58 protein-coding genes and 2 pseudogenes (1 of these 60 running past the window's edge) are annotated in these 54,851 nt (G+C 63.0%); 27 read left to right on the forward strand and 33 right to left on the reverse strand.

Translation table 11 applies throughout. The features are described 5' to 3' along the window. From ftsY to AC0L26_RS28910, 3 genes are all read left to right on the forward strand, one after another. On the forward strand, nt 1-1,152 hold a 1,152-nt coding region (gene ftsY / locus AC0L26_RS28900), incomplete at its 5' end, for a signal recognition particle-docking protein FtsY (protein ID WP_473635635.1). A 61-nt stretch (nt 1,153-1,213) separates the two neighbouring features. Then, a complete protein-coding gene (locus AC0L26_RS28905) occupies nt 1,214-1,888 on the forward strand; it encodes a septation protein A (protein WP_473635636.1) in 675 nt (224 codons plus the stop codon). 16 nt (nt 1,889-1,904) lie between these two features. Further along, the gene (locus AC0L26_RS28910) at nt 1,905-2,525 is read left to right on the forward strand and encodes a pyridoxamine 5'-phosphate oxidase family protein (RefSeq protein WP_473635637.1); all 621 of its coding nucleotides are present in this window, start codon (nt 1,905-1,907) and stop codon (nt 2,523-2,525) included. 91 nt (nt 2,526-2,616) lie between these two features. On the opposite strand, the gene AC0L26_RS28915 is transcribed toward AC0L26_RS28910, so the two are convergent. Both AC0L26_RS28915 and AC0L26_RS28920 read right to left on the reverse strand, forming a co-directional pair. Beyond that, on the reverse strand, nt 2,617-2,826 hold the full coding sequence (locus tag AC0L26_RS28915) for a tautomerase family protein (RefSeq protein ID WP_473635638.1): 210 nt from the start codon (nt 2,824-2,826) through the stop codon (nt 2,617-2,619). Nucleotides 2,827-2,858: 32 nt separating this feature from the next. After that, nucleotides 2,859-3,776, reverse strand: coding sequence for an SMP-30/gluconolactonase/LRE family protein (locus AC0L26_RS28920; RefSeq protein ID WP_473635639.1), 918 nt, complete (start codon nt 3,774-3,776; stop codon nt 2,859-2,861). A gap of 264 nt (nt 3,777-4,040) precedes the next feature. Here AC0L26_RS28920 and AC0L26_RS28925 point away from each other — a divergent pair, with 264 nt between their 5' ends. Next, on the forward strand, nt 4,041-4,208 hold the full coding sequence (locus AC0L26_RS28925) for a hypothetical protein (protein WP_352936720.1): 168 nt from the start codon (nt 4,041-4,043) through the stop codon (nt 4,206-4,208). Nucleotides 4,209-4,262: 54 nt separating this feature from the next. On the opposite strand, the gene AC0L26_RS28930 is transcribed toward AC0L26_RS28925, so the two are convergent. The 5 genes from AC0L26_RS28930 to ccmA form a co-directional block, all read right to left on the reverse strand. Then, nucleotides 4,263-5,303 carry a DUF2332 domain-containing protein gene (locus AC0L26_RS28930; RefSeq protein ID WP_473635640.1) on the reverse strand — a complete coding sequence of 347 codons (1,041 nt, stop codon included), beginning with the start codon at nt 5,301-5,303 and terminating at the stop codon, nt 4,263-4,265. Between the two features lie 15 nt (nt 5,304-5,318). Continuing rightward, nucleotides 5,319-5,897 (reverse strand): DsbE family thiol:disulfide interchange protein, encoded by a 579-nt coding sequence (locus AC0L26_RS28935; protein ID WP_473635641.1) that lies wholly within the window; start codon nt 5,895-5,897, stop codon nt 5,319-5,321. After that, complete coding sequence (ccmD, locus tag AC0L26_RS28940; RefSeq protein ID WP_473635642.1) at nt 5,894-6,061, reverse strand: heme exporter protein CcmD; 168 nt, start codon at nt 6,059-6,061, stop codon at nt 5,894-5,896. The genes AC0L26_RS28935 and ccmD overlap by 4 nt, the downstream gene beginning before the upstream one ends. Nucleotides 6,062-6,198: 137 nt before the next feature. Continuing rightward, nucleotides 6,199-6,864: a heme exporter protein CcmB gene (gene ccmB, locus AC0L26_RS28945; RefSeq protein WP_473635643.1), complete on the reverse strand. Its 666-nt coding sequence runs from the start codon at nt 6,862-6,864 to the stop codon at nt 6,199-6,201. Nucleotides 6,865-6,907: 43 nt separating this feature from the next. After that, nucleotides 6,908-7,510 carry a heme ABC exporter ATP-binding protein CcmA gene (gene ccmA, locus AC0L26_RS28950; RefSeq protein WP_473635644.1) on the reverse strand — a complete coding sequence of 201 codons (603 nt, stop codon included), beginning with the start codon at nt 7,508-7,510 and terminating at the stop codon, nt 6,908-6,910. A 284-nt stretch (nt 7,511-7,794) separates the two neighbouring features. On the opposite strand from ccmA, the gene acnA reads away from it, so the two are divergent. Then, the gene (gene acnA, locus AC0L26_RS28955) at nt 7,795-10,485 is read left to right on the forward strand and encodes an aconitate hydratase AcnA (protein WP_473635645.1); all 2,691 of its coding nucleotides are present in this window, start codon (nt 7,795-7,797) and stop codon (nt 10,483-10,485) included. A 38-nt stretch (nt 10,486-10,523) separates the two neighbouring features. On the opposite strand, the gene AC0L26_RS28960 is transcribed toward acnA, so the two are convergent. After that, a complete protein-coding gene (locus tag AC0L26_RS28960; RefSeq protein ID WP_473635646.1) occupies nt 10,524-11,198 on the reverse strand; it encodes a ceramidase domain-containing protein in 675 nt (224 codons plus the stop codon). A gap of 178 nt (nt 11,199-11,376) precedes the next feature. Between AC0L26_RS28960 and AC0L26_RS28965 the strand changes: the two genes are divergently transcribed. Beyond that, the gene (locus AC0L26_RS28965; RefSeq protein ID WP_473635647.1) at nt 11,377-12,156 is read left to right on the forward strand and encodes a DUF1223 domain-containing protein; all 780 of its coding nucleotides are present in this window, start codon (nt 11,377-11,379) and stop codon (nt 12,154-12,156) included. Between the two features lie 443 nt (nt 12,157-12,599). After that, complete coding sequence (locus tag AC0L26_RS28970) at nt 12,600-12,986, forward strand: DUF2794 domain-containing protein (RefSeq protein WP_095484870.1); 387 nt, start codon at nt 12,600-12,602, stop codon at nt 12,984-12,986. 9 nt (nt 12,987-12,995) lie between these two features. Here the strand turns inward: AC0L26_RS28970 and AC0L26_RS28975 are convergent, their stop codons facing one another. The 4 genes from AC0L26_RS28975 to AC0L26_RS28990 form a co-directional block, all read right to left on the reverse strand. Then, a complete protein-coding gene (locus AC0L26_RS28975) occupies nt 12,996-13,559 on the reverse strand; it encodes a GNAT family N-acetyltransferase (protein ID WP_473635648.1) in 564 nt (187 codons plus the stop codon). Nucleotides 13,560-13,673: 114 nt separating this feature from the next. Next, nucleotides 13,674-14,453, reverse strand: coding sequence for a Bax inhibitor-1/YccA family protein (locus tag AC0L26_RS28980; RefSeq protein WP_354490365.1), 780 nt, complete (start codon nt 14,451-14,453; stop codon nt 13,674-13,676). A 231-nt stretch (nt 14,454-14,684) separates the two neighbouring features. Further along, nucleotides 14,685-17,234 carry an ABC transporter permease gene (locus tag AC0L26_RS28985; protein ID WP_473635649.1) on the reverse strand — a complete coding sequence of 850 codons (2,550 nt, stop codon included), beginning with the start codon at nt 17,232-17,234 and terminating at the stop codon, nt 14,685-14,687. Further along, nucleotides 17,234-17,944, reverse strand: coding sequence for an ABC transporter ATP-binding protein (locus AC0L26_RS28990; RefSeq protein WP_473635650.1), 711 nt, complete (start codon nt 17,942-17,944; stop codon nt 17,234-17,236). Before AC0L26_RS28990 ends, AC0L26_RS28985 begins: the two co-directional genes overlap by 1 nt. 85 nt (nt 17,945-18,029) lie before the next feature. Between AC0L26_RS28990 and AC0L26_RS28995 the strand changes: the two genes are divergently transcribed. After that, on the forward strand, nt 18,030-18,674 hold the full coding sequence (locus AC0L26_RS28995) for an arylesterase (protein ID WP_473635651.1): 645 nt from the start codon (nt 18,030-18,032) through the stop codon (nt 18,672-18,674). 135 nt (nt 18,675-18,809) lie between these two features. After that, a complete protein-coding gene (thpR, locus tag AC0L26_RS29000; RefSeq protein ID WP_473635652.1) occupies nt 18,810-19,406 on the forward strand; it encodes an RNA 2',3'-cyclic phosphodiesterase in 597 nt (198 codons plus the stop codon). On the opposite strand, the gene AC0L26_RS29005 is transcribed toward thpR, so the two are convergent. Beyond that, nucleotides 19,310-19,828: a low molecular weight protein-tyrosine-phosphatase gene (locus tag AC0L26_RS29005; protein ID WP_473635653.1), complete on the reverse strand. Its 519-nt coding sequence runs from the start codon at nt 19,826-19,828 to the stop codon at nt 19,310-19,312. The two genes, thpR and AC0L26_RS29005, sit on opposite strands and share 97 nt — an antisense overlap. A 53-nt stretch (nt 19,829-19,881) precedes the next feature. Here AC0L26_RS29005 and AC0L26_RS29010 point away from each other — a divergent pair, with 53 nt between their 5' ends. The 5 genes from AC0L26_RS29010 to AC0L26_RS29030 all read left to right on the forward strand — a co-directional run bounded on the left by AC0L26_RS29010 (nt 19,882) and on the right by AC0L26_RS29030 (nt 23,338). Next, entirely contained in the window at nt 19,882-20,175 is a 294-nt protein-coding gene (locus tag AC0L26_RS29010) for a 4a-hydroxytetrahydrobiopterin dehydratase (RefSeq protein ID WP_473635654.1), read from the forward strand. A 183-nt stretch (nt 20,176-20,358) separates the two neighbouring features. Beyond that, nucleotides 20,359-20,715, forward strand: a complete 357-nt coding sequence (locus AC0L26_RS29015; protein ID WP_473635655.1) for a YkvA family protein — start codon at nt 20,359-20,361, stop codon at nt 20,713-20,715. A gap of 241 nt (nt 20,716-20,956) precedes the next feature. Then, nucleotides 20,957-21,460: an invasion associated locus B family protein gene (locus AC0L26_RS29020; RefSeq protein ID WP_473635656.1), complete on the forward strand. Its 504-nt coding sequence runs from the start codon at nt 20,957-20,959 to the stop codon at nt 21,458-21,460. 193 nt (nt 21,461-21,653) lie between these two features. After that, a complete protein-coding gene (rlmN, locus tag AC0L26_RS29025) occupies nt 21,654-22,889 on the forward strand; it encodes a dual-specificity RNA methyltransferase RlmN (RefSeq protein ID WP_473635657.1) in 1,236 nt (411 codons plus the stop codon). Beyond that, entirely contained in the window at nt 22,886-23,338 is a 453-nt protein-coding gene (locus tag AC0L26_RS29030; protein ID WP_473635658.1) for a hypothetical protein, read from the forward strand. Before rlmN ends, AC0L26_RS29030 begins: the two co-directional genes overlap by 4 nt. Nucleotides 23,339-23,394: 56 nt before the next feature. On the opposite strand, the gene AC0L26_RS29035 is transcribed toward AC0L26_RS29030, so the two are convergent. After that, a complete protein-coding gene (locus AC0L26_RS29035; protein WP_473635659.1) occupies nt 23,395-24,036 on the reverse strand; it encodes a LysE family translocator in 642 nt (213 codons plus the stop codon). A 195-nt stretch (nt 24,037-24,231) separates the two neighbouring features. Here AC0L26_RS29035 and AC0L26_RS29040 point away from each other — a divergent pair, with 195 nt between their 5' ends. The 5 genes and pseudogenes from AC0L26_RS29040 to AC0L26_RS29060 all read left to right on the forward strand — a co-directional run bounded on the left by AC0L26_RS29040 (nt 24,232) and on the right by AC0L26_RS29060 (nt 29,042). Next, entirely contained in the window at nt 24,232-25,455 is a 1,224-nt protein-coding gene (locus AC0L26_RS29040) for an argininosuccinate synthase (protein WP_473635660.1), read from the forward strand. A 241-nt stretch (nt 25,456-25,696) separates the two neighbouring features. Next, a pseudogene (locus AC0L26_RS29045) lies at nt 25,697-25,945 on the forward strand (GIY-YIG nuclease family protein); the annotation flags it as partial. 900 nt (nt 25,946-26,845) lie between these two features. After that, nucleotides 26,846-27,229 (forward strand): RidA family protein, encoded by a 384-nt coding sequence (locus tag AC0L26_RS29050; RefSeq protein ID WP_473635661.1) that lies wholly within the window; start codon nt 26,846-26,848, stop codon nt 27,227-27,229. Nucleotides 27,230-27,445: 216 nt separating this feature from the next. Next, nucleotides 27,446-28,549, forward strand: coding sequence for a 3-isopropylmalate dehydrogenase (leuB, locus tag AC0L26_RS29055; RefSeq protein ID WP_473635662.1), 1,104 nt, complete (start codon nt 27,446-27,448; stop codon nt 28,547-28,549). A 4-nt stretch (nt 28,550-28,553) separates the two neighbouring features. Beyond that, nucleotides 28,554-29,042 (forward strand): GNAT family N-acetyltransferase, encoded by a 489-nt coding sequence (locus tag AC0L26_RS29060; protein WP_473635663.1) that lies wholly within the window; start codon nt 28,554-28,556, stop codon nt 29,040-29,042. Here the strand turns inward: AC0L26_RS29060 and AC0L26_RS29065 are convergent. The 3 genes from AC0L26_RS29065 to AC0L26_RS29075 all read right to left on the reverse strand — a co-directional run bounded on the left by AC0L26_RS29065 (nt 29,032) and on the right by AC0L26_RS29075 (nt 32,489). Continuing rightward, on the reverse strand, nt 29,032-29,688 hold the full coding sequence (locus AC0L26_RS29065) for a DUF805 domain-containing protein (RefSeq protein WP_473635664.1): 657 nt from the start codon (nt 29,686-29,688) through the stop codon (nt 29,032-29,034). The genes AC0L26_RS29060 and AC0L26_RS29065 overlap by 11 nt on opposite strands. Nucleotides 29,689-29,752: 64 nt before the next feature. Then, nucleotides 29,753-30,448: a DUF805 domain-containing protein gene (locus AC0L26_RS29070; RefSeq protein ID WP_473635665.1), complete on the reverse strand. Its 696-nt coding sequence runs from the start codon at nt 30,446-30,448 to the stop codon at nt 29,753-29,755. 199 nt (nt 30,449-30,647) lie between these two features. Then, the gene (locus tag AC0L26_RS29075) at nt 30,648-32,489 is read right to left on the reverse strand and encodes a DEAD/DEAH box helicase (RefSeq protein ID WP_473635666.1); all 1,842 of its coding nucleotides are present in this window, start codon (nt 32,487-32,489) and stop codon (nt 30,648-30,650) included. Nucleotides 32,490-32,942: 453 nt separating this feature from the next. Here AC0L26_RS29075 and AC0L26_RS29080 point away from each other — a divergent pair, with 453 nt between their 5' ends. Continuing rightward, nucleotides 32,943-33,977, forward strand: coding sequence for an aspartate-semialdehyde dehydrogenase (locus AC0L26_RS29080; protein WP_473635667.1), 1,035 nt, complete (start codon nt 32,943-32,945; stop codon nt 33,975-33,977). Between the two features lie 187 nt (nt 33,978-34,164). On the opposite strand, the gene AC0L26_RS29085 is transcribed toward AC0L26_RS29080, so the two are convergent. Continuing rightward, entirely contained in the window at nt 34,165-34,572 is a 408-nt protein-coding gene (locus AC0L26_RS29085; RefSeq protein WP_473635668.1) for an ACT domain-containing protein, read from the reverse strand. Nucleotides 34,573-34,774: 202 nt separating this feature from the next. Here AC0L26_RS29085 and AC0L26_RS29090 point away from each other — a divergent pair. The 3 genes and pseudogenes from AC0L26_RS29090 (at nt 34,775) to AC0L26_RS29100 (ending at nt 36,696) form a co-directional block, all read left to right on the forward strand. Further along, nucleotides 34,775-35,634, forward strand: a pseudogene (locus AC0L26_RS29090) (bestrophin family protein). 234 nt (nt 35,635-35,868) lie between these two features. Further along, nucleotides 35,869-36,279: a DoxX family protein gene (locus AC0L26_RS29095; protein ID WP_473635669.1), complete on the forward strand. Its 411-nt coding sequence runs from the start codon at nt 35,869-35,871 to the stop codon at nt 36,277-36,279. Nucleotides 36,280-36,432: 153 nt separating this feature from the next. After that, complete coding sequence (locus tag AC0L26_RS29100) at nt 36,433-36,696, forward strand: YMGG-like glycine zipper-containing protein (RefSeq protein WP_352936663.1); 264 nt, start codon at nt 36,433-36,435, stop codon at nt 36,694-36,696. A gap of 82 nt (nt 36,697-36,778) precedes the next feature. Here AC0L26_RS29100 and rpsP read toward each other — a convergent pair whose 3' ends face one another. From rpsP to AC0L26_RS29145, 9 genes are all read right to left on the reverse strand, one after another. Beyond that, entirely contained in the window at nt 36,779-37,180 is a 402-nt protein-coding gene (gene rpsP, locus AC0L26_RS29105) for a 30S ribosomal protein S16 (protein ID WP_263792100.1), read from the reverse strand. A 49-nt stretch (nt 37,181-37,229) separates the two neighbouring features. Next, nucleotides 37,230-37,556 (reverse strand): chorismate mutase, encoded by a 327-nt coding sequence (locus AC0L26_RS29110; RefSeq protein ID WP_352936661.1) that lies wholly within the window; start codon nt 37,554-37,556, stop codon nt 37,230-37,232. A gap of 7 nt (nt 37,557-37,563) precedes the next feature. Beyond that, complete coding sequence (ffh, locus tag AC0L26_RS29115) at nt 37,564-39,171, reverse strand: signal recognition particle protein (RefSeq protein WP_473635670.1); 1,608 nt, start codon at nt 39,169-39,171, stop codon at nt 37,564-37,566. Nucleotides 39,172-39,597: 426 nt separating this feature from the next. Further along, nucleotides 39,598-40,539 (reverse strand): glycosyltransferase, encoded by a 942-nt coding sequence (locus tag AC0L26_RS29120; RefSeq protein WP_473635671.1) that lies wholly within the window; start codon nt 40,537-40,539, stop codon nt 39,598-39,600. 67 nt (nt 40,540-40,606) lie between these two features. After that, nucleotides 40,607-41,551, reverse strand: a complete 945-nt coding sequence (locus AC0L26_RS29125; protein ID WP_473635672.1) for a lysostaphin resistance A-like protein — start codon at nt 41,549-41,551, stop codon at nt 40,607-40,609. Between the two features lie 201 nt (nt 41,552-41,752). Then, the gene (locus AC0L26_RS29130) at nt 41,753-42,352 is read right to left on the reverse strand and encodes a DUF1236 domain-containing protein (protein ID WP_352936653.1); all 600 of its coding nucleotides are present in this window, start codon (nt 42,350-42,352) and stop codon (nt 41,753-41,755) included. A 62-nt stretch (nt 42,353-42,414) separates the two neighbouring features. Further along, nucleotides 42,415-43,512: a zinc-binding metallopeptidase family protein gene (locus AC0L26_RS29135; protein ID WP_473635673.1), complete on the reverse strand. Its 1,098-nt coding sequence runs from the start codon at nt 43,510-43,512 to the stop codon at nt 42,415-42,417. A 97-nt stretch (nt 43,513-43,609) separates the two neighbouring features. Then, nucleotides 43,610-44,449 carry a flavin monoamine oxidase family protein gene (locus AC0L26_RS29140; RefSeq protein WP_473635674.1) on the reverse strand — a complete coding sequence of 280 codons (840 nt, stop codon included), beginning with the start codon at nt 44,447-44,449 and terminating at the stop codon, nt 43,610-43,612. Then, entirely contained in the window at nt 44,397-44,855 is a 459-nt protein-coding gene (locus tag AC0L26_RS29145) for an FAD-dependent oxidoreductase (RefSeq protein WP_473635675.1), read from the reverse strand. Before AC0L26_RS29145 ends, AC0L26_RS29140 begins: the two co-directional genes overlap by 53 nt. Nucleotides 44,856-45,118: 263 nt before the next feature. Here AC0L26_RS29145 and AC0L26_RS29150 point away from each other — a divergent pair, with 263 nt between their 5' ends. Beyond that, nucleotides 45,119-45,913 (forward strand): lytic murein transglycosylase, encoded by a 795-nt coding sequence (locus AC0L26_RS29150; protein WP_352936647.1) that lies wholly within the window; start codon nt 45,119-45,121, stop codon nt 45,911-45,913. 242 nt (nt 45,914-46,155) lie between these two features. Here the strand turns inward: AC0L26_RS29150 and AC0L26_RS29155 are convergent, their stop codons facing one another. After that, the gene (locus tag AC0L26_RS29155) at nt 46,156-47,076 is read right to left on the reverse strand and encodes a hypothetical protein (protein WP_473635676.1); all 921 of its coding nucleotides are present in this window, start codon (nt 47,074-47,076) and stop codon (nt 46,156-46,158) included. 54 nt (nt 47,077-47,130) lie between these two features. After that, on the reverse strand, nt 47,131-47,736 hold the full coding sequence (gene leuD, locus AC0L26_RS29160; RefSeq protein WP_473635677.1) for a 3-isopropylmalate dehydratase small subunit: 606 nt from the start codon (nt 47,734-47,736) through the stop codon (nt 47,131-47,133). 161 nt (nt 47,737-47,897) lie between these two features. Between leuD and AC0L26_RS29165 the strand changes: the two genes are divergently transcribed. Continuing rightward, nucleotides 47,898-48,323 carry a GNAT family N-acetyltransferase gene (locus AC0L26_RS29165; protein ID WP_473635678.1) on the forward strand — a complete coding sequence of 142 codons (426 nt, stop codon included), beginning with the start codon at nt 47,898-47,900 and terminating at the stop codon, nt 48,321-48,323. Between the two features lie 159 nt (nt 48,324-48,482). Further along, nucleotides 48,483-49,271, forward strand: coding sequence for a DUF72 domain-containing protein (locus tag AC0L26_RS29170; protein WP_473635679.1), 789 nt, complete (start codon nt 48,483-48,485; stop codon nt 49,269-49,271). Here AC0L26_RS29170 and AC0L26_RS29175 read toward each other — a convergent pair. The 4 genes from AC0L26_RS29175 to AC0L26_RS29190 form a co-directional block, all read right to left on the reverse strand. Beyond that, nucleotides 49,190-50,356 (reverse strand): NAD(P)/FAD-dependent oxidoreductase, encoded by a 1,167-nt coding sequence (locus AC0L26_RS29175; RefSeq protein WP_473635696.1) that lies wholly within the window; start codon nt 50,354-50,356, stop codon nt 49,190-49,192. The two genes, AC0L26_RS29170 and AC0L26_RS29175, sit on opposite strands and share 82 nt — an antisense overlap. A 64-nt stretch (nt 50,357-50,420) precedes the next feature. Continuing rightward, nucleotides 50,421-51,998, reverse strand: a complete 1,578-nt coding sequence (locus tag AC0L26_RS29180) for a sensor histidine kinase (RefSeq protein WP_473635680.1) — start codon at nt 51,996-51,998, stop codon at nt 50,421-50,423. Then, nucleotides 51,995-52,690: a response regulator gene (locus AC0L26_RS29185; protein ID WP_473635681.1), complete on the reverse strand. Its 696-nt coding sequence runs from the start codon at nt 52,688-52,690 to the stop codon at nt 51,995-51,997. The genes AC0L26_RS29180 and AC0L26_RS29185 overlap by 4 nt, the downstream gene beginning before the upstream one ends. A gap of 3 nt (nt 52,691-52,693) precedes the next feature. Beyond that, on the reverse strand, nt 52,694-54,247 hold the full coding sequence (locus tag AC0L26_RS29190; RefSeq protein ID WP_473635682.1) for a DUF4153 domain-containing protein: 1,554 nt from the start codon (nt 54,245-54,247) through the stop codon (nt 52,694-52,696). 298 nt (nt 54,248-54,545) lie between these two features. Between AC0L26_RS29190 and AC0L26_RS29195 the strand changes: the two genes are divergently transcribed. After that, nucleotides 54,546-54,851: the start of an HpcH/HpaI aldolase/citrate lyase family protein gene (locus tag AC0L26_RS29195; protein WP_473635683.1), read on the forward strand. It continues 591 nt past the right edge of the window; 306 of the gene's 897 nt are visible here — the first part of the coding sequence; the start codon lies at nt 54,546-54,548; its stop codon lies beyond the right edge, outside the window.

Genomic DNA, 54,851 nt, shown 5'->3' on the forward strand with positions numbered 1-54,851 from the left:
CCCGCCAAAGCCCCCTCAACGGCGCCCGAGCCGGAGGCGCCGCCAGCCGAAATCCCGCCCCCCATTCGCCAGCCGGCGCCGGTCGAGGCGAAGCCAATCCTTGCTGAGATCGCACCGGAACCGGCGGCCGTTCCTCAACCGCCGCCGGAGCCAAGGCCCGCCCCCGGCAAGGTGACCGTAACCAAGAAGGTCGAGCAGAAAGCCGAGCCGCAGAAGGCGCCGGAACCGGCACCGAAGCGCTCGTGGTTCCAGCGCATGAAGGAGGGGCTTGCCCGCTCTTCCCGGGAACTGTCCGGCAACATTGCCGGCGTCTTCACCAAGCGCAAGCTCGACGAGGACACGCTGCAGGATCTGGAGGACGTGCTGATCCGCGCCGACCTCGGCATGGAGACGGCCTTGCGCGTCACCGACACGCTGGCCGCCAGCCGCTACGGCAAGGACGTCTCCGAGACGGAAGTCCGCGCCATCATGGCGGCCGAGGTGGAGAAGGTGCTGACCCACGTCGCCATGCCGCTGGAGCTCGACCTCAGCCACAAGCCGCATGTCATCCTTGTCGTTGGCGTCAACGGCACCGGCAAGACCACGACCATCGGCAAGCTGGCGGCAAAGCTGACCGACGGCGGCCTGTCGGTGATGCTCGCCGCCGGCGACACGTTCCGCGCCGCGGCAATAGAGCAGTTGAAAATCTGGGGCGAGCGCACCAAATCGCCGGTCATCGCCTCCAAACTCGGCGCCGATGCGGCGGGTCTTGCCTACGACGCGTTCGAACAGGCCAAGCAGGCCGGCTCCGACGTGCTGATCATCGACACCGCCGGGCGGCTGCAGAACAAGACCGAGTTGATGGCGGAACTGGAAAAGGTTGTCCGGGTGCTGGGCAAGCTCGATCCGGAGGCGCCACACACCGTGCTGCAGACGGTCGACGCCACCACCGGCCAGAACGCGCTCAACCAGGTCGAGATCTTCCGCAATGTCGCCGGCGTCAACGGCCTGGTGATGACCAAACTGGACGGCACGGCACGCGGCGGTATTCTGGTGGCGATCGCAGCAAAGCACAAATTGCCGGTCTATTTCATCGGCGTCGGCGAACAGGTCGACGACCTCGAACCTTTCTCCGCAAGCGAGTTCGCCAGGGCGATCGCTGGCGTGGCGTAACAGGCATGACCCCAAAAAGTCGCAGACTTTTTGGACAGAATCATGCGCAAGAAGGAAGCCCATGAACCCGCCCATCCTCGAACGCGACCCGTCCGACCCGCAGAAACAGAAGAAGGAAGGCGTCAATCCGCTGCTCAAGCTGGTGCTGGAGCTCGGGCCATTGATGGTGTTCTTCTTCGCCAACGCGCGCAGCGCATGGCTGGTGCAGAAATTTCCGGTCCTGGCCGAACTCGGCGGACCGATCTTCGTCGCCACCGGCCTGTTCATGGCGGCGACCGCGATCGCGCTGATCGCTTCCTGGCTGCTCACCCGCACCTTGCCGATCATGCCGATGGTATCGGGCGTCGTCGTGTTCGTCTTCGGCGCGCTGACGCTCTATCTGCAGGACGACATCTTCATCAAGATGAAACCGACCATCGTCAACATGCTGTTCGGCGGCGTGCTGCTCGGCGGCCTGTTCTTCGGCAAGTCGCTGCTCGGCTACGTCTTCGATTCGGCCTTCAGCCTCGATGCCGAGGGCTGGAAGAAACTCACCTTCCGCTGGGGCCTGTTTTTCCTGTTTCTGGCCCTTGTCAACGAAGTGGTCTGGCGGAATTTTTCCACCGACGCATGGGTTACCTTCAAGGTTTGGGGCATCATGCCGATCACGCTTCTTTTCACCTTCAGCCAGATGCCGCTGATCATGCGCCATTCGCTTGAAGGCAAGACCGGCAAAGAAGAGAAGGCCGGCAAGTAACAGGTAAGGAGAGGGTATGGAATTCGTCACCACGCGCGAAGAGCTGAGAACGATCTACAAGACTCCTCGGCCGACCGACGGCTCTATCCGCAAGGAACTGAACGCGCTGGATGGCCACAGCCGTTCCTTCATCGGCAAAAGCCCCTTCGTGCTGATCGGCTCCTCGGACGGCGCCGGCAATGCCGATGTGACGCCGAAGGGCGACAAACCTGGGTTTGCCGCCGTGCTTGACGAGAGAACCATCGCCATTCCCGATCGGCCGGGCAACAATCGGCTCGACACGCTGGAGAACATTCTTGTTAATCCGTCGGTCGGGCTGCTCTTCCTCATTCCAGGTATGAACGAGACGCTGCGCGTCAACGGCGATGCCCGCATCACCGTCGATGCGGCCTTACGCGAGCGGCTCGCCGTTGACGGCAAGGAACCGCAAAGCATCGTCCTGGTGACGGTCAAGGCCGCCTACATGCATTGCGCCAAGGCTTTCATGCGCTCCGATCTGTGGAAGCCGGAAACCTGGTACGACCGGGCGACGCTGCCGACGCTCGGCCAGATCCTGCGCGACCAGCTGGCGCTCGCCGATTCGGCCGAGGCAACCGACCGCTGGCTGGACGACGAATACAAACACACCATGTGGTAGACTTTCGGACATGATCCGTCCGAAACACCTCTCGGCCTTCGCCGTCTGCTGACCGGCCGCCGCAACCATCAAAGGTCGCGGCGAAATTCCTTCAACGTTTGCCGCGCATCGTCTCGACATCGGTCTCGCCGACGAACCAGTCGCGCGCGGCGACCTCCTCGAAAACCACCCAGACGTCGTTGCTGGTCAGGCCGGTGGCGCCGGTGATGGCGGCCGTCACCTGGGCAGCGATTGCGGCCTTCTTGCCGGCCGGGTCATCGGCGATCACCTCCTTGACCAGGCGGATGTTCACGAATGGCATTGTGCCCTCCCTTGGATATGCTTGGCGGCCGCTCAAAATGTCTTTGCGCCGTTGACCATCAGCCGGACCATGTAGAGCGAGGTCGTGCCGGCGATATAGAGGCAGTTCAGCTTGTTGCCGCCGAATACGCAATTGGCGACGACTTCCGGCACCTTGATCCTCCCGATCAGCGTCCCGTCCGGATCGTAGCAATGGATGCCGTCGGCGGCACTGGTCCAGATGCGCCCTTGGTCGTCGAGCCTGAAACCATCGAACAGGCCGGCCGTGCAGTCGGCGAAGACCTTTCCGCCGGAGATCTTCTTGCCATCATCGTCGACATTGAACACCCGCATATGCGCCGGATTCTGCGCGCCATGTGTGCGGCCGGTATCGACGACATAGAGCTTGCTCTCGTCGAGCGAGAAGGCGAGCCCGTTGGGCCTGACCATGTCGGTGATGACAGCTTCGATCTCGCCGGTACCGGGATCGGCTCGGTAGACATGGCAAGCGCCGATCTCGCTCTCGGCCTTGTCGCCCTCATAATCCGTGTCGATGCCGTAGGTCGGATCGGTGAACCAGATCGACCCGTCTGACTTGACCACCGCATCATTGGGCGAGTTCAGCCGCTTGCCGCGCCATTTGTCGGCGATGGTGGTGATCGAGCCGTCATGCTCGGTGCGGCTGACGCGGCGGCCGGAATGTTCGCAGGTGACCAACCGGCCCTGCCGGTCGACGGTGTTGCCGTTGGAATTGCCCGACGGTTGCCGGAACACGCTGACGCTGCCATCGGTCTCGTCGTAGCGCAGCATGCGGTTGTTGGGGATGTCGGACCAGACCACATAGCGGCCGGCCGCGAACCAGGCCGGCCCCTCCGCCCATCGGCATCCGGTGAACAGCTTGTCGACTTGCGCATTGCCGTTGAACAGCCGCGCAAAACGTGGATCGAGAATCTCGTAGTCTTCGGCGGCCATGGTTTCCTCCAGTCATGCAAATCGGTGCCGGCGCGATCAAGCCAGCCTGCGATGGATATGGCAAGATCGACGACGATCGCTTCACCTGCATCTTGAGGCGACCTGCATGGCCACAGCAGGTCACGCGCCATTAACTGGCTATGCGTCCAGTGCAATGGTGCATTGCAACATCTTCTTTTTGCAACGCACCATAACTATGTCATGTTCCGTATCGCAAGGGAGGAACAACCTGCCGCAACAATGCGGCGCAGAAGGAACCTTGCTATGATCCTCGACAGCCTCGTGAGCCGCGCTCGCACCAGCATCGCCAAGCGCCGGCAATACAACCGCCTCGTCGCCGAAATCGACTCCTTTTCCAGCCGCGATCTCGCCGACATGCGCGCCGACCGCTCGGAAATGCTCTACCAGGTCCACAAGCAGATCTACGGCTGAGTTCGGCGTTCGATCCCGAACCGAAGGTCGGCGCAGCAAAATTGCAGATCGGGCTTAGCCCATCCATTCGATCCAGCGGCCGTGGTAGTCGCAATGGGCTAGACGGCGCGTCTCGCCGTCCGGCCATAGAGTAAGGCTGAGTACGGCCCAACTGTTTGTGGGATCGCGCGGCTCCATCCGCAGCCTTGCGATTGGCGCAGCGGCTGTGGCCTGTCGGCCCGCCTGCTCCAGCGTGGCGATGATGGCATCCTTGGTCGCCCGCGACAGGTATTGCCACATGATCGAATGATAGAGCACGAAGGCGCGGCCCTGCTGCCGCGCGGCCAGTGCCTTCTCGACAAAATCCGCCGCGTCCGCTTTGACAAGCATTGGTGGAAACTTTTCTGCAAGTGACAGCGCGGCGTCGAGCCGGGCCAGCCGCGCTGCCTGATCGGCCCAGACGTAAGACCGAAGCCGTAGCCGAGCCGCTGCGTCGGCTAGATCGACCGGCGCGATGTCGCAGCCGGCGCGATGGCAGACGTCGATCGCGCCACCAAGCGGAACGAGGCCGCGCACCTCCGGCGCCAACCGGACGGGAGAGGTCCGGTCGCCCCACTCGGCATCGCCGTAGCGGTAGTGAAAGCTGTCGAAAAGGAGATTGAGCCCGGCACTGGCGCCAATCTCGCACAGATCCAGCGGCAGGCCGGTTTCCCGCGCGACCGTCAGAAATCCGGGCAACAGCATTGCCGACCGGGCAATTTCATTGGTCTGCGGCGCACCGGAGAGGCCAGCGACGATCCGCTCATCGGATCGGGCAATTGCCTCCGGCAGCACCGCGGCGATCTCTGATTCGTTTGCTTGGTTGGGCGGATAGATCAGTGCCAGTCGCTCATTGGCACCCGTCAAGACCAACGCATGCAGCGTGCCGCAGAGCCGCAATGCGAGGGCGTCGGCGCGCGCGTCCCCCGGCCAGCCGAGCACCGCCTGCCCGGTCCTGGTGTTTGCGTCGAGAACCTTGGCCAATGCACGGCATAATTTCGCGGTGAACGGCGAACCAAGTCCATCGCAGCCCTTCGCCTGGGCCAGAAAATGAACGCGCATGTCTTGTTCGTCCATCGCGTTTCCGGTGCCTCAGCCCGGCGCGGCCAGCGCCTTTTCGATCTCCGGCAAAAGCAGCGTCTGCGCCGAGCCTGGCGTCAGTGGGCCGACATGCTTGTAGGCGATCTTGCCGTTCTTGCCGATGACGAAGGTCTCCGGCACGCCGTAGACGCCCCAGTCGATCGCCGCGCGCCCCGCCGCGTCGACGCCGATCGCCTGGAACGGGTTGCCGAGATCGCCGAGGAACCGGCGGGCGTTTTCCGGCTGGTCCTTGTAGTTGAGCGCGGCGATGACGAAGCGCTTGTCCTGCGACAGCGCCAGCAGCACCGGATGTTCGCCGCGGCATGGCCCGCACCAGGACGCGAAGACGTTGACCAGCGTGACCTTGCCGGCGAACTGCCGGGAATCGAGCCCCGGCAAATTCATGCCCTCCAGCGCCGGCAGATTGGTCTGCGGCGCCGGCAGGCCGATCAGCGCCGATGGCACCTCCGAACTGTCGCGGCCGGACAATAGCTGCGTCAGGAACAATCCCGCCAGCCCGAGGAAAATCAGCAGCGGCAAAAGCACGATCAGGCGTCGTCCGGGCGCCGGCGTTTTGGCCTCCATGCTCATGGCTTGGCTGCCTTGTCGGAGCGACGCCGCACGCCGGACGCTTCCAGCTCGGCGAGGTCTCGTCTGCGTGCCCGCTGGTCGAGAAGAATCCAGCCGATCAGCCCGGCCAGAATCACGGCCGTGATGGCGTAGGCGGCGGTCACATAAAGCGCATGCGCGCTCATATGGATCGCTCCGCCGGCGCAAAACCTTTCAGCCGGACCATTTCGCTTCGCTCGAACATGCCTTTCCTTAACCTCGCGCCATCGGCTTCGCAATCGACAGCAGCGCCGCGGCCTTTGACGCCAGGCGGCCGTCTAATTTAGTCAGCCCCATGACGCAGCGCCAGCGCCGCCGCAACCGGCCCCAGCACGGCAAGAAACAAGGTCAGCGCGGCGAGAATGAGGAAAGGCTGCAGGAACGGATCGGGGTCCGCCACCGCGCCATAGCTTGCCGAGACGCCAAAGATCAGCACGGGAATGGTCAGCGGCAGCACCAGCACCGAGATCAGCAGCCCGCCACGCGGCAGCGCCACCGCCACCGCCGCACCGGCAGCGCCGATGAAGGTGATCGCCGGCGTGCCGACCAAAAGGGTCAGCGCCGTGGCGCCGATGCCGACCGGCTCCATATTCATGAACAGGCCGAGCAAAGGTGCCGCGATGACCAGCGGCAGCACGCTTCCCGCCCAATGCGCCAGGCATTTCATAAGCACGGTCAGCGCCAACATGTGCCTGTTGTCGCCGAGCACCAGCAGATCGAGCGAGCCGTCTTCCCGGTCGGCCTGGAACAATCGGTCGAGGCCGAGCAGGCAAGCGAGCAAAGCGCCGATCCACAGGATTGCCGGGCCGATGCGGGCGAGCAGGTTGAGATCCGGCCCGACGCCGAAGGGGATTGTCGCGATCACCGCGAGAAAGAAGATCACGCCGGTCAGCGCCCCGCCGCCGGCACGGATACTGAGGCGAATATCGCGCAGGAAGAGGGCTAGCATGGGCTGAGATGCCTTTGCCCAGGGGCGCGAAGGAATGCCAACATCAGCCGGTCATCCTCAATTCCCGCGCTCCCTCGATCCCCAATGGCAGATGCGTGGCTGCAATGACGATGCCACCCTCTTCGAGATGCTTCCGCATCAGCACCGCGAATCGCTCTTCCGAAGCTTTGTCCAGCCCGGCTGTCGGCTCGTCGAGCAGCCACAATGGCCGCCGGCTGACCAGCAGTTTTGCGATCGCCGCGCGCCGCCTCTGCCCGGTCGAGAGATAGCCGAACGGCAGATGGCCGATGCCATCAAGCCCGACCGTTTCCAGCGCCTCGTCAGCGCTCAAGAAATCCGCGCCCGAAAAATCGCGCCAGAAGCGAAGATTTTCCGTCACGGTCAACGCCGTCTTCATCGCGTTCTGGTGGCCGAGATAGTGGCAGGCCGAGGCAACCGACGGCAAATCCTCGCCGCCGCCTTCGATGAGCACGCGGCCTGCCGCCACAGGCAGCAGCCCGGCGACGACCCTGAGCAGCGTCGATTTCCCCACGCCGTTTGGCCCGGTGACGATGAGCGCCTGACCTTTCTCGAGGGCAAAGTCGATGCCGGAAAAGACCGTCTCGCCGCCACGTTCGCCGCCCAGTTTTTCGGCGATCAGCCGCATTCGTTCCCCTTCGCCGGAAGTCCTAGCGCGGCTTCGGTGCGCCGCAACAAAAATGGCGATTCCGTGTCTAGAACTATTCCAGGAAATTCTCTATATGCGGGTCATCCGTGCCAGCGGTCGGCGCGGGAACAGAATTAGCGCCGAACCAGCGCACGCGCCGCCTTGAACGGCTCGGGTTGGCTGGGAACGGACAGCGGAAATGGCCGTACCCGCACCTTTGCGCGTGATTGCATGCCATCGGCGTCCGTTCCCTTTCAGGCTGAACAGACAAGGACGGATCGCACGTGTCAAAATCCCTCGATAGTTTCAATTGCCGCCGCACGCTGACCGCAGGCGGCGCCGACTATGTCTATTACGACCTCATCGAGGCCGAGAAGAACGGCCTCACCGGTATCGCACAGTTGCCCTATTCTATGAAGGTGCTGCTGGAGAACCTGCTGCGTAACGAAGACGGCCGTTCCGTCACCAGGGAGAGCGTCCAGGCTGTCGCCGGCTGGCTGACCGACCGGGGCACCGCCGGCGTCGAGATCGCCTATCGTCCGGCCCGCGTGCTGATGCAGGATTTCACCGGCGTTCCGGCCGTGGTCGACTTGGCCGCCATGCGCGACGCCATGGCCTCGCTCGGCGGCGACCCGCAGAAAATCAATCCGCTGGTGCCGGTCGATCTGGTCATCGACCACTCGGTCATCGTCGATGAATTCGGCACACCGCTGGCTTTCGCCAGGAATGTCGAGCTTGAGTACGAGCGCAACGAAGAGCGCTACAAGTTCCTGAAGTGGGGCCAGCAGGCCTTCCGCAATTTCCGCGTCGTGCCGCCCGGCACCGGCATCTGCCACCAGGTCAATCTCGAATATCTCGGCCAGGTCGTGTGGACCAACACTGAAGGCGGCGAAACCACCGCCTATCCCGACACCTGCGTCGGTACCGATTCGCACACCACCATGATCAACGGCCTTGGCGTGCTCGGCTGGGGCGTTGGCGGCATCGAGGCCGAGGCCGCCATGCTCGGCCAGCCCGTCTCCATGCTGTTGCCCGAAGTCATCGGCTTCCGCCTCACCGGTAAGCTGAGGGAAGGCGTCACCGCCACCGACCTGGTGTTGACCGTCACGCAGATGCTGCGCAAGAAGGGCGTCGTCGGCAAGTTCGTCGAATTCTTCGGTCCAGGTCTGTCCAACATGACGCTGGCCGACCGCGCCACCATCGGCAACATGGCACCCGAATATGGCGCCACCTGCGGCTTCTTCCCGGTCGACGGCGAAACCATCCGCTACCTCACCATGTCCGGCCGCGAGGAAAGCCGCATCGCGCTGGTCGAGGCATACGCGAAGGCGCAAGGCATGTGGCGCGATACCGGCTCGGCCGACCCGGTCTTCACCGACCTGCTCGAGCTAGATCTCGGCGACGTCGTGCCGTCGATGGCCGGCCCCAAGCGTCCGGAAGGCCGCGTAGCACTGGAAGGCATTCCGGCCGGCTTCGCCAAGGCGATGGAGACCGAGTACAAGAAGGCTGCCGAAATCGACAAGCGCTACGCCGTCGAAGGCACCAATCATGATCTCGGCCATGGCGATGTCGTCATCGCCGCCATCACCTCCTGCACCAACACCTCGAACCCGAGCGTGCTGATCGGCGCCGGGCTGCTGGCGCGCAACGCCAACCGGCTCGGGCTCAAGCAGAAGCCGTGGGTCAAGACATCGCTGGCGCCGGGCAGCCAGGTCGTCGCCGAATACCTGGAAAAATCCGGCCTGCAGAAGGAGCTCGACCAGATCGGCTTCAATCTGGTCGGCTTCGGCTGCACCACCTGTATCGGCAATTCCGGCCCGCTGCCGACGCCGATCTCCAAGACCATTAACGACAAGGGTCTGATTGCTGCCGCGGTCTTGTCCGGCAACCGCAATTTCGAAGGCCGCGTCTCGCCCGACGTGCAGGCGAACTACCTCGCTTCGCCGCCGCTGGTCGTCGCCCACGCGCTGGCCGGGACCGTGACCAAGGACCTGACGTCAGAGCCGCTCGGCGAGGACCGTAACGGCAACCCGGTCTACCTCAAGGACATCTGGCCGAGCTCGGTCGAGATCCAGGAGTTCATCGAGAAGAACGTGACGCGCGAACTGTTCGCCCGCAAATATGCCGACGTCTTCAAGGGCGACGAGTACTGGCAGAACGTCAAGGCGCCGGAAGGGCAGACCTATGCCTGGGACGACAATTCGACCTATGTGCAGAACCCGCCCTATTTCGCCGGCATGACATCAGGCTTCGGCACAATCGGCGACATCAGGGGCGCCCGTGTGCTTGGACTGTTCGGCGACAAGATCACCACCGACCACATCTCGCCGGCCGGTTCGATCAAGGCGGCCTCGCCTGCCGGCAAATATCTCACCGACCACGGCGTCGGCGTCGCCGATTTCAACCAGTACGGCACGCGGCGCGGCAATCATGAGGTGATGATGCGCGGCACCTTCGCCAACATCCGCATCCGCAACCACATGCTGGGCGAGAACGGCCGCGAGGGCGGCTACACCATCCACTATCCCTCCAAGGAAGAGACATCGATCTACGATGCCGCCATGGAGTACAAGAAGGAAGGCGTGCCGCTGGTCATCTTCGCCGGTGTCGAATACGGCAACGGCTCGTCGCGCGACTGGGCGGCCAAGGGCACCAACCTCTTGGGCGTTCGCGCCGTCATCGCCCAGTCCTTCGAGCGCATCCACCGCTCGAACCTGGTCGGCATGGGTGTCATCCCCTTCGTCTTCGAGGAAGGCACCTCGTGGGCCTCGCTCAACCTCAAGGGCGACGAACTGGTCGAGATCGACGGGCTGAGCGCCATTAAGCCGCGCCAAAAGATGACCGCCAAAATCACTTATGGCGACGGCACGGTGAAGAAAGTTCCGATCATCTGCCGGATCGATACGCTGGACGAACTCGACTACTTCAAGAACGGCGGCATCCTGCAATACGTGCTGCGCGATCTGGCTGCTTAAAGCTGCAAGGGAATAGGGCTTAGGCATTAGGGAATAGGCTACTGCCTACTGCCTACTGCCTTCCCAAACCGCGCCGTCGCCGCCAGCAGCACGCCGAGCATCAGCCCGTTGAGGATGTGCCACAGGAAATGCGTGCCGAGCGGAAAGCTGCCGCAGACCAGCGGATCGATCATCCGGCAGATGACCGACACGACGAAGATCGCCGAGCCCGCCAGATTGTACCAGCCGGCGCGATTGCCGCTCGCCGCCACCCAGGCGCCGAAGAAGGCGAGCGCCAGGAAGGGCGCCAGATAGCCGGTGGTGCCGTTCGACGCTTGGCGCAGCCAGTCCGGCACGGCCCAGGTCAATAACCCGGCAACGGCATAGAAGGCGACGAAGACGGCGATCGCCTTGCCCCATTTCATGCCGAGGAAGCGACGCAGGTTGAACAGCGTGTAGGCCAGCGTGAAGCCGGCGATCGGCAGGATGTCGGCCCAGATCGTGGCGTGGTTGGCGAAGGTGTGGAACAGCGCCGAGCCGATGCCGATCGCCACCACCCACCAGGCCAGCGCTTCGGCAAAGATGCCGGTGCCGCGCCGGCGCACCTCCCGGACACCCCACAGCCCGGCGGCAAGAAAAGCCAGATTTGTCAGTGCGTTGACCGGTTCGGCCCAGAGCTCCGGGCCGACCCGCTCGCAATAGAGGTCGACCGGCGTCAGAAGAGTTTGCCACATGCTGATTGTTGCCCGAATCGCTTTCTACCCTGAAGTGTAGCTTCTGCTGTTGCGCTCTTGCAGTCGATTGCGACGATAAAATTTCACCGCAACGTGACTTCCCGTTGACTGCCGCTTCTGCCACATATTTCGCCAATCAGAACAAAGCCGGCATCACCGGCGGGAGTCGAAACGGGCCATGACATCTCGAAGACCATTGCGGCTTGCGGCATTTGCGCTGGCCCTCTCGGTGTTTGCCGGTAATGCGCTTGCCGGCGAAGCCGACGGCCCCCAGACCGACAAATCCTCGACCGGACAAACGTTGGGCGTGGTCGAGCTCTTCACCAGCCAAGGCTGCAATTCCTGCCTGCCGGCCGATGAATTCTTCGCCGAACTTGCCGCCAGGGAAAGCATCGTCGCGCTCGCCTACCATGTCGACTACTGGGATTATCTCGGTTGGAAGGACACGCTGAGCCGCAAGGAGAACACCGAGCGGCAATACGAATATATGCGCACCTTTGGCAGCCGCTCGGTCTACACGCCGCAGGCCGTCATCAATGGCCGCAGCCATGTCAACGGCGCCAGCCGCAAGGAAGTCGACGGCGCGCTCGCCCGCATGGAGAAATCAGGCGAAGGGATGCGGGTCAGCATCAAGGTCAGCCAGACCAGCGACCGCGTCATCATCGACGCCGGCGAAGCCGGGGCCGGCCCCAGCGATGCTCATGTCGTCATCGTCTATTTCGACCCGCCGCAGACGATCAAGATCGGCAAGGGCGAAAACACCGGCCGCAGCATGACCTATTGGAACGCCGTCTCCGGCATCCAGACCGCCGGCATGTGGCACGGCAAAGCGCAGCGCTACGAATTGCCGATGAGCGTGATTTCCAAGAAAGGCGGCTGCGCCGTGCTGCTGCAATCGGTGGGCAAGGACGGCCTGCCAGGCCCTATTCTGGGCGCCGCCTTAATCCATAAGCCGTAAGCGGAAACCTCTCCTTCTCCCCTTGCGGGGAGAAAGGGAAGCCGCGCGCATCCTACTCCATCCAGCAATAAAAACCGACGTCAGCTTGCTTCTGACGCCGGTCATTTAGGTTTTGGGATCGTCGCACCCGATTTTTCCAAAGAAAAACCGAGGTTGGTTCGATCCGACGCAGACCCGTGGGCGGGGGGCTTGGGGTTTACGAGCCAGTGCCGGACCGAACCGTCTCAGGCAACAGCCGTAAATTCGTCGGACATTGGGGCATGAGCGCGGATAAAAGAAGGCAGAATTGTGGCGAAGCATCACCAATTCCAACGGACGTTTTATAAACGTGACTGGACACTGCGGAAACGGTGCGGGCGCTGCCTTTGCCCGGTTGGGCTTGCAATTCCACGGCGAAAGCGCCAACTTTGGCTGGCATAAGATTCATTCGAAGGGATCGAGGCATGACTGATCACGGCAGTGGGACGGAGGATGGAGACGCATCCGCAATACTGATCCCGCTGCATGAGGCAAGACGCGAACGCCTCGACCAGCCGGTGCGGTTCGACCGGCGCGAACTAGACCAGATCCTGAGGCTGTACGGGCGCATGGTCGCTGCCAATGAATGGCGCGACTACGCCATCGACCATCTCACCGATCGAGCCGTCTTTTCGGTGTTCCGCCGCACCAGCGAGGTGCCGCTGTTCCAGATCGTCAAAGATCCGAAGCTGGCGCGCCGGCAAGGCGCATTCGCCGTTATTGCCGCCGGCGGTCGCATCCTCAAGCGTGGCCAGGAACTTGGCCGCGTGCTCGGCGTCTTCGACCGCACGCTGAAGCTGGTCGAGGCCTAACTCGTTATTTTACTTACGGAACTTCTGTTCGGGCAGCGATTGCGGATCGGGCGCGATAGACGCGCCACCGTTGATCGGCAGCTGCATGAACACCGTGTCCAGCCAGCGTCCGTGCTTATAGCCGGAGCCTTCGAGGCGACCCGAATGGCGAAAGCCTAGCTTTTCATGTAGCCGCACCGAGGCACTGTCCGGCCGGCCGTCACCGATCACTGCGATGATCTGGCGAAAGCCCGCCGCCTCGGCCGCCTCGATCAGCCCTCGCATCAACTTGAGCCCAACGCCCTGGCCCTTGGCCTCGGGCGCGACATAGACGGAATCCTCGACGACAAAGCGGTACGCAGGGCGCGGCCGAAAGGCACCGGCATAGGCATAGCCGAGCACGATGCCGTCTTTGTCCGCGACCAGATACGGAAAGCCGCCAGCTATCAAACTGTCGAATCGCTGCCCCATCTCGGCACGATCAGGCGGCTCCAGTTCGTAGCTCGCCGTGCCATGGATAACCGCATCGGCATAGATGCCGGTGATCCGGTCAAGATCGGCCGAAGTCGCGGCCCGTATCGTGACGCTGCTCATAATTTATGCAAGTTGTTCATCTGCCTTCCATCACAGCAAAGGCCGGCACAAAAGAAAGGGCGGCTGTTGGGCCGCCCTTTCCAAAATCGCTGGTCCACAGAAGCAGGGATCGCCTTAGCGGCGGTCGCCCATGAACTGCAGCAGGAACATGAACAGGTTGATGAAGTCGAGATAGAGCGTCAGCGCGCCCATGATCGCCTTGCGGCCGGCAACGTCGGTGGCGTCGCCCTCGAAATACATCTCCTTGATCTTCTGCGTGTCATAGGCGGTGAGACCCGAAAAAATCAGCACGCCGAGCGCCGAAACGGCGAAAGACAGGGCCGACGATTGCAGGAAGATGTTGATCACCATCGCGATGATCAGCCCGAACACGCCCATCACCAGGAACGAGCCGAACGCGGTCAGATCGCGCTTGGTCGTGTAGCCGTAAAGCGACAACGCACCGAAAGCCGCTGCCGTGGCGAAGAAGGTCTGCGAAATGCTGGCGGTCGTGTAGACCAGGAAGATAGACGACAGCGACAGGCCAACCAGGCCGGCATAGACCCAGAACGTCGTCTGCGCGGCAGAAACGCTCATCGACTGGACGCGGAACGACAGGAACAGCACGGCGGCGAGCGGAGCCAGCATCACCACCCAGCGCAGCGGCGACCCGAAGATCGCGTAGCCGAAGGAGGTCAGCATTTCGCCGCTCGGCAGCGTCGCGACCGCCGAAGCCGGATCGGTGGTGGTGGCCAGCATGATCGTGCCGACCGCGGCAAGGCCGGTGATGAGGAGGCCAAGCCCCATCAGATTATAGACCTTAATCATATAGGCGCGCAGGCCCTGGTCGATGGCAGCATCGACGCCGGCGCCGGGCACGGCGCGCGTCTGATAGTTGCGAAGCGGTTCAGCCATGGAAATCCTCATATTGCTTCTGCCCCGTCCGGTGTCAGGTCCATTTTGGACCCAGGCGCCGCTGGCGGGGCTCCAGCATGCCTGCGGCGAAATATGATGGTTATTGGCGTCGAGAACAAGACCGTAACGGAGCGTAATGCTTCGTGAAGTCGCGGAAATCCGGTTTTTCGGCTTTTAAAGCCTCAACATTACGCAGAATTAATCAAAAACCAGCCTCGCCCAGCCTTGCGGTCAGAGATTGCGTAGCACCGGGGCTGCCTTGTGGCCCAGCACCCGCCAGGTGCCGGCGAGGCCAATGCCGACCGTGACCACCAGGGCAAAGACGATGGTTGCCACCGCCACATCGGGCATGAAATGCGATGGCAGCGTCATGACGCGGGCGACAACGAACCATGCCGCTATCCCGCCTGCCGCCAACGCGAAGATCGCGGTTGCGAGGCCGATCAGCATATATTCCAGCGAAAAGGCCGCGATCAGCGTTTTCCTGGTGGCGCCCAGCGTCTTCAGCACCACTGCGTCATGGATGCGGGCCCGGTTGCCGGCGGCCAGCGCACCGGCCAGCACCAGCACCGAGGCGATCAGCGCCACGCCGGCCGCCGCCCTGATCGCGGTGCCGAGTTGCGCCACCAGCCGGTTGACGATGTCGAGCGCGTCCTTGACCCTGACTGTCGTCACCGCGGGAAAGGCACGGGTGACGGCATTGAGAAGCCGGGCATCGTCGGCCGCCGACGCGCCCTTCTCGGTCAGCGTCGCCAGCCAGCTATGCGGCGCGCCGGCAAATGTGTTGGGCGAGAACACCATGACGAAGTTGATGCCCATCGTCTCCCACTCGACCTGGCGGAAATTGGCGATCTTCGCCGTCACGTTACGGCCAAGCACGTTGACGGTGACGGTGTCGCCGAGCTTCAGTCCGATCTCTTTGCCTTCCTCGGCCGAAAACGACACCAGCGGCTCGCCGGCATAATTGTCCGGCCACCACGTGCCTTCGGTCAGCGTCGCATTCGCGGGAATTCTGGCCTCGTAGGTCAGCCCGCGATCGCCCCGCAGCACCCAGGCCCCTTCCGCCGGGACCTTGACCTTGTCGACGTCGACGCCGTTCAGCGCCATCACCCGGCCGCGCAGCATCGGCACCTTGACTAGCGTGCCCTGCGGCGCTTGCCTGACGACCAGCGCCGAGAACGCGTCGACATCGCTGCTCTGGATATCGACGAAGAAGAAGTTCGGCGCCCGTTCCGGCAGGCTGCCGGAAATCTGCCGCCTGAGATTGCCGTCGATCAGCGCCAGCGTCACCAGAAGCGTCAGCCCCAGTCCCAGCGACAGCACCACCGATGGCGTCAAGGCGCCTGGCCGATGGATGTTGCCGATGGCGAGCCTGAATACCGTCGAACCAACGCGCGGGCTTTTTCTGGCGGCCCACTGCACCAGCGCGCCGACGAAGCGCAGCACCAGGAAGGCAAAAATGGTGGCGCCGACGAAGATCGAGGCGATGCGGCGGTCGTCGGAAAACAGAATGGCCAACGCCGCCAGGAGCAGCGTGATGCCGAGCGCCGCCGCGAGGTAGAGCGGGCGTGGAAAACCGCGACCCTCAAAACCCATTTCGCGAAACAGCGCCGTCGCCGGCACGTCGCGCGCACGGCCGAGCGGCAGCAAGGCGAAAGCCAGCGTCACCAGCAGGCCGAACAGCGCCGCCATGCCGAGCGCGCCGGGATAGAACCCGCCTTCGGCCGGCACCGGAATGACCGACTGGAGTGCCGCGCTCGCTGCGAACGGCATCAGTGCGCCAAGCACGAGGCCGAGCGCGATGCCCAGGGCGGCGATCATCAGGATCTGCACCAGATAGACGGCAAAGACGAAACCGCCTGAAGCGCCCAGGCTCTTGAAGGTGGCGATGACGCCGCGCTTGCCATCGAGATAGGCGCGCACCGCATTGGCCACGCCGACGCCGCCGACCACTAGCGCCGTCAGCCCGACCAGCGTCAGGAACTGCGAGAACCGTTCGATGTTGGAGGATAACGCCGGCGCCGCATTGCTGCGCGTGCGGATCGACCAGCCAGACTGCGGAAACTCCTCTGCGGCCTGCTCCTGAATGGTTTTTATGCGCGCCTCGCCGGTGCCGCCGGGCAAGCGGACCTTGTAGGCGTTCTCGACCAGGCTGCCGGGCTGGATCAGGCCAGAAGCGGCAAGCCCGTCCGTCGAGATCATCAGCCGTGGCGCAAAGCCGAAGCCGTCCGATACCGCGTCCGGCTCGCTGACGAGCCTGGCGCGCAGTTCGAATGTGGCGCTGCCAAGCTTCAGCCGGTCGCCAATCCCAAGGTTCAGCCGCTCGAACAGAAGGTCGGGTGCGGCGGCGCCGAAAACACCGGATTTTTCGCCGAACAAGTCCTGATTCGACAGCGCCGGCTCGGTCTCCAGCGCGCCATAGAGCGGATAGGCTCCGTCGACCGCCTTGGCCTCGACCAGCGCCTGGTCGGAACCATCCTCGAGCCGCGCCATCGAGCGCATGTTGGCGCTGTGCGAGACCGTGCCCAGGCCGTTGACAAAGACGTGCTCGGCTTGCGTCGCGACGCGCTGGTTGAGCTGGAAACGAAGATCGCCGCCGAGCAGCGACTGGCCTTCATTGGCGACACCGGCAGTAATCGCCCGGGCCACCGAATTAACGCCGCCGATCGCCGCGACGCCAAGCGCGATGCAGGCAAGGAAGATCAGAAAGCCGGACAGCCCGCCGCGCATCTCGCGCAGCGAGAAGCGGAAGGCGAGCGTTAGCGTGCGCGACAGCGGCATCAGGCCGGCACCTTACCAGGCTTTGCGGCTGGTTCTGGCGCGTCCTCGATCCGACCCGATCGCATCGACACCTGCCGGGAGCAGCGGGCGGCGAGCGCCGGATCATGAGTGACCAGCACCAGCGTCATGCCACGCTCTGCCGCCTTGGCGAACAGAAGATCGGCGACCTGCCGCCCCGTCGTCTGGTCGAGATTGCCGGTCGGCTCGTCGGCGATCAGGATGCGAGGAGAAGGCGCCAGTGCCCGGGCGATAGCCACACGCTGCTGTTCGCCGCCGGACAATTCGCCGGGATAGTGGGTGACGCGGTCGCGCAAACCCACCGCCTCCAGCTCACGCGCGGCCACGCCGAACGGATCGACATGGCCGGCAAGTTCCAGCGGCACTGCGACATTTTCAAGCGCCGTCATGTTGGGAATGAGGTGAAAGGACTGGAAGACGATGCCAATGTTTCGCCCACGAAACGATGCGATCTGATCTTCGCTCTTGCCGTTCAGCAATTCGCCGGCAATTCGTACCGTGCCCGAATCGACCCTTTCCAGGCCGGCCAAAACCATCAGTAGCGTCGACTTTCCCGAGCCCGACGGCCCGACGATGCCAGTCGCCTCTCCATCGGTCACCTCGAGGCTGACACCTTTCAGCACATGGACGGAAGACGCTCCTTCGCCGAGCGTCAGCGATACGTCTTTCAGCGCGATGACGGCTTCTGTCAAAATAAAATCGTCCTATATGGGAAAGGGGAGGCCAGAATTCCGCCTGCCGCCAACACAATGTTCTCGGTCATATGGGGCCTGCCGCATGGCTTTCAAACACACTCTTGCCGCAGCCTTCATCCTTTTCCTCGGAATTTGCGGCGCCATTTCGTCGGCGCGGGCCGAACCCGTAGAGATCGTCGGCTTCGGCGACAGCCTGATGGCGGGCTTCGGTCTCGGACCGGACGAAGGCTTCACCCAAAAACTCGAGGCGGCACTTCGTGCCAAGGGCCATGATGTGACGGTCGCCAATGCCGGTGTTTCCGGCGATACGTCGAGTGGCGGCCTGTCGCGGCTCGACTGGTCGGTGCCGGACGGCACCCAGCTTGTCATCCTCGAGCTCGGCGCCAACGACATGCTGCGCGGCGTTTCTCCCGATATCACGCAAAAGAACCTGGACACCATGCTGGCGAAGCTGAAGCAGCGCAAGATTGCCGTGCTGCTGGCCGGCATGCGTGCCGCACCCAATCTCGGCGCCGACTACCAGAACGGCTTTGACGCCATCTTTCCGAAGCTGGCGGCAAAATACGGCGTTCCGCTCTATCCGTTCTTTCTCGACGGCGTCGCCGGCGAGCGGGCTTTGCAACTCGAGGACGGCCTGCACCCGAACGCCAAGGGCGTCGACCGCATGGTCGAACGCATACTGCCGGATGTCGAAAAAGCCATTGCCCTGGTTCAGGACAGCTCTTGAGGGACGATATCGCGATGGGTCATGCCTTCCCCCGGAAGATTTTAGGCGGGCCTGCGACCAACAAACCACTTGCCCCGCTCGATCATCGATGATTCGCTAGGGACAAGAGTTCGATTCGAGGACAGGAGGCTTGCCATGCCGCGTCTTTTCACCGCCCTCGAAATACCGCGTGATGCCGCCCTTTCGCTGTCCCTGCTCCGGGGCGGCCTGCCCGGGGCCCGCTGGATCGACGTCGAAAACTATCACATGACGTTGCGCTTCATCGGCGATGTCGAGGGCCATGTCGCCGACGAGATCGCCAACGCGCTCGACCGTGTCCACCGCCCGTCCTTCTCGCTGACGCTGTCCGGCGTCGGCGCCTTCGGCCAGAAGAAACCGCATGCGGTGTGGGCCGGCGTCTCCGCCTCGCCCGATCTTTCGGCCCTGCAGGCCGAGATCGAGCGCATCTGCCAGCGGCTTGGCATCCCCGCCGATCCGCGCAAGTTCATGCCGCACGTAACGCTGGCCCGCCTACGCAATTCGAGCCCGCTCGACGTCGCTCAATATCTGTCGGCGCGCGGCAATTTTTCGACGCTGCCCTTCCGCGTCGGCCGCTTCGTCCTGATGTCGTCGCGCGATTCGGTAGGCGGCGGACCCTACCTCGTCGAGGAGGCCTGGCCGCTGTCGGGCGTCGATGCCCGCGCTTCGAGCCGCGTCGCCAGCGCCTCCGACGCTTCGCGGATCATGCGGTAGACCGAGGCAAACGCCTCCGGCCCCTCGCGGTAAGGGTCCGGCACGTCGCTCACCCTTCCCTGCGCGAACTCCAGGAACAGATGGACACGGTCGCGCATGGCGGTAGGCACCAGCGCTTTCAGGTCCCGGAGATTTGATCGGTCCATGGCGAGAATGAGGTCGAAACGCGAAAAATCGTCCGGCGTCAGCTTGCGCGCCCGCTGCGTGGAAATATCGATGCCGTGCCGCTCTGCGATCGACACCGAGCGCGGGTCGGGTGCCGAGCCGGCTTCCCAGTCGCTTGTTCCGGCCGAATCGAGCAGGATCTCCCGATCGAGACCGCGCTCCGCAAGGACGGCGCGCAACACGCCCTCCGCCAAAGGCGAGCGGCAGATATTGCCAAGACAGACGAAAAGAATGGATTTTGTCGGCTTTGCGCTCATCGATCCGGCATTATGCTGAAGACTGCGAACTCCAGATAGCACGGGAAACGAACATGGCGAGAGAGAAACTAAGCGGGGACGCAGTCGCCGAGGCGCTGGCCGGCCTCGATGGCTGGTCGCTGGCCAGGGATGGCGGCTCGATCGCGCGCACCTTCACCTTCGAGAACTTCTCCGAAGCCTTCGCCTTCATGACCCGCGTCGCCCTGGCGGCGGAAAAGATGGATCATCATCCGGACTGGTCGAACGTCTACAAGACCGTGAACGTGACGCTCAACACCCATGATGCCGGCGGCCTGACCGCGCTCGATTTCGAACTGGCCAGGAAGATGAACCGCTATTTCGATTAGCGGTTGGAGCCCTTGCCAGCTATTTCAGACCAGCATCACCTGAGCCGTGAGTTAGCGCCGCAAAGACCAATCCGATTTTCAGTCCGGAGAACGGCCGAGCTCTTGTAGTGGACTGGCGCTTTGACCACATTTCCCGCTGGCAGGCGCGTGGAACGACATGCGTAGCCTCGTTAGGAGAGACTGATGGCGCAAAAATCCGGTTCTGATTTCTTTGGCGGCAAGCCGGGCGACGAGAGCGAAGTGCGCGCGAAGTTCTGGCGCACGGCCAAGAAGGCCGCCCGGCAGATTCCGTTCATGGAAGAGCTGGTCGCCGCCTATTACTGCGCCATGGACAAGAACACGCCGCTGCGCGCCAAGGGCATCCTGGTGGCCGCGCTCGGTTACTTCGTGCTGCCGACGGACGTCATCCCCGACTTCGTCTTCGGGCTGGGCTTTACCGACGACATCGCTGTGCTGACCGCGGCGATCACCACCGTCAAAGCCCACATCACATCAGCGCACAGGCTCGCCGCCAAGCAGGCGATTGCCGACAACAGCTGAGCCGGCGATAAGGCAGAAAAGTCAAACTCTTGCCGCTTTCGTGGCCTCCAAGTCGCGAAAGGGACGTTGCAACTGCCGCTTTTCGAGCGACGGGAGCAAGGATGGCGGCGGTTTCCGGGGTGGAAGTCCTTTTCCCAAGGGAAGTTCACCGTTTGGTAACCCAGATTAAATCAAAATGAAGCGACGGGCAGGACGCCGAGCCGGCCTGCTTCCGCACCATTTGGAATATACGGGAAAAGCGATGCGCGGATTGATTGCTACAATTTCAAGCCTGGTCCTGGTGGCCATGACAGCGCCGGCACTGGCGCAGTCGGCGACCAAGATCGGCCAGCACAATGCCTGGGGCACCTACAGCTACCAGGCGTCGGGCGGCAAGGTCTGCTATGTGTTGACCGTGCCGACCGACAAGCAGCCGCCGTCGCTCGACCATGGCGACATGTTCTTCTTCGTCAGCCAGCGGCCGGGGCAGCAAGTATCTTACGAGCCGCAATTCATCGCCGGCTACAATTTCCAGGAAAACTCCAAGGCCACCGTCACCATCGACGGCAAAAGCTTCTCGATGTTTACCCGCGGCAAGTCGGCCTGGGTCGAGAACGCCGCCGAGGAGCCGGTGCTGATCGCCGCGATGAAATCCGGCAGCGACATGAAGGTGCAGGCGAAGTCCGGCCGCGGCAACACCACCACCTATGTTTTTTCGCTGAAAGGCATTTCGGCGGCGCTGTCGTCGATCGCCAGGTGCAAATAGCCATAGGTGGAGTTTGAGTAAGGGCCGGGCCGCAAGCCCGGCTTTTTGCTTTTGAAGCGCCGCCGGCCGGCACATTGCGGCGAGCCTTGCCCCGCCGCCGCCCATGACTCCGCCATCAACCTGTGCTATGCGCCGCGCTTCATTTCGGGCACGATGCTGTAATCGGCCGCAAATCGCTTATATCAGTGCAACAATGACCCTTTCATTCGATCTTACCACTGACGGCGCCCGTGACGCGTTGCGCGCCCGCGCCATGCCGGCCGAAAAACCGTCGCTGATCGGCCTGACACGGACCGAACTGAGCGCAGCCCTCGTTGCATCAGGCATCGTGCCGGAGCGCCAGGCCAAGATGCGCGCCCAGCAGCTCTGGCACTGGATGTATGTGCGCGGCGTCTCCGACTTTGCCGGCATGTTCAACATTTCCAAGGATCTGCGCGCCGAGCTGGACAGGCACTTCACCGTCGCCAGGCCCGAGATCGTCGAGGAGCAGATTTCCTCCGACGGCACGCGCAAATGGCTGTTCCGCTTTCCGCCGCGCGGCGCCGGCCGGCCGGTCGAGATCGAGACCGTCTACATTCCCGAAGAAGGCCGCGGCACGCTTTGCATCTCATCGCAGGTCGGCTGCACGCTGACCTGCTCCTTCTGCCACACCGGCACGCAGAAGCTGGTGCGCAACCTGACGGCGGAAGAAATACTCGCCCAGCTTCTGACCGCGCGCGACCGGCTCGGCGATTTCCCCGACCGCGACACGCCGGACGGCGCCATCGTGCCGGCCGAGGGTCGCAAAGTGTCCAACATTGTCATGATGGGCATGGGCGAGCCGCTCTACAATTTCGAGGCGGTGAAGAAGGCGCTGCTGATAGCTTCCGACGGTGACGGGCTGTCGCTGTCGAAGCGTCGCATCACGCTGTCGACCTCCGGCGTCGTGCCCGAGATCTTCCGCACCGGCGAGGAGATCGGCGTCATGCTGGCGATCTCGCTGCATGCCACCAATGACGATCTGCGCGACCTCTTGGTGCCGATCAACAAGAAGTATCCGTTGAAGGAGCTGATCGCCGCCTGCCGCGCCTATCCCGGCCTGTCGAACGCCCGCCGGATCACCTTCGAATATGTGATGCTGAAGGATGTCAACGATTCGATCGAGGACGCCAAGGGGCTGATCAAGCTGCTCAAGGGCATTCCGGCCAAGATCAACCTGATCCCGTTCAATCCGTGGCCGGGCACCAACTACCAGTGCTCGGACTGGGAGACGATCGAGAAATTCGCCGACTACATCAACAATGCCGGCTATGCTTCGCCGATCCGCACGCCGCGCGGCCGCGACATCCTCGCCGCCTGCGGCCAGCTCAAGTCGGAATCCGAGCGCATGCGCAAGGTCGACCGGCTGGCGCTGGAAGCGATGATGATCGCGGGGCATGGCGAGGCGTGAATCGCCTTATCGCTTACCTCATCCGCTTTGCCGTCATCCTGATCGGCTATGGCGTCGCCTCGCTGGCGGCAAGCGCCTTCCTCAACATCATGTTCTTAGCGTCTCTTGGGCTCATGACGGACGTGACGCAACCGGCGGCGCAGGCCTCGCTGTGGTTTTCCGTCCCCTTCGTTGCTTTGTTCGTCGCCTACTTCGCCTTTATGCCGGCGGCCATCGCCATCCTCGTTTCCGAGATCCTCGGACGGCGCGACTGGCTGTTCTATGCACTGGCGGGTGCGGCGGTCGCCGCTGTTTTCCTCGGTTTCGTCCGCCAGACGGGCGACGCCAATTTCGAGGTCACCAACACCGGCGTCATGCTGGCGGTGGTCGGCTGCGGCATGGTCGGCGGCATTTTCTACTGGCTGAGCGCTGGGCGCTCGGCCGGAAGCTGGCGTCAGATCGGACCATGATCCTGAAAAGTGGAGCCCGGTTTTCGGAAAAGATCATGGTCAAGTAAGAAAGCGCCCTACTTCGCCTGGGCGGTCAGGATCTTGAGCGCGAAGGCCGAGAACACTCCGGCGAACAGATAGTCGACGACGCGCGTCACCCGCGGGCTGGTCTTCATAGCCGCCGAGAATTTTTCTGCTGCAAATACCATCGGCGCCGTCACCGGGATCGACAGCACCACGAACATCGCGCCGAGGAAGAACAGCTTTCCGGGCGCGTTCGGATCATGCGCGGAGACGAATTGCGGCAGGAAGGTCATGAAGAACAGGATGATCTTCGGGTTGAGCAGATTGACGCCGAGCCCGGCCGCCCAGCTGCGAAACAACGAAACCTGCGGGCCGCTTTTCTTCTCCGGCGAAAACGCCGACCCCTTGGTGATTGCCTGCCACGCCAGGAAGACGAGATAGCCGGCGCCGAACAGCTTGAGCACGAGGAAGGCCATCGGCGAGGCGACGATCAGCGCCGAGATGCCGACCACCACCAGCGTCGTGTGGATCAGCGTGCCGCACAGCGCGCCGGCCATCGAGGCAAAGCCGGCGGCGCGCCCTTGGCTCAGGGTGCGCGAGACGAACAATGTCATGTCAGGCCCCGGCGTGATCGCCAGGATGAAGGTAGCGACGGCGAACTGGATCAGCGTGGTGGTATCGGGAATGAAGGACATTGGTCGGCCCCTGGATAAGGAGTTGAAGCCTATAGCGCAGGTGCCAAGTCGGCGCCAGCTTACGGCCGGCGCAGGATCTGGTCCGCCGGGAAGATCGGCAGCTATACCGACGACCTGAACACCGTCGTCCCTTGCGCTAGCCGGAACCGGCGTGATACCTCGCCCGCGAAGAACCCCGTCGCGGAACCGCCCAAAATGTCAAAAGCAAAAGCCGTCAAGAAAGTCGTGCTCGCCTATTCCGGCGGCCTCGACACCTCCATCATACTGAAATGGCTGCAGACCGAACTCGGTGCCGAGGTCGTCACCTTCACCGCCGACCTCGGCCAGGGCGGCGAGCTGGAGCCGGCGCGGCGCAAGGCTGAAATGATGGGCATCAAGGACATCCGCATCGTGGATGTGCGCGAGGAGTTCGTTTCCGACTTCGTCTTCCCGATGTTTCGTGCCAACGCCGTCTATGAAGGCACCTATTTACTCGGCACCTCGATCGCGCGACCGCTGATCTCGAAGCATCTCGTCGAGATCGCCAAAGAGACCGGCGCCGATGCGATTGCCCACGGTGCCACCGGCAAGGGCAACGACCAGGTCCGTTTTGAGCTTTCGGCCTATGCGCTGAACCCCGACATCAAGGTCATCGCGCCATGGCGCGACTGGTCGTTCAAGTCGCGCACCGACCTGATCAACTTCGCCGAGCAGCACCAGATACCGGTGCCGAAGGACAAGAAGGGTGAGGCGCCGTTCTCGGTCGATGCCAATCTCCTGCATTCTTCCTCGGAAGGCAAAGTGCTGGAGGACCCGTGGAACGAGCCGCCGGAATTCGTCCACCAGCGCACCGTCTCGCCGATGGACGCGCCTGATAAGGTCACCGAGATCGAAATCGAATTCGTCAAGGGCGATCCGATCGCGCTCGATGGCAAGAAGCTGTCACCAGCGACAATGCTGGCTGCGCTCAACGATCTCGGCCGCGACAATGGCATCGGTCGGCTCGACCTCGTCGAGAACCGTTTCGTCGGCATGAAATCGCGCGGCGTCTACGAGACCCCCGGCGGCACTATCCTTATATCAGCCCACCGGGCGATCGAATCGATCACGTTGGACCGCGGCGCCGCCCACCTCAAGGACGAGTTCATGCCGCGCTACGCCGAGCTGATCTACAACGGCTTCTGGTTCGCGCCCGAGCGCCTGATGCTGCAGGCGATGATCGACAAGAGCCAGGAAGATGTCGAAGGCACGGTGCGGCTGAAGCTCTACAAGGGCAACGTCATCGTCACCGGCCGCAAGTCGAAGAAGACGCTCTATTCCGACGCGCTGGTCACCTTCGAGGACGACCGTGGCGCCTACGACCAGAAGGACGCCGAAGGTTTCATCCGCCTCAACGCGCTAAGGTTGCGGACGCTGGCGGCGCGTAGTCGAAAAAGCTAGCCAGTCTCTGCGCAGAGGGATTTGGCTCTTTGGCTGCTCGAAAGGACTATGGGCGGTCGTTGGCGGCCCACATCCGCCAGTCTCCAACATTTGCGATTAGCCATAAGCCACCCACACCTTCGTCATCCCAGGGCGAAGCGACGTCGCGGAGACCCTGGGATCCATGCCGTTACCTCAGCCGAAGAATGCAGCGGCTTAGAACGGCGCTTGCATCAGCAACCGCGCTCGCTACCCTTCCACCATGACCGGTTATGCCTACATGACCGCGAGCCAGAAGCGTGGGACGATCTACATCGGCGTCACCAACGACCTCGGCCGCCGCATGCCGGAGCACAAATCTGGCGAAGGCTCACGCTTCACCAGCCGCTACAGCGTGCAGCGTCTGGTCTGGTACGAGGAACATTTCGACATTCGTGACGCCATCCAGCGCGAGAAGTCGCTGAAGCGCTGGCCGCGCCAATGGAAGATCGAGCTGATCGAAAAGACCAATCAGTCAGAAGAAGCCTTTGACCGCGTGTTGAAGAAAATCGCGAAGAACTCAGCGAAAGAGAAGCCGGCTAACAAAGATATTTCTGATGGCGACGACGAAGCCGTTTGACCCCGGAATCTTGGGTGTGCTAGAATCTCAAAAGTGAGCGGAACCGGGGTGATCAACCCCGGCCCCCTTGGGTCCCTAACAGACCTTGCCGGATTGGGCCGTTGCAATCGGCTTTCTCCGGGTAGCGACTAAAACTATATGGGTGGCATCGTGGCCTCCTATGTTTTTCTCCTATTATTTGCAGCGGGTGATGTTTGGCGACGTGCCCGCTGCAAATTCTGATTCGGCCTCTCACTTCTTAACTATTTATTAACCACTCATGCCTGCAAACACTAAATATAGTGTTAACAGACAATTTATCCGAGTCCGACAATTTTCCCTTTCGCTCCCAAAGGCTAAAAAAGACGTGCGTCCGCTAACCTCGCGACGGGGTCGCGATTGCGGGCAAAGCGCACATAATCCGGGAAAAAGACCGGGCTCAGAACGTCCCGGTCGCGTTCTCAACAGGAACGCATGTAACCCATAAAAGGCGAGTCGTTTTGCGCCGTCAAGGATTCGTTTTAGCAGTGTCTGAAATGAGGATAGAAAAGAGCGGCTCGCTCTATCTCCACTTATGAAGGAAGACGCCATTCCCCTATGGCTGGTAGGCCAGCCGTGCCTTCAAGTTTAAAGACTTTCTTCTTAATGAAGGTTCGGGTCATTCCGGTGGCGCGGCTGGCCTGTGCCGAACGTCTGCCCGTCGTCGGGTTTGTCAATCGATGTGAATTGAGGCCTGATCGAGAAACACCGTCTGGCCCATGGCCGGAAGGCACTTCTTCAGCTCAACATTGCCTAAGGAATATGCGAGGCCCCATGCGAAAACTGATCTCCACCGGCTCGCCGTTCGAGAAGGCCGCCGGCTATTCGCGCGCCGTGGTGCAGCGCGACTGGTGTTTCGTTTCCGGAACGACCGGCTACGACTATGCGACGATGTCGATGCCGGAGACGGTCGAGGCGCAGACGCGCAATTGCCTGGCGACGATCGCCAAGGCGCTGCAGGACGGCGGCTTCGAGATGGCCGATGTGGTGCGGGCGCATTACTACATCACCGACGCGGCTTTCGTGGATGTCGTCTTTCCGATCCTCGGCGAGGCCTTTGGCGACATAAGGCCGGCGGCGACAATGATCGTCTGCCAGCTCAACAAGCCGGAAATGAAGATCGAAATCGAAGTGACGGCGCTCAGGCGCACAACCTGAGCGCGCGGCGGTGCGGGGCGCCAAGGGTCCCCAAAGATGCTCTGAACCAAAAGCTTGCGCATAGGCCGCTTGGTGTTTAGCAAGGCCGCGGCTCACGACAGCGCCGCGCGTCCTTTTGGACGCGCAAAGGACGCTGTAGAATTTTGGTTCTGCGCATGATCCTTTCCGAAATCGATTCCGATTTCGGGGTCATGCGCCACGATTAGGACGGTTCTGATGGCTTCGAAAAATCTTCTCCTGCTCGCCGGCGACGGCATCGGCCCCGAGGCCATGGCCGAGGTGAAGAAGCTGATATCAGCCATGAACGACAAGCTCGGCAGCGGTTTCGTCACCGATGAGGGGCTGGTCGGCGGCTGCGCCTATGACGCGCATGGCGCGGCGATTTCCGATGCCGACATGGCCAAGGCGATGGCTGCCGACGCGGTGCTGTTCGGCGCCGTCGGCGGGCCGAAATGGGATGCGGTGCCTTATGAAGTGCGCCCTGAAGCCGGGTTGCTGCGGCTGCGCAAGGATATGGAGCTGTTCGCCAATCTCAGGCCTGCCATCTGCTATCCAGCGCTGGCGGCGTCCTCCTCGCTCAAGCAGGACGTGGTCGAAGGGCTCGACATTCTGATCGTGCGCGAGCTCACCGGCGGCGTCTATTTCGGCGAGCCCAAGCAGATCATCGATCTCGGCAACGGCCAGAAGCGCGGCATCGACACGCAGGTCTACGACACGTTCGAGATCGAGCGTATCTCGGGCGTTGCCTTTGAATTGGCGCGCACCCGCAAGAACCACGTCACCTCGATGGAAAAGCGCAATGTGATGAAATCAGGCGTGTTGTGGAACGAGGTCGTCACCCAGACCCACAAGGCCAGATACGCAGACGTCAAGCTCGATCACATGCTGGCCGACGCCGGCGGCATGCAGCTGGTGCGCTGGCCCAAGCAGTTCGACGTCATCGTCACCGACAATCTGTTCGGCGACATGCTGTCCGACATCGCCGCCATGCTGACCGGCTCGATCGGCATGCTGCCGTCGGCGTCGCTCGGCGCGCCGGATGCCAAGACGAAGAAGCGCAAGGCGCTCTACGAGCCGGTGCATGGCTCGGCGCCCGACATTGCTGGCAAGGGCATCGCCAACCCGATCGCCATGATCGCCTCCTTCGCCATGTGTCTGCGCTATTCCTTCGGCATGGTGGCTGAAGCCGACCGCCTGGAAAGCGCGATCGCCGCCGTGCTAGACGACGGCCTTCGCACCAAGGATATCTTGTCCGAGGGCATGACCGAGGTCGGCACCACTCAGATGGGCGATGCGATCATCGCCAAGTTCCTGGGCTGAGCCTGTGGCGGTCGACGTCCGCTGGGCGACGACCGGGGATGCGACGGCGCTTGCCGTCATGCTGTGCGAGATGGCGGTGCATTACCGGCAGCTGCCGCTCGACGCCAACCGAGCGCTGTCGGCGGCGCAGAAATGGCTTGGCCAGGAAAGCCCGGCCTATCCGCACTTCGCGCTCGCCTTCGTCGAGGGAGAGGTTTGCGGGCTGGCCTCGGTTGCCATAGCGCATCCCGGCGTTGATCTTGAGCGGCTGCTGTTTCTCAAGGACCTGTTCGTGCGCGAGAATGCCCGCAACGCGGGTATCGGTCGGGCGCTAATCGGCTTTCTCGCCGGCCATTGCCTGCGTGAAGGCATCGGCCGCATCGACCTGACCACCGAGGACTGGAACGAAGGTGCGCTGCGCTTCTATGACGGGCTTGGTGCCGAGCGGCACGGCCAGAAGATCTTTCTCAGGTTGTCGGGCGAGGCGCTAAAGGCGACCGCTGCTAGATCGTGACGCCGGCCGGCATCGCGCCCCACGGGTTTTCGCCCGTCTGCGACGGGATAAGCCCGAAGACCAGAACGACCAAGCCACCAACAGCCGGAACGTAACAGAGCAGGACAAGCCAGCCGCTCAGGCCGATATCGTGCAGGCGCCGTACCGGGAGGATCGTTAGCAGCACAAAAAAGAGGCCGGGAACGAACCCTATCTCCGTTCTACCCGCGTCGTAGCCGAAACCGTTGATGGCCAGGTTGAGCAGTATGCCAAAGCCAAAAAGCGCGACAAACATGATGGTCCAAAACAGGTAAAAACCCCAGAATTCCTTGCGGCGGGCCCGGCCGGCAAAATTGACATGGTTCTCCGTCAGTGCACGCCGGAAATAAGTCCATAATCCCATGGGTCCGACAGGCTCGGTTTCGGCGAGACGGCCAAAGTGCTGCGGCTGACCGGCTCCCGGCGTCGGCGTACCGCCAGCAGGTGAGGCCGCGGCGACGATGTCGTGCGCCGTTCCATCGTCCGGCCGGAACTCGACGGGCGTGCCTCTGACCAGCGCCACGTGCTGGCTCAGGTCCTCACGCGCGAAGATATAGCGCTTGCCGTCTGCTCCGTTGATGTAACCGAAGTCCTGATCCTCGTCGTAGTGAAACACTGTGCCGCGCATTGCTTTCCCCCTGATTGCGCCGCTGATACTATTAAAAGTTGTATGCAATGGCAAGATACACGTTTTAAGATAAATGATTGACGCCTGCCGGCGCCGGGCCCCACTGGTTTTCACGGGCCTGAGACGGGATCAGCGCGAAGACCAGGAGGATCAGCCCGCCGATCGTCGGGATGAACACCACCAGAAAAAGCCAGCCGGTCAAGCCGATGTCATGCAGGCGACGCACGTTCAGTCCGATCCATGGCGGGATTGTCGCCAGCACAAACGCGCCGCAAAGACCGACCGTCACTGCCGGCAATTCGCTAGAATTGCCCATGGTGTCGTCGATGAGGAGGCCAATGCCGACGACCACTATCAGCGCGATCGTCCAGAACAGGAGATAACCCCAATATTCCTTGCGGCGGGCGCGGCCGGCGAAGTTGAAGTAATTTTCGGTCATGCCCCGCCAGAAGTAGCTCCACAGGCTGGTGGCGGGACCATTTTCAGCGAAACGGCCGAAACGTTGCGGCGCCCAGGGCGCTTTGCCGGCCTGAGATGAGGCAGCGGTTACGGCGTCGGCAGGCGGACTGGCGATTTCGGCGCGGATCGAAAAAACGCCGCGTGCCCGTCCGCCGGCTGGCTGGAATTCGACGGCCGTGCCCCTGACCATCGACGCCTCGCTGCGCAGATCCTCGCGCGCGAACGTGTAGCGGTTGCCATCGGCTCCGGTGATGAAACCGAAGCCCTGGTCCTCGTCATAGTGAAGCACTTCGCCGCGCATGCCCTGCCCACCCTTTGCCCCGCTCCAGACTGTTCAAAGTTCCGGCAGATCGCAAGGGGTATGCGCGGAATGGAGAACCCATCGCTTCAGACAATGATAGCGCTTTCACCCGTGTTGGAGACGATCAATCGTCGAAGTCTGCCTTGGCGAAAGACAGCCCCTTGCAAGGTCATGACAGGCCAACGATGCCGGCAGTCGCTCAGCCGGGCCGCTTCTTCGACTTCTTGTTCTTGGCGGGTCCGGCCTTGTCGAATTTCGGCTTGGCTGCCTTACCGGCCCAGGGCTTTGCCTCGAACGCGGCGGGGCGCTGATCGGCTGACGGCGCGCGCTTCTCAAACTTGGGCGCGTTCTGGTCGAACGTCCGCTTGCCACGATGCGGTTTCTTGTCCGGCCGTGGTTCTTGATAGCCGGCCCGCGACAGGTCGGGCGTGCCGTCCAGCCGCTTCACCGCGATGTTGTTCTGGAGCTTGCGGTCCGGGCCGATCGCCTGGACAAACCGGTCGGCCCAATCGGCGGCGATCTGCACGAAGGTTTCTTCCGGCTGCATCTTGATGGCGCCGATCTCGCGCTTGCTGATGCCGCCTGTCCGGCACAGCATCGGGATCAGCCAGCGCGGCTCGGCATTCTGCCAGCGCCCGACCGACAGCGAGAACCAGACGCTGTCGCCGAAATCGTCGCGCCGGCTTGGCGCCTCGTCCCTGCGCGCAAACTTGTCGCCCGACGGCGTGAAGGGAGCGACGTCGAGAAGATCCTCGGGCGCCGAGCGGCTGGAGCGGCAGAGACGCACGAAGGCCGCCGCCACCAGTTCGGCGCCACGTTGGTCGAGAAGCGTGCTTATGAAACCGCGCTCATCGTCCGTCACAGGTTCGCTGAAGACCGGGTCGGCGAGGATGCGCTCGTCGTCGCGCCGCAGGACGTCGTCGGCCGAAGGCGGGCTCGCCCATGTCGCCGCAAGGCCAGCACTTTGCAGCAGCCGTTCGGTGCGCCTGCGGGCATTGTTGGGCACGATCAGCGCGCTGACGCCTTTGCGTCCCGCCCGTCCCGTCCGCCCGCTTCGGTGCAGGAGCGTCTCCGGATTGGTCGGCAGGTCGGCGTGGATCACCAGTTCGAGGTTGGGCAGGTCGATGCCGCGCGCCGCCACGTCGGTGGCGATGCAGACCTTGGCGCGGCCGTCGCGCATCGCCTGCAGCGCGTGGCTGCGCTCGTTCTGGCTCAGCTCGCCCGAAAGCGCGACGACGGAAAAGTTGCGGTTGTTGAAGCGCGCGGTCAGGTGATTGACGGCAGCGCGGGTGTTGCAGAACACCAGTGCGTTCTTCGCCTCGTAATAGCGCAGCACGTTGATGATGGCGTTTTCCCGGTCGGGCTGGGCTACGCTCAGCGCCCGGTACTCGATGTCGAGATGCTGCTTCTCCTCGCCGCCAGCCGAGATGCGCACCGCATCGCGCTGGTAGCCCTTGGCCAGCGTTGCGATGGAGCGCGGCACGGTGGCCGAAAACATCAGCGTGCGGCGCTCGGCAGGGGCAGCGTCGAGGATGAATTCCAGATCCTCGCGAAAGCCAAGGTCGAGCATCTCGTCGGCCTCATCGAGCACCACGGCCTTGAGCGCCGACATGTCGAGCGAATTGCGGGTAATATGGTCGCGCAGCCGGCCGGGCGTGCCGACGACGATGTTGGCGCCGCGTTCCAGCGCGCGCCGCTCGGTGCGCATGTCCATACCGCCGACGCAGGACGCGATCGCAGCGCCGGTCAGTTCGTAGAGCCACTCCAGCTCGCGGGTCACCTGCAGGGCGAGTTCCCGCGTCGGCGCCACGGCCAGCGCCAGCGGTGCGGCGGCGTGGGAAAAGCGTTCGGCGCCGTCAAGAAGCGTCGGCGCAAGGGCGAGGCCGAAAGCGACGGTCTTGCCGGAGCCGGTCTGCGCCGAAACCAGCGCATCGGCCTGCCCGAGCTCGAGAACCGCCTTCTGCACCGGCGTCAGCTCGACATAACCGCGTTTTTCCAGCGCCTTTGCCAGCGCGGGGACAAGTGCTTCGAAATTGGACATATGCTTCTTTCGGAATTCGGATTCTTTTATGCCCGGCAATGGGTCATCCGTCGGCGAGCGCTGGGAGCGCCACGAGCCAAACGATCCAATCGTTCGTACTTCGCGCCGCCGCTATTGTACAGGGCAAGCCGCCTCGCTCGTCGCGATTGACTCTTTACGCAAACCGCGTAAAAGCCGGCACCGAACGGGATAGTTTCGATGCGCGGCCTTTTGATGGCGCTTCTTGCATACGACCTCCCCGGCCGCAATGCGAACCATTGCGCCGGACGCGTCGGCGCGTCTCCTCGTTCCAGCAAAACCCCATTCTTGGTCAAAGAAACCGGTAAAACGACCACTAAAACGGTCTGATTCCCTTGGCCTAACCACCCTCTCCCGGGTCCGGCCCGGGGGTTGAAACCCGCATCGGCCGGCGGGTTTTCTCCAAAAACCGAGCGGAGAGGACAGGAGATTTCGATGAGTTTCAAGGTTGCAATCGTCGGCGCCACGGGCAATGTGGGCCGGGAAATGCTCAACATACTGGAAGAGCGGGGCTTTCCGGTGAGCGAAGTGGTGGCGCTGGCGTCTCGGCGCAGCCAGGGCAGGGAAGTGTCGTTCGGCGACCGCACGCTGAAGGTCAGGACGCTCGACCAGTATGATTTTTCCGACACCGACATCTGCATCATGTCGGCCGGCGGCAATGTCTCGAAGGAATGGTCGCCGAAGATCGGCAAGCAGGGCTGCGTCGTCATCGATAATTCGTCGGCCTTCCGCTATGACCAGGACGTGCCGCTGATCGTGCCGGAAGTGAACCCGGACGCGATTTCGCTGTTCACCCGCAAGAACATCATCGCCAATCCAAACTGCTCGACGGCGCAGCTGGTTGTGGCGCTGAAGCCGCTGCACGACTTCGCCACCATCAAGCGCGTCGTCGTCGCCACCTATCAATCGGTATCCGGCGCCGGCAAGGAAGGCATGGACGAGCTGTTCACGCAGACACGCGCGGTGTTCGTCGCCGACCAGGTCGACGTCAAGAAGTTCACCAAGCGCATCGCCTTCAACGTCATCCCGCATATCGACGTCTTCCTCGACGACGGCTTCACCAAGGAAGAGTGGAAGATGGTGGCCGAGACCAAGAAGATGCTCGACCCCAAAATCAAGCTGACGGCGACCTGCGTACGCGTGCCGGTGTTCATAGGCCATTCGGAAGCGGTCAACATCGAGTTCGAAAAGCCCATCACCGCAGACGAGGCACGCGATATTCTTCGCGATGCCCCCGGCTGCCAGGTTTTGGACAAGCGGGAGGACGGCGGCTATATCACGCCGCTGGAATCGGCCGGCGAGGATGCCACCTTCATCTCGCGCATCCGCGAGGATTCGACCATCGACAACGGCCTGTCGATGTGGATCGTCTCCGACAATCTGCGCAAGGGCGCGGCACTGAACGCGGTGCAGATCGCCGAATTGCTGATCGAGCGCGGACTGATCCAGCCGAAGAAGAAGGCGGCTTAATCTCGCTCACGGGCCGCACCGCCGCTAGCGCGGCTGGCCCTCCGCGGGGGCGCCGGAAAGCCGGCGGCCCGCAGTCGCGGGCTCGGCCTTCGGCCGCTAGCTTCCTTCTCCCCGTTCGCGGGGAGAAGGTCCCGGCAGGGGGATGGGGGCGGCGCCGGCGTCTCAGGTAGGTCGCATCGGGCCGGCATCACCTCAGGCTCTCTTCCGCTAATTCCACCAATATCGCCATCGCCTCCTCCGCGCGGTCGGCCGGGACGAACAGATGGTCGTGGTAGAAAGCCGAGACCGGATTGACGCCCATGCCGGCGGCGGCCAGACGTGTGGTGATGGCGGCGAGGAAGCCAACCGCCTCCAGTGACGAATGGATGTTCAGCGTCACCATCCGGCAGCGGAAGACGGTTTGCAGGCCAATGGCCTTGGCTCTCTCCTCTGGCGCGATCACCGTCGTGCCCTCGCGCTCGCGAAACAGCATCACCGGCTCGAGGATGTCTGGCACGGGCGCATCGGGCGGCAGTGTGGCGAAGACATGGATGCCGGGACGCAATTCCGGCGTCATCGTCGCCAGCAGTTTCTTCAGGTCCGTCTCGCCGGCCATCGATTTGCTCCCGAACGTCTTGCAGATTTCGATAGCGTGCTCTGCCCCAGGCGGGCAAGACGACATCGGCATGTCGCTGGTAGCCGGGCTTGTGCGCGTATTTGAACCGCACAATGTAACCAATCAGGACCATTGCCGGTCCGTGAAAGGGGTTTCGATGATCGTTCGTCCGCGCCCGGGATTCCTGCGTCTGTTCTTCATCATGCGCGGCTCTGTGGTGCCGCGCATCCTGCCGCAGATCTTCGGCTTCGGCGTCTATGGCGCCGTGGTGGTGCTGGTGTTCAGGACGCTGAAGCTCGATTTCGGCAATGCCGGCCCCGCGCCGTTCGCCTTGCTTGGTGTAGCGCTGTCGATCTATCTCGGCTTCCGCAACAATGCCGCCTATGACCGCTGGTGGGAGGCGCGCAAGCTGTGGGGCCAGCTCGTTTTCGACATTCGAAATCTGGCGCGCGCCAGCACCGGGCTGATCGAAAACCGGGCGGAACTGCGCGGCCTCTTGATGGAGGCGATCGCCTTTTGCCACTTCCTGCGCGGCCTACTCAGGCGGGTGGATGCAACAGCCGAGGCACGCGCGTTCATCGGCGACGAAGCCGAAAGTGCCGCCAAGGCGGCCAATGCGCCCGACGCGATGGTGCGGCGGATGGGCGAGCGAGCCGCCGCGCTGTACAGGGCCGGGGCGATCGATGTCATGGGTTACCGCATTCTCGACGAGCGCCTGTCGGAAATCGCCGCGGCGCAGGCCGGCTGCGAGCGCATCATGGGAACACCGCTCCGTTTGCCTACACGCTGCTGTTGCAGCGCACCGCCTATATCTTCTGCCTGCTGCTGCCGTTTGGGCTCGCCTCGACTGCCGGTTGGGCGACGCCGCTGTTCACGGCGCTGATCGCCTACACCTTCTTCGGCCTCGACGCGCTTTCGGAAGAGCTCGAGGATCCGTTCGGCACCGAGGCCAACGATCTCGCCCTCGACGGCCTGTGCCGCGTCTGTGAAATCTCCGTGTTCGAAGCGCTCGGCGAGGCGCCGCCGAAAATGATTCCCGCCGAAAAGTTCTATTTTTCCTAGAGCAATTCCAGAAAAGTGCTTAGCAGTTTTCCGTCCGGAATTGCGTAAAAACAAATACTTAGAGCGGTTCGGCGGTTTTATCAAAAGCTGAACCGCTCTAGGTTTGTTCCCGCACTCATCGCAGCACCGTGCGCCCAAAAAATCGTAGGCGTGTCGGATCGTCATCTCACGCCGCGTCCTTGGTTCGGGTCCTGGCTAGAGGATCAGTGCTCAAACCGCCGAAGGGGAACATCAATGACCATTTCTCAAATCGCACCCGTCACGCCGCGCGCGCTGTGGACCGGCCGTGGGCTCAGCGCCGTCATCGTGTTGTTCATGATTTTCGACGGTGTCATCAAGCTGCCGCCGCTCGACATCGTCACCCAGACCATGGTGCAGCTCGGCTGGCCGGCCGATCCCAACGTCTCGCGCATGCTCGGCGTCATCGGGCTGGTCTCGACCGCGCTCTATGCGGCGCCGCGTACCTCGGTACTCGGCGCCATCCTGCTCACCGCCTATCTCGGCGGCGCCATCGCGACCCAAATACGTATCGGCAGCCCGCTGTTCTCGCACACGCTGTTCGGTGTCTATCTCGGCCTCATCCTGTGGGGTGGCCTGTATTTGCGCGATCCGAGGGTGCGCGCGCTGATTCCGTTCAGCCGATAACGGCAACTTCAAAAGCCGTTCCATGGCGGTCGGGCCGCGAGAAAGGGCGCGGTCTGCCGCCGTCCTTCTTCTTCGTCTTTGGATCAAATCGCCCGGTTGCGAGTTAGGACATGTGGCGGCGAGGACGGAAAACCCCGTTTGAGAGGAACGACAATGAAGAAACTGGTAGTCCTGATGGTATTGGCAATCTCACTCGCAGCCTGTTCCCGGACAGAACAGGGCGCTGCTGTCGGTGGCCTGGGTGGCGCTGCTGTAGGCGCTGCCGTGGCAGGCGATCCGGTAGAGGGAGCTGTCGTTGGTGGCGCGGTCGGTGCCGTCGCCGGCGCGCTGATCGGTCGTGCTACCGAAAGCGGCCAGTGCCGCTATCGCGGTCGCAATGGACGCGTCTACACCGCCCGCTGCCCTGAAGGCTATTGATCGGGCCGCGTCATAAGTCGGACGAAACAGCAAAACGGCGGGCAAAGGCGCCCGCCGTTTTGCGTAGTGGATAGAAAGCGGATTATTCGGCGGTCGCGGCTTCCGCCTCGGCCGGCGCAGCTGCCGCCGCGGCAACAGCGGCGGCTGCATCTTCCTGCGCCTTCTTCAGCAATGCGGCGCGTTCCTGCGCCTTCTTGCCGGGCTCGGCCTTCTTCGGGTTGGAGCGGGCCTCGCGCTTGGCAAGGCCTGCCTCATCGAGGAAGCGCAGCACGCGGTCGGTCGGCTGGGCACCGTGCGAGAGCCAATGCTTGACGCGGTCGGCATCGACCTTGACGCGCTCGCCGTCCTTAGGCAGCAGCGGGTTCCACGAGCCGAGCGACTCGATGAAACGGCCGTCGCGCGGCGAACGGGCGTCGGCGACGACGACATGGTAATAAGGACGCTTCTTCGAGCCCGCACGGGCCAGTCGGATTTTCAGTGGCATTTTCTTTCTCCTAAAACTCTGATTTTCGTTGATCGGGTTATGGCTGTTGTCAGCCGGTTTTCGTTACGCCGTTTGATGCGGCGATCTGCTCGTGATGCCGGATCACTTCGCGGACGACGAAGTTCAGGAATTTCTCCGCGAAATCCGGGTCGAGATGGGCGTCCTTCGCCAGTTGACGAAGGCGGGCGATCTGCTGCTGCTCGCGTGCCGGATCGGCCGGCGGCAGGCCGTGCGACGCCTTCAGCACGCCGACCGCCTTGGTGCAGCGGAAACGCTCGGCCAGCATGTGGATGAGCGCTGCGTCGATGTTGTCGATCGAGGCGCGGTAGTCGACCAGCGCCGCATATGCGTCGGCCATGTCCTTTTCTTCGTTCATGGCGCCCTCACTTCTTCTTGCCGAGGCCGGGCAGACCGCCGCCGCCCAAACCGGGAAGCTTCATGCCGCCCGGAAGCCCGGGGAGGCCGCCGCCGCCGGGAAGGCCGCCGGGAAGGCCCTTCATGCCGCCGAGACCGGCTGCCTGCGCCTGCTTCTGCAACGCTTCGAGCTGCTTGGGGTCCATCTTGGACAGGTCCGGCATGCCGCCGCCCATCATGCCGCCCGGGCCGCCCATACCCCCTGGCATCATGCCGCCGAGGCCCATCTTCTGCGCCAGGCCGCCCATCATGCCGCGCATCAGGCCACCGCCTTTGCCCTTGCCGCCCATCGCCTTCATCATGTCGGCCATGCCGCGGTGCATCTTCAGGAGCTTGTTGATCTCGGCCGCATCGGTACCGGAGCCGGCAGCGATGCGCTTCTTGCGCGAATGCTTCAGAATATCCGGGTTGGCGCGCTCGGCCTTGGTCATCGACGAGATGATGGCGAGCTGGCGGCCGAACATCTTGTCGTCGAGACCGGCGGCGGCCATCTGGTCCTTCATCTTGCCCATGCCCGGCATCATGCCCATGATGCCGCCCATGCCGCCCATCTTCGACATCTGCTGAAGCTGGCCGGCAAGATCGTTCAGGTCGAACTTGCCCGACTGCATCTTCTTCGCCATCGCCGCCGCTTGCTCGGCGTCGATGTTTTCGGCAGCCTTTTCGACGAGGCTGATGATGTCGCCCATGCCGAGGATGCGGTCGGCGATGCGCTTGGGATGGAATTCCTCCAACCCGTCCATTTTCTCGCCGGTGCCGATCAGCTTGATCGGCTTGCCGGTAACGGCGCGCATGGAAAGTGCCGCACCACCACGGCCATCACCGTCCATGCGGGTCAGCACCAGGCCGGTGATGCCGACGCGCTCATCGAAGCTTTTCGCCAGATTGACGGCGTCCTGGCCGGTCAGCGAATCGGCGACCAACAGGATCTCGTGCGGCGACGACACCTTCTTGATGTCGGTCATCTCGACCATCAGCGGCTCGTCGATATGGGTGCGGCCGGCGGTGTCGAGAATAACGACATCATGGCCGCCGAGCTTTGCCGCCTGCACGGCGCGGCGGGCGATGTCGACTGGCGTCTGGCCCTCGACGATCGGCAACGTCGCGATCTTGACCTGCTCGCCAAGCTGACGGAGCTGCTCCTGCGCGGCGGGACGCCGCGTATCGAGCGAGGCCATCAGGACCTTCTTGTTCTGACGCTCGCTGAGGCGCCTGGCGATCTTGGCCGATGTCGTCGTCTTGCCGGAACCCTGCAGACCGACCATCATGATGACGACCGGAGCCGGCGCGTTGAGGTCGATGGCGACGCCCTCGGCGCCCAGCATCTCGACCAGCTCGTCATGGACGATCTTGACGACCATCTGACCGGGCTTGATCGACTTCACTACGGCGGCGCCGACGGCCTTCTCGCGCACCTTGTCGGTGAACGAACGCACCACTTCCAGCGCCACGTCCGCCTCGAGCAGCGCACGGCGCACCTCGCGCAACGCCGCCGAGACATCGGCCTCGGACAGGGCACCGCGGCCGGTCAGGCCGTTCAGGATCGAACCAAGGCGCTCTTGCAGGGACTCAAACATCGGTCAAACCGCCGTGCGAGAGCGCCTTGGATTCATGCTGATCCCCGTCAGGCCTGCGGCCCTCCACGCCTCTTATGCGTTCCTGTAGCGATTCAAACATTCTTTTTCCTTTTCCCTGGCACCCGAATGATGCCCGAGAGGTAATGCGTTCGCGCCCAGTGTCCAAGCAGTCCGGGCAAAAGCCCAAAGCCAAAAAGCACCCGGGGGCGCACAGCGCTGCCGGATGTTGGCCTCCAGGATCGATTTACAGCACGTCACCTCAAAGAGGCTTCGGCGTCCCGGTCGGCTTGCTCGGAGGGATACTCGTCGCGGAATTCGCGGCGTGTAGACAGGAAATCGGCCGCGGAGTCAAGGAGCGGGCAAAATACGGTTGCTGAAACACGGCCATATCGGCCGGTTCGAACACGGCCATATCGGCCGGTTCGGTCATGGCAGCGTTTCGCCGTCGAGGATCCGGGCATAAAGATCGAGATAGGCTTTTGCGGTGCGGGTGATCGGAAACCGGGCGGCGGCGGAGTCCCGGCAGCGCTGCGGGGAAAGGCGGTCGACCGCGTCGAGGGCCGCAGCGAATTCCTCATCGCTGTCGAAGAATCGCCCGGTGTCGTCATCGACGATCTCGGGCATGGCGCCGCGCCGCGTCGTCAGCACCGGCGTTCCGCACAGCATGGCCTCGACCGGCGCCATGCCGAACGGTTCTTCCCAGGCGATTGGGTTGAGAAAGGCCTTTGCCGTGCCCAGCAGGCACAGTTTTTCGTCGCCGTCGACGACGCCATGGAAGCGAAAGCGGCTGCCAAGGCTCTTGAAGAAGACGCCGTCGCGCCGGACCTGGCTGCGCGTCAAAAGCTTCCAGCGCGAGCCACCGGCGATATCGAGGACGAAATCGAATTTTTTCGCGAGATCGACCGCGCGATTCAGATTCTTGCTGGCGCGCGCGATGCCGGCGAGAAACAGAAGGCGGTCGTTCTTCGAACCGGCCAGGCGGTAAGCATCAGTCGGAAAGCCGTTGTAGACGAAGGTCTTCCTGCCGTGGTTGCGCGCGTGGCTGGCGCTGACGAAATTCCAGTTTGCCTGCGGCTTGGGGCTTTCCGGGGAAAGGCCGTGCGTCGTGTTGAGGGTCGGGAACGGAACATCGAGAAACCAGCCGTGAAAGTGGACGATATCGGCGTCCGCGGGGATGGCGGCCCGGCATTGCGCTTCCGAAGATGCATGCCGCACCTCGCAAAGCGGGTGGCTCGAGCCGGGATCGGCAATCAGTACGACGCGATGGCCAAGCCGGGCAAATTCTCCAGCCAACCAGTCGACCTGGCGCTGGGTGCCGCCATAGCCCTTGGAGGGGATGGTTCCGGTCACCGCCAGTGTGATGCGCATCAGCTTGGCCCGCCAGTTTTTTGCCTGACCATGATCTGACCCAAAAACCGGGTTCCGCTTTCTGGGATCATGGTCTGTCCGGTTCGACCTTCAGCGGCGAGCGCGGATGCAGCAGCAGCAGGATCGTCAACAGGCTGCAGACGATGCCGATCGCCGCGATGAGCACGGCGTCAAGCGTCGTCCAGCCTGGGCCTTCGAGCGGCTTGGCGTTGAATAGGGCGAAGGAATTGTAGCTTTGTTGATGGGAAATCAACAGGAAACCGATCAGATTGTTGCCGAGATGGGCGCCGAAGGCAGCGCCGAGATTGCCCGTAGCATAGACCACAAGCGTCAGGAGCAGAGCAAAAGCGGCGATCGAGGCCAGTACGCAGGCGTTGATGGCAGCACTCGAGCCTGGGCTCCAATGCATCGAGGTGAACAGAAGTCCTGGCAGCAATGCCCAGATGAACGGGCTTCGAAACCGGTTGGCCAAGCCCCTGAGGAGATAGCCGCGGAACAGCACTTCCTCGGACGAAGTCTGCAGCAGGGTCAGCACGACGATCGGGATCAGGAACAGCAACCAGGACGACAAGCCGATCGCACCGCGCGCAATGTCGGGTTGCAAGAGATAGAGCAGGATTTCGGAGAGCGCCGAAGTGACCAGCACGGCGGCCAATCCCCTAAGGAATCCCGAGTGCGAAACGCGGCGTCTGGTGCCGATCAGCGCCATCAGCGGCTCGCGATGGACCCAGCGCATGGCAACCCACAGGCCGAGCCAGATTCCGGCAAAAGAGGCGAGCGCGGCGAGGATTCCGGCAGGCGAAGCCATGAAGTTCTGCACCGCCTCTCCGTCTATCGGGGCCGATGATGCCTGCCAGACAATAAAAAGATAGGCGCCGCCGAACAGCACGGCGATGGTGGTCGCGACCCAGAACAGGATGACGATCGTCATTCCGAGCAGGAGGCGCGGCACGGTCGTCTTGGCGTTGGGAATATGCCGGTAGCGCTCGAAGGCGGCAGGGTCTGATATCACGCGGGTTCCTTGCCTGATGCATCGGGTCGCATGATCTAGAGCATTGTATCCAAAAGTGGAACCGGTTTTGGGAAATCCGGTGCTCAAACAAAAGAGCTGGCGCGGCGGCGGCCGCTCCAGCGGGAAGCTCAGGTTAATAAGATATCGGAAAAGCGGCCGCCATTGGCTCTGGCCCGGCGGCCGCCTGATTGCTTGGTGACGTCAGCGCTCGACGTACATGATGCGTCGGGTGCCCGGATCGACCAGTGCCGGCTGGCCGTTCACATAGACATAGCGGTAGTCATAGTCCGGAATCTCGCGCAACTCGACGGTATCGGGCAATGTCGCGCCCGTAACCACCTCGCCCTCGAGATAGACCGGGTCGAGCCGGTTCGTATCGATATAAGTGCGGACTTCGGCCGGTGGCCGCCTGATCGGCTCGATCGGATCGCCAGCGACGATCGCTCCGGTATAGGTGTCGGGGTAGTCGACGTCGGCGGGCGCTTCGACGATGGTAATGTCTGCGTCATCAGGGCGCTCGGTCAGGACGACCTTGTTACCGCCGAAATCGGCCGTCACATAGTCGGAATAGATCCAGCCTTGGCCGTTGGCCTCGGCTATGGTGCACCATTTGCTGTTTTGGATGCAGCCATCGAGGGTTGCCGACTGGCCGGCGGCGAGCACGCCGATAACCGGGTATTGCGGGCCGGGGCCGGCGCGCACATTGAGATCGGCGACAGCCGAGACGGCGGTATCGGCTAAGGCTGCGCCGGACATAGCGACAAGCGCTCCGGCGACAGCAGGAAACAGTATGCGCTTCATGGTTTCGCTCCGTTTTTGGGTCCCTCGCGAACGAAAACGAAACAACACCTCATGCGTTCCGGCTAAAACGCTTCGGCCGGCTCACGTTTTGTTCCAGTTTCTTTCGCTACACCGGTCAGGAGTTCGTGGACGAAGGCCAGCTTCCGTGCGGTCACCTCCGAGATGACGAAGGGATAGAGGTCCGGCAGGCCCATGCAGCGGTTGATCGAATTGGACGCTTCCGACAGCACCAGCCAGCGCGCCAGGATCTTTTCGAACGGTTCGGGAACGGCGGCAGGTTCCGACGGCGCCGGTTGCAGCTGGCCGCCGGTGTCGCCCCGCGACAGGTCGTTGGCCTCCACGGTTTCCAACCGGCCGAGCGGGAAATTCAACGCGTGCACCATCTCCAGCGTATCGGTGATGTGCAGATGGTGCGCCCATGTCTCGGCCCAGTCCTCCCAGGGATGGGACGTGGCATAGGCCGAAATGTGGCCCTGCTGCCAGTCGGGCGGAGCGCCATTGGCATGGTATGCCTTCAGCGCCTGCTCGTAATCGGTGCGCTCGTCGCCGAATAAAGCGCGGAAAGCGACAAGCCGTTGCGGATCGTCGCGGATCAGGCGGTCCCAGTAATAGTGGCCAAGCTCGTGGCGGAAATGGCCGAGCAAAGTGCGGTAGTTCTCGCCCATCTCGACGCGGCGTCTCTCGCGCTCGGCCGAGTCCGCCTCGGCGACATTGAGCGTGATCAGGCCGTTGCCATGGCCGGTGAGGATGCGGCGGCCGCCCGGGCCGCCGCCGATCGGATCGGCGAGGAAGTCGAAGGCGAGACCGGCCTCGTCGCCGGCGTTCCGCTTGGGCGCGACCGGCAGTCCGGCTGCGAGCAGCGAATAGATTGCCCGCTTCTTTGCCGCTTCGACGCGGATCCAGCGACGGCGGTTGCCATCGACCGAAAGGTCCGGAATCAACTGGTTCAGCATGCAGGCGCGGCAGAAGGCATGGCCCGGTTCCGCCATCCAGTTGCAGGCGCACTCGTCGGCATTGGTGCACTGGAAAACGCCATCGACGCCAGACAACACGAAGCGCGCGTGTCCGGGATCGTAGAGCACGGAGCTGGCGCAGTTCAGGCACTGGGCGTTCTCGAAATAGAGGCGGTGGCCGCAATGCGGGCAATCGAAGAGCTTCATCCCAATCTCAAATCAGGTCTCAAACCATCAGGTCCGGATATAGTGCGGAGCGGCATTTCGCCCAAACGCCTATCAGCGGCCGGCGTTCCTGCCGATGCTATTTTGCCGCAAGCTGGGCGGCGACCGCTCTCGCCACCGCCTCGCCCGACAGCCTGGCGCCGCCGCAGGTCTGCATCAGCGGACCGGCCAGATGCTCGCCGGCGAAGAAGATTTTTTCTGCCACTGGCTGCATCAGCGTGGCGCGCGCCTGCGAACGGCCGGGGCGGGCCGCCGCATAGGCGCCACGCACGAAACGCTCGCCGCCCCAATTGGTCATCATGGCGCGCCCGACATGTTTTCTGACGTCGCTGCCGAAGATGGCGCACAGCCGGTCGACGACGAAGTCGACGCCTGCCGCCTCGCCTGCCGCCGACATCTCCCAGGCGAAATCGCCGCCAACGAAGCCGACCATCAGATCGAAGTCGAAAGGAAAGCAAAGGAAGTAGATGTCGTGCCTGGCCAGCCGCTCGATCAGCAGGTCGTCGAACGGCGCCAACCCGAGCCTCGTGCCCCTGATTTCGACCGGCAGCTTGGTCAGCATGCCCATCGGCAGGTCGAAAAAGGCAGCGAAATGCGTGTCGGGCAGTGCCGGCGAGAATTCGATCTCCTCGAAGGCGAGCACCGCCGGCGAGGCGGTGACGATGGCTGCCTTGGCGCGGATGGTGCCGCGATCGGTGACACAGGCAACGCCAGGCACGTCCCAGAGGATTTTCCGCACCGGCGTCGACAGCTCGACCGGCACGTCGGCGCCAAAACGGGCGACCAAAGCGCCGAGCCCCTCCTTGGTGAAGTAGTTCGGCTCGAGATCGGCGGCGGCCTGAAAATCGCGGATCGATATCTCGTCCTCATCGGCGCCGAAGTCCATTGGCCCGGCGAAGGTGGCGGCGGCGCGGCGCATGGCCCCTGGCGAGCAACGCCGAAAGGCGGTCGTCGTCGCCATCCTTGACCTCATGCGCCGCCAGCAACTCGAACAGCCTGACATCGGCCGCCTTCATTGCGGCCTCTTCGTCCTCGCTCGCCTTTCGGTTGCGATAATAGAGATGATCGACGTTCATGTCGTGATGGTGGAGTGTCCAGCGGGCGGCTTGCGCCTCGGGAAAATAGAGGTTGCGGTCGGCCGCGTGCAGCCAGGCGCAGCCGATGTCGAAAGGAACGCCGAAATGCTGGTCGCTGGTCCAGGCGCGCCCCCCGATCCGGTTCATCGCTTCGAACAGCTTGAAAGAAAGGCCGGCTGCACGCAGGGTCTTGGCGGCGGAAAGTCCCGCCGAGCCGGCGCCGATGACCACGACATCAACGTCATCCATGAATATTCCAGCCCCCGCCACAATAATTACTTGATCGTAAGCAAGTTCTCCGGCATTCGCCAGCGCTGCGGCGGGAACGCGTAAACCACTTCTTAGCGCATCGGCCTGAAAATCAGGATCGATTTTCAGAAAGCACGATGCGCAGATTTAAAGTGTTGGAGCGTACTGCGTCCAAGTGGACGAAACCCGCTCCAACAGTGACAAGCGCGCGTTTCGCTGGCAAATTCGTATTGGGACGTGATCCAGGTAACCAGGAGAGCAACATGGCATTTCTTGCCAAGGGAAAGATTTTCGCGGCGGCAGCATTGATGATGCTTGCGGCGGCAACAGGTGCGCAGGCCGCCCAATGCGGCAAGACGAGTGCGGGCTTCGAAGCGTGGAAGGCGGATTTCGCCGCGGAGGCCAGGGCCAACGGTGTGGGCTCGAAGGGTCTAGCTGCTCTGGCTCGAGCGACCTACGCAACAAAGACGATCGCCGTCGACCGCGCCCTTCATAAGGCCTTCAGCGGCTCCGTGGAAAGTTTCATGAAGCGCCGCGGCGGATCCGCGATCATTGCCAAGGGCCGTGCGCTGAAGAAGTCGAACGCGGCGCTGTTCGACAAGATCGAACGGACCTACGGCGTGCCGCCGGGTGTGTTGCTCGCCATCTGGGGCATGGAAACTGGCTTCGGCGCCTCCATGGGCAAACAGAATACGGTCTCTGCCATTTTAACGCTTACCTATGATTGCCGCCGCCCCGAGTTCTTTTATCCGCACGGCATTGCAGCCCTGAAGCTGGTTGATCGCGGAGCGTTGAGCGCCTCGTCGGTCGGTGCCGCGCATGGCGAGATTGGCCACACGCAGTTCCTGCCCGGAAATGTTTTGAAGTACGGCGTCGGCAACAAGAATCTGCGCGACAAGGGCACCGCGCTGGCTTCCACTGCCAACTTCCTCAAGGGTCATGGTTGGCAGGCCGGCGCGGGTTATCAGGCGAATATGGGCGCAATTGCTGGCTGGAATTCCGCCAGCGTCTATCAACAGGCCATCGCCCGCATGGCGACGGCGATCGACGGCGATTGATAGAAATCTCTGTTCGACGGAAGCCCGGCCACGCGCCGGGCTTTTTGTTGATGCTCTAGAGCAATTCCAGGAAAAGTGTGAAACGGTTTTCCCGGGAAAAGCGCATAGCGCTTTCCCTGCGGAATTGCGCAAAAACAAAGAGATAGAGCGGTTCGGCGTTTCCGTGAAACGATGAACCGCTCTAAGGTGACGACTGCCGCCGCTCGGTCCCGCCTCCGGAACGAAGGCGCGAAGCAAAGAAGCTAATTCGGCGAGCCGAGCGCCTTGTCCATCACTTCCCTGACCTCGGCGGGCCACGTGTTCACAGCCGGCCACGCGTCAGGCTCGGGGGTGTCGCCGCGGCGGGCGAAATAGAGCTTTTGGTTGGCCGGATCGACCGCCATGAAGCCGTCATTGCCGCCGCAATCATGCGGTACGCAGCCGCTGGCATAGAAGGCGCCCGACGCGGTCTTCTCGGTGCCGCCGCCGACCAGCAGGCTGGTCGCCATGTCCGGCATGTCCTTGCCGAGCAGCGTCTCAGCTTCTTTGTAGACAGCCTCGTTGTGGAAGGCATCGATGATGTTGTCGTATTTCGCCGGATCGACATCCTTCCAGCCGGTGCCCGGTTCCGGCATGTAGGTGAGAATGCCCGAGGTCGACAAGCCGCCGGTCGGCGACCACTGCAGCGCCGGCTTGGAATCTCCCGGCAGCAGATAAGGCACGAAATAGATGGCGTCGTCGGACACTGCGGCCGGCGGCGCGCCGCATTCGTCCTGCTCGACCGTGGCACTCTGGATCGTGCCGCCTTCCGGCTTCCACACGATCACCTTGGCCGGTCTGCATTGATTGCCGCCGTCGCCGACATCGACCAGCGCCACATTGACGCCGCCGACCTCGACTATTCTGTCGAAGAAGACGTCGTAATTGCTGGCCAGCTGCTTGCCGTCATAGGCCAGCACCTTCTCGCCATACTCTTCCTGCTGGGTGATGGTCAGTTGGCCGCCCTCGAATGGGACCGGCGCCTGCTTGTCGTCGTCTGAAGCCGCCGAATCGTCAGTGCCCGATCCGTCATCGGTGGCGGGCTTCTCGGTCGCAGTGGGCGATTGCGTCTGCGCATATACGCTCGCCGCAGGCAGGAGCATCAACGTCAGTCCGAAGGCACCGGCAAGAAGCGAACGTGTCATGACATCCTCCGTTTCACCTGAAGCAAAGACCGGCCATCGGAATGGTCTTGCCGTTCAGGCCCAGGGACGCAGCTCGGCGTTCTTCTTCTCGAACGAGGCGATGGCGCCGGCCTTTTCCATGGTCAGGCCGATGTCGTCGAGCCCGTTGAGCAGGCAGTGCCGCTTGAAGTCGTCGAGATCGAACTTGACCACGCCGCCGTCCGGTCCGCGGATTTCCTTCGCTTCGAGGTCGACCGACACGGTCGCATTGGAGCCGCGCGAAGCGTCGTCCATCAGCTTCTCCAGATCCTCCGGGCTGACGGTGATCGGCAGGATGCCGTTCTTGAAGCAGTTGTTGTAGAAAATGTCGGCGAACGAGGTCGAGATGACGCAGCGTATGCCGAAATCGAGCAGCGCCCACGGCGCATGCTCGCGCGAAGAGCCGCAGCCGAAATTGTCGCCGGCAACCAGGATCTGCGCCTTGCGGTAGGCCGGTTTGTTGAGCACGAAATCAGGGTTTTCCGAACCGTCGTCCTTGTAGCGCATTTCGGCGAACAGTCCGGTGCCGAGACCTGTGCGCTTGATCGTCTTGAGATAATCCTTGGGGATGATCATGTCGGTGTCGACATTGACGATCGGCATCGGCGCCGCGACGCCGGTGAGCTTGGTGAATTTTTCCATGGTCTTTGCCCGTCTTCTTTTCGCTGCGGGGATGTGTTGGCGCCCGGTTTACACAAAGAGGCGGGCAAATAAAAGGTGGCTGTCTTCGCTCGTGGTCCCGGAACACGAGATCAGCACCAAGCAGCTTCAAAACCGCCGCCCGATGGTGCACTTTCACCGGCATGACAACGCGATCCAAAATCCTCTACGCCAGTGAACCAACCCTCGACGCTGCCGAGTTCCGCCGCGTGCTGGTGGAATCCGGCCTCGGCGCTACCCGGCCTGTCGATGACGAAGCCCGTTTGAAGACGATGCTTGCCAGCGCGGATATGGTGTTGACGGCGCGCCTCGATGCGCCTGGCAAGCCGCTGATTGGCCTCGCCCGCGGCATCACCGACTTCTCGTGGGTATGCTACATTTCCGAGCTCGCCGTTTGCAAATCGGCGCAGGGGCTCGGCATCGGCAAGGGCCTACTTGACGAAGCGCGGCGGCAGCTCGGGCCGTCCGTTGCCATCTCACTGATTTCCGTGCCCGATGCCGTCGGCTTCTACGAGCGGATCGGCATGATGCGCATGCCCGACGCGTTCTGGTTCGGCCGCGAGCACTGACGGCACGCATTATTCTGCCGGCGGGAGCCAAGCAGCGGCCGAGCACGCGGGAATAGTGGTGACAGGTGAGCGACGGCCGCATGGTCTCGGCCTAGTACACTCCCTTGACCTGCGCAGTGCCTTGTCCACATTTCTGGCATGGAAAAGCATCGATGCTTCGTGGGCACGGCCGGTTGGGGCATCCCGTCGCGTTACAAGGATATTTTCCCGGATTCCGGGTCGCATCTCGAGCGTTACTCCGGCCGTCTTGCCGGCGTCGAAATCAATTCATCCTTTTATAAGCCGCACCGCCGTGAGACCTATGAGCGTTGGACGCATTCGGTCCCGGAAGATTTCCGCTTCAGCGTGAAGGTGCCCAGGGCAGTGACACACGAGCATCGGCTTGCCGACTGCGAAGACCTGATCGAGGCATTCCTCGGGCAGGCCGGAGGCCTCGGCCCGAAGCTCGCTGTGCTGCTAGTGCAGTTGCCACCCAGCCTGTCCTTCGAGCCGCGTGTCACTGAGGAGTTCTTCGGTTTGTTGCGAAAGCAAACCGGCTCGAAAATAGCCTGCGAACCTCGTCATGCGAGCTGGTTCGAACAGGACGCCGATGCGCTTCTGACCGGCTTCCGCGTAGCGCGTGTGGCAGCCGATCCGGCTCGCGTCCCCGCTGCGGCCACGCCATCCGGCTGGCCGGACCTGGTTTACTTCCGCCTGCATGGCGCGCCGCGTATCTATTACTCGGACTATGACACTGAAAGCCTGATCGCGATCAGGCAGCGGCTGGATGCGGCGAGTGCGGCGGGCGCTGAGGTCTGGTGCATTTTCGACAACACGGTTAAGGGCCATGCGCTCGGCAACGCCGTTGCCGTAGACGCGATGGCGCCTCAAATCACATTCAGCTCCCTGAACGCCCTTCCCTCCGCAACACGGCTATACCCAAACGCCGTGCAATCCACCGTGCGGTAGCCGCCATGCACGATCAGCTCGGCCAGCGCCTTGCCGACGGCCGGCGCCTGCTGCAGGCCGTGGCCGGAAAAACCGTTGGCGAAGAGGAAATTCTTCACCTCGGGATGTGGTCCGATCACCGCGTTCTGGTCGAGCGTGTTGTAGTCGTAGTGGCCGGCCCAGGCGCGTGTTGGCTTGATCGCTTCGAAGGCCGGAATGCGGGTCGCCAGCACCGGCCAGATCACCTCTTCGAATAGCGGCCAGTCGGGCTCGAAATCGCCGGGGTCGGCCGTGCCGTCGCCCTCTTCCGGTTCGGCACCGCCGGTGATGTAGACCGAGCCTTCCGGCCTGACATAGATGCCTGAGGGGTCGACCAGCAGCGGCATGTCGGTATATTTTTCGCGTGCCTCGAAGACGAACACATTGCGCTTGCGCGGCTCCACCGGTAGCGCCAGCCCGGCCATACCAGCCACCTTGCCGGCATTCGGCCCGGCGGCGTTGACGACGATGCCGGCCTCGAGCCGCTCGCCATTGTCGAGGCTGACGCTGGTGACACGATCGCCCTGCCGCTCGATGCCGGTCACATCAGCGGTGACGAAATCGATGTTTTTCTCGCGCAGCGCCTTGCGGAACAGCATCAGCATCGCATGCGCGTCGAACCAGCCCTCGCCCGTGCGGCCATAGGCGCCGGCGGTGATGCCCTCTGCCGACAGCCATGGGAAGCGACGCACCAACGCCTCCGCATTCTCAAGCACGATGTCGGCCCCCTCGGCCATCTGCGCCTCGTGGTTGCGCTTAAGGATCGGCAGGCCGTTCTCGCCGGCCAAGATAAGATAGCCGCCTTCGCGAAAGCCGATATCGGCGTCGGCCCCGAACTCTTCCGTCAGCCGCCGGAACAGTTTCAGCGTGAACTGCGATAGCCGGATGTTTTCGGGGATGGAAAACTGCTGGCGAATGGAAGCGCAGGACAGCGTCGTCGCCGCATGGGCGAATTGCGGGTCGCGCTCGACCAGCGCGATCGAGCCCGAAAACCCTTCCTCGCGCAGATAGTAGGCGATCGAGGAGCCGACGATGGCTCCGCCGATGATGACGATGTCGTAGCGCACGTTTTCCACGTCTCCAGTTCTGAAGCATGATCCCGAAAGCCGGTCTTCGGAATGAGGCTCCAATTCATACAATCGGCAGGATGATCTCGAAGCGCGTGCCGCGCTCGGAGTCAACCAGCCGGATCGTGCCATCATGCGCTTTCAGGAGGGCCAGCACGATGCCCAGCCCCATGCCGGTGCCACCTGAATCACGGCGCGTGGTGAAGAATGGCTCAAAGATGCGGGCCCGGTTGCTGGGCGAAATGCCAGCACCATCGTCGCTCACCTGGATCGTTGCCTTGCCGTGCGCGCTCGCTGCCGTGATCGAAACCAGCGTTGCGCCATGCCGCGCCGAATTGTCGATGAGATTGGCGAGCACGATTGCCGCGTTCTCGGCCGAGATGCGCAGACCGATATCGCCGCCGGCCTCGACGCGCACCGCCAGCCTGTCTTTGGCCGGCAGCAGCGCCAGTGCGGCGTCCATCGACGTGCTTTCGCTGCTGGGCGCGAGATTTTCGGCGCGCGCCAGGTCGAGCAGGCGGCGCACCAGCAAATTGAGCCGTCCGGCATCGGTGACGATGTTGTTGGAAAAGCGACGCCGCTCGGCCTCATCCATTGCGCGGCCCGAATCGCGCAACAGTTCCGCCGCACCCTGGATTGCCGTCAGCGGCGATTTGAGTTCGTGCGAGACATGCGTGGCAAAGGTCTGGATGCTGTCCGAGCGCTCATGCAGCTTTTCGGCCATGTCGAGGAAGGCGGCGGAAAGTGCTGCCATCTCGCGCGTGCCGTGATGGTCGAGCGGCCTGATGGCCTCGCGGTCGCCGGCGGCGATGCGTTTCGTGCGTTCCATCAGCGCGTAGATCGGCCGGCTGACGGTGCGCAGGAAGACAAGACCGATGAGCAGCGTGCCGCCGAGAATGGCGATCGTCGCCAGCACCACCTTGCCGCGCTCGCCATAGAGATGCTTGACGATATTGTTTGGCGTTCGCGACAGGTAAACCACGCCGGCGATGTTGCCGTCGACCGCAACCGGCAGGGCGACGAAGACGCGGACTCTCGTGCCGCGGCTCACCGAATAGAGTGATGGCGGCGGCTCGTCGGAGATCCTTAGCCTGAGCGCGCTGGCATAGCGGCCGGCCAACGCTTCGCGAACCTCCGCGACCGCGCCGAGCGACAGGCCGACCTCTTCGCGTCCGGCGATGACGACGCCTTTGGGGTCGAGCAGCCGGAAGCCGGCAAGCGTGGTTTTCTGCGTCTCGGCAAGAATGCCCGACAGGCGTGTCCCGACCGGAGCGAAGGCAGGATCGATGGCGGCGGCTGTCGCCGCAGGCCGGGTCGGCAGCACGGTATCGGAGGCAAGATCAAGGTGCGGCTCGATCGGCCGGTAGGGAGAGTTCGGAGCGCTGGCACTGGCGGCAGGCACGGCCGGGCCGAGCTTCTCGGCGGGGATGCCGGCGTCGCGGACCTCTTGCGCATAGATGGCGGCAAGGGCGGCACCTTGCGCGATCAACTCGGCCTCGGTCTGGCGGATCAGCTGGTTTTCGTAGAGCCGGAAGAAGAACAGGCCGACCAGCGGCAGTGCCATCACCATGATCAGGATGGCGACAACGATGGTGGCGAGGCGCGGCCGCCATTTGCTGCCAATCCATTTTTGGGTGCTCACGCGCCGCACCGGCCGAGCCGGAAGCCGACGCCATGCACGGTCTCGATCGCATCCGTGCAGCCGGCCGCCGCCAGCTTGGCGCGGATGTTGCGGATGTGGCTGTCGATGGTGCGGTCGGCGACATGGATGTTGGCGGCATAGGCATTGGCCATCACCATGTCGCGGCCAAGCACATGCGCCGGGCGCGCCAGAAACCCTTTCAGGATCGCGAATTCGATCGAGGTCAGCACCAGCGGCTGGCCGTCGAAGCTGGCGGCGTGGCTGGCCGGCACCAAGGCCAGTCTGCCATGCGAGAACTGCCGGTCGTCGGTCTGTTCCGGCGCCGCCTGGCGAGCGCGCCGCAGGATGACATTGACGCGGGCGACCAACTCGCGCGGGCTGAACGGCTTGATGACGTAGTCGTCGCCACCCATTTCGAGCCCGAGGATGCGGTCAATCTCTTCATCGCGCGCGGACAGGAACAGCACCGGCACGTCGGATGTGTGCCTGAGCCGCCGGCAGACCTCCAGCCCGTCCATTTCCGGCATGCCGATGTCGAGCACGATAAGATCGGGCGGTCGGCGTTCGATCGCCTGCAAGGCGGCGGCGCCGTCGGCTACGGCAACCGTCTTCATCCCCGCCTTTTCGAGCGCAAAGCAGATGATTTCGCGGATGTGCGGATCATCGTCGGCGACCAGGATGTGATGCGGCATGAATCAGCGGCCCGGCACGAAGGGTTCGGAGCCCTGAGGAACCATGAACGGGATATTTGTGTCGAGAGTGCGAAGGAGCCGCCAATCGCGAAAACTCCAGGCGCGCCAGTTTTCTTGGTCGGCGCGATAGCGGGCCTCGTCCTGCCCAAGCAAACGGGCGAGTTCGCTGTAGGAGGGAAGGCTGGCCGCATTCGTGCTGGCTTGATGCTCGAGGAAGCGGTCGAGCGCCGGCCAGGCGCTGGGACCGAGCGAACGCAGGTAGCAGAAATCGAGTTCGGTGCCCTGGCCGGTCATTTCGAATGAGTGCTCGACATTGTAGTTGGCGATCAGCGCCGCGAAGTTGACGAAGCAGCAGGCATAGAGCGTCACCGAAAGCGTCAGAAGATTGGCGGAAAGCAGCCATTCGTTGGATCTTTCGAGCGCGATGCGGGCGATGATCAGGGCAAGGCCCGCCGCCACCAGCCCCATCCAGACGAAGGCGGCGATGCGCCAGTAGGTCAGCGCATAGATGCCGATATAGAGGTCGAGCCGCAGGATCGACGAGATGACCAGCACGATGTTCTGTGCCACCCAGACATAGACCAGCCGGCGGATGAGCGGATCGCTGGAGGTCGCACTCCCCGGCCGCAGCGCCGCCAGGACGAAGCCGGCGGCGAGCAGTGCCGTGACGATCAAGGGATAGGCGCCGCGATGTGCATAGGCGGCGTAGGTCAGCCCGTCGGGAAGGGCGATGCCGCCCCACAGATAGGTGGCGTCGAGCGCCGTCTGTATGGCGAACAGGAGGTTGAAGACGACCAGCGCGCGAAGAATGGCGGCCTTGCCGAAGATGATGTCCTCGATCGCTTTGGCGGGTTTTGTCGTCGTCACCCGGCCGACAGGCACAGACGACACTACACGCGCAAAGGAGCGGAAAAGGCGCGGCAGACGCGGGCGCAAAAAGGCCCAGACACCGGCAAGCACCAGCAGCCAGAAGGCCAGCCGCGGCAGATGGATGAGCTCCAGCAAGGCGAGGAGATCGATCAGCGACAGCCAGTATTCGATGACCGGATTGGCGGCGCCGAACAGCGCGAGAAACACCGCTCCCAGCGTCAACGGCATCACCCAGACGGCGATCGCCGCGAAGCGGATGCGCCGTTGGCCAAGCCGCCGCGCCACCTTGCGCCAGCGAAAGAAATCGTGGGCGAACCGGAATGGTGCCGCGAGCAGGAAGAGCACTACCTGGCCGGCGATACGGGCAAGCCCGTGCCGCAGCCGCCCGACCAGCGAAAGTGCGAAGACCGCCATCGCCGCAAGCCCGATCGCGACGGACAGCGCACTGACATTTTCAATGAGCGGCAGCAGCCCGACAAGCAAGGCACCGAGCCCGAGCCACAGGCCGCGGGCGCTGAGCGCCGAAGGCTGGATGGCCGCGGCTGCGGCGGCAAGCGTAGTGCCGAACAGGAAAAGCGTGATGCCGATGGGTTGCCCGTAAAAGAAGAAATCGGCCAGGGCAGCAAGCAGGACGGCAGCGCCGAATCGCGCGCAATAGCTTGGCGCGGCCGTAAGCAACGATGTCATGATCGGACTTTCTCGGCGGCTTTGATGCGGCCGGCATATCTGGGCAGGGATTTGGGGATGAAGGGGAAGAGGGTCGCCGAGCGATGCGTCCCGGGTGGATCGACGAGCCACCAGCCCTCATTGCGGAGCCGGTAAGGCAGGGACCAACGGAGTTTTTCTCGCTCTTGCATGCCGCCCTTGTCGTCGGCGGAAGTGCCGGTGGCGGGGCGGACGCGAGGAGATTTTCGGGACTTTTGTGCAGTTTTTATGCAGGTCAAAGCGGCTTGCCTCGACCGGCCGCAGGCGGCATAGATTTGGTATGACGACCGAAACCTACCGCCCGCGCCGTTCGGTGCTCTACGTCCCGGCCTCGAACGACAAGGCGCTGGCCAAGCTTGGCTCGCTGGCCTGCGACGCCGTCATCATCGACCTCGAAGATGCCGTCGCTCCCGCCGACAAGGGTTCCGCGCGCGAAAAACTCGCCGGCATCTTCGCCGATCGCCCAGTTGCCAACGACTATGGCCGGCGCTGCGAGATGATCGTGCGCATCAACGCGCTCTCCAGCGAATGGGGTACCGACGATTTGCTGGCTGCGGCACGCTGCGAGCCCGACGCCATCCTGCTG

This window comes from Mesorhizobium sp. WSM4823, assembly GCF_055811195.1.

Bases quoted from the DNA above. Each gene is read 5' to 3' on its own strand.
- AC0L26_RS29075 (WP_473635666.1), bottom strand. From the start codon at position 32,489: ATGTCCAATTTCGAAGCACTTGTCCCCGCGCTGGCAAAGGCGCTGGAA.
- AC0L26_RS28925 (WP_352936720.1), top strand. From the start codon at position 4,041: ATGATCCTCGACAGCCTCGTGAGCCGCGCTCGCACCAGCATCGCCAAG.
- ffh (WP_473635670.1), bottom strand. From the start codon at position 39,171: ATGTTTGAGTCCCTGCAAGAGCGCCTTGGTTCGATCCTGAACGGCCTG.
- AC0L26_RS29085 (WP_473635668.1), bottom strand. From the start codon at position 34,572: ATGGCCGGCGAGACGGACCTGAAGAAACTGCTGGCGACGATGACGCCG.
- AC0L26_RS28960 (WP_473635646.1), bottom strand. From the start codon at position 11,198: ATGTGGCAAACTCTTCTGACGCCGGTCGACCTCTATTGCGAGCGGGTC.
- AC0L26_RS29110 (WP_352936661.1), bottom strand. From the start codon at position 37,556: ATGAACGAAGAAAAGGACATGGCCGACGCATATGCGGCGCTGGTCGAC.
- ccmA (WP_473635644.1), bottom strand. From the start codon at position 7,510: ATGCGGCTGATCGCCGAAAAACTGGGCGGCGAACGTGGCGGCGAGACG.
- AC0L26_RS28930 (WP_473635640.1), bottom strand. From the start codon at position 5,303: ATGGACGAACAAGACATGCGCGTTCATTTTCTGGCCCAGGCGAAGGGC.
- AC0L26_RS29080 (WP_473635667.1), top strand. From the start codon at position 32,943: ATGAGTTTCAAGGTTGCAATCGTCGGCGCCACGGGCAATGTGGGCCGG.
- AC0L26_RS29010 (WP_473635654.1), top strand. From the start codon at position 19,882: ATGGCGAGAGAGAAACTAAGCGGGGACGCAGTCGCCGAGGCGCTGGCC.
- thpR (WP_473635652.1), top strand. From the start codon at position 18,810: ATGCCGCGTCTTTTCACCGCCCTCGAAATACCGCGTGATGCCGCCCTT.
- AC0L26_RS29100 (WP_352936663.1), top strand. From the start codon at position 36,433: ATGAAGAAACTGGTAGTCCTGATGGTATTGGCAATCTCACTCGCAGCC.
- AC0L26_RS29130 (WP_352936653.1), bottom strand. From the start codon at position 42,352: ATGAAGCGCATACTGTTTCCTGCTGTCGCCGGAGCGCTTGTCGCTATG.
- AC0L26_RS29190 (WP_473635682.1), bottom strand. From the start codon at position 54,247: ATGACATCGTTGCTTACGGCCGCGCCAAGCTATTGCGCGCGATTCGGC.
- AC0L26_RS28965 (WP_473635647.1), top strand. From the start codon at position 11,377: ATGACATCTCGAAGACCATTGCGGCTTGCGGCATTTGCGCTGGCCCTC.
- AC0L26_RS28975 (WP_473635648.1), bottom strand. From the start codon at position 13,559: ATGAGCAGCGTCACGATACGGGCCGCGACTTCGGCCGATCTTGACCGG.
- AC0L26_RS29040 (WP_473635660.1), top strand. From the start codon at position 24,232: ATGTCAAAAGCAAAAGCCGTCAAGAAAGTCGTGCTCGCCTATTCCGGC.
- AC0L26_RS28985 (WP_473635649.1), bottom strand. From the start codon at position 17,234: ATGCCGCTGTCGCGCACGCTAACGCTCGCCTTCCGCTTCTCGCTGCGC.
- AC0L26_RS28910 (WP_473635637.1), top strand. From the start codon at position 1,905: ATGGAATTCGTCACCACGCGCGAAGAGCTGAGAACGATCTACAAGACT.
- AC0L26_RS29020 (WP_473635656.1), top strand. From the start codon at position 20,957: ATGCGCGGATTGATTGCTACAATTTCAAGCCTGGTCCTGGTGGCCATG.
- AC0L26_RS29050 (WP_473635661.1), top strand. From the start codon at position 26,846: ATGCGAAAACTGATCTCCACCGGCTCGCCGTTCGAGAAGGCCGCCGGC.
- AC0L26_RS29035 (WP_473635659.1), bottom strand. From the start codon at position 24,036: ATGTCCTTCATTCCCGATACCACCACGCTGATCCAGTTCGCCGTCGCT.
- AC0L26_RS28980 (WP_354490365.1), bottom strand. From the start codon at position 14,453: ATGGCTGAACCGCTTCGCAACTATCAGACGCGCGCCGTGCCCGGCGCC.
- rlmN (WP_473635657.1), top strand. From the start codon at position 21,654: ATGACCCTTTCATTCGATCTTACCACTGACGGCGCCCGTGACGCGTTG.
- AC0L26_RS29145 (WP_473635675.1), bottom strand. From the start codon at position 44,855: ATGGATGACGTTGATGTCGTGGTCATCGGCGCCGGCTCGGCGGGACTT.
- AC0L26_RS29005 (WP_473635653.1), bottom strand. From the start codon at position 19,828: ATGAGCGCAAAGCCGACAAAATCCATTCTTTTCGTCTGTCTTGGCAAT.
- leuB (WP_473635662.1), top strand. From the start codon at position 27,446: ATGGCTTCGAAAAATCTTCTCCTGCTCGCCGGCGACGGCATCGGCCCC.
- AC0L26_RS29095 (WP_473635669.1), top strand. From the start codon at position 35,869: ATGACCATTTCTCAAATCGCACCCGTCACGCCGCGCGCGCTGTGGACC.
- rpsP (WP_263792100.1), bottom strand. From the start codon at position 37,180: ATGCCACTGAAAATCCGACTGGCCCGTGCGGGCTCGAAGAAGCGTCCT.
- AC0L26_RS29155 (WP_473635676.1), bottom strand. From the start codon at position 47,076: ATGACACGTTCGCTTCTTGCCGGTGCCTTCGGACTGACGTTGATGCTC.
- AC0L26_RS29070 (WP_473635665.1), bottom strand. From the start codon at position 30,448: ATGCGCGGCGAAGTGCTTCACTATGACGAGGACCAGGGCTTCGGTTTC.
- AC0L26_RS28970 (WP_095484870.1), top strand. From the start codon at position 12,600: ATGACTGATCACGGCAGTGGGACGGAGGATGGAGACGCATCCGCAATA.
- AC0L26_RS29135 (WP_473635673.1), bottom strand. From the start codon at position 43,512: ATGAAGCTCTTCGATTGCCCGCATTGCGGCCACCGCCTCTATTTCGAG.
- AC0L26_RS28995 (WP_473635651.1), top strand. From the start codon at position 18,030: ATGGCTTTCAAACACACTCTTGCCGCAGCCTTCATCCTTTTCCTCGGA.
- AC0L26_RS29065 (WP_473635664.1), bottom strand. From the start codon at position 29,688: ATGCGCGGCACAGTGTTTCACTACGACGAGGATCAGGACTTCGGTTAC.
- AC0L26_RS28905 (WP_473635636.1), top strand. From the start codon at position 1,214: ATGAACCCGCCCATCCTCGAACGCGACCCGTCCGACCCGCAGAAACAG.
- AC0L26_RS29120 (WP_473635671.1), bottom strand. From the start codon at position 40,539: ATGCGCATCACACTGGCGGTGACCGGAACCATCCCCTCCAAGGGCTAT.
- leuD (WP_473635677.1), bottom strand. From the start codon at position 47,736: ATGGAAAAATTCACCAAGCTCACCGGCGTCGCGGCGCCGATGCCGATC.
- ccmB (WP_473635643.1), bottom strand. From the start codon at position 6,864: ATGCTAGCCCTCTTCCTGCGCGATATTCGCCTCAGTATCCGTGCCGGC.
- AC0L26_RS28920 (WP_473635639.1), bottom strand. From the start codon at position 3,776: ATGGCCGCCGAAGACTACGAGATTCTCGATCCACGTTTTGCGCGGCTG.
- AC0L26_RS29185 (WP_473635681.1), bottom strand. From the start codon at position 52,690: ATGCCGCATCACATCCTGGTCGCCGACGATGATCCGCACATCCGCGAA.
- ccmD (WP_473635642.1), bottom strand. From the start codon at position 6,061: ATGAGCGCGCATGCGCTTTATGTGACCGCCGCCTACGCCATCACGGCC.
- AC0L26_RS28935 (WP_473635641.1), bottom strand. From the start codon at position 5,897: ATGAGCATGGAGGCCAAAACGCCGGCGCCCGGACGACGCCTGATCGTG.
- AC0L26_RS29150 (WP_352936647.1), top strand. From the start codon at position 45,119: ATGGCATTTCTTGCCAAGGGAAAGATTTTCGCGGCGGCAGCATTGATG.
- AC0L26_RS29015 (WP_473635655.1), top strand. From the start codon at position 20,359: ATGGCGCAAAAATCCGGTTCTGATTTCTTTGGCGGCAAGCCGGGCGAC.
- AC0L26_RS29165 (WP_473635678.1), top strand. From the start codon at position 47,898: ATGACAACGCGATCCAAAATCCTCTACGCCAGTGAACCAACCCTCGAC.
- AC0L26_RS28915 (WP_473635638.1), bottom strand. From the start codon at position 2,826: ATGCCATTCGTGAACATCCGCCTGGTCAAGGAGGTGATCGCCGATGAC.
- AC0L26_RS29140 (WP_473635674.1), bottom strand. From the start codon at position 44,449: ATGCGCCGCGCCGCCGCCACCTTCGCCGGGCCAATGGACTTCGGCGCC.